General features: G+C 69.9%; 49 protein-coding genes (2 of these 49 running past the window's edge). 16 read left to right on the top strand and 33 right to left on the bottom strand.

Going from position 1 to position 57671, the window contains the following annotated elements; all coding sequences use genetic code 11:
- The 4 genes in view from ispG to ABH920_RS23295 are tightly spaced (at most 9 nt apart) and all read right to left on the bottom strand, a layout consistent with a single transcriptional unit that may run on beyond the window.
- Nucleotides 1-529 carry the 5' end (the start) of a flavodoxin-dependent (E)-4-hydroxy-3-methylbut-2-enyl-diphosphate synthase gene (gene ispG / locus ABH920_RS23310; protein ID WP_370351201.1) on the bottom strand. Its footprint begins 635 nt before the window's first position, so only the first 529 of its 1164 coding nucleotides appear in the window; the start codon lies at nucleotides 527-529; its stop codon lies beyond the left edge, outside the window.
- 5 nt (nucleotides 530-534) lie between these two features.
- Nucleotides 535-960 carry a cupin domain-containing protein gene (locus tag ABH920_RS23305; protein WP_370351200.1) on the bottom strand — a complete coding sequence of 142 codons (426 nt, stop codon included), beginning with the start codon at nucleotides 958-960 and terminating at the stop codon, nucleotides 535-537.
- Nucleotides 957-1340, bottom strand: coding sequence for a tautomerase family protein (locus tag ABH920_RS23300; RefSeq protein WP_370351199.1), 384 nt, complete (start codon nucleotides 1338-1340; stop codon nucleotides 957-959). Before ABH920_RS23300 ends, ABH920_RS23305 begins: the two co-directional genes overlap by 4 nt.
- Nucleotides 1341-1349: 9 nt before the next feature.
- Complete coding sequence (locus ABH920_RS23295) at nucleotides 1350-2162, bottom strand: SAM-dependent methyltransferase (protein WP_370351198.1); 813 nt, start codon at nucleotides 2160-2162, stop codon at nucleotides 1350-1352.
- 124 nt (nucleotides 2163-2286) lie between these two features.
- Here ABH920_RS23295 and dxr point away from each other — a divergent pair, with 124 nt between their 5' ends.
- Nucleotides 2287-3588 carry a 1-deoxy-D-xylulose-5-phosphate reductoisomerase gene (gene dxr, locus ABH920_RS23290; protein WP_370351197.1) on the top strand — a complete coding sequence of 434 codons (1302 nt, stop codon included), beginning with the start codon at nucleotides 2287-2289 and terminating at the stop codon, nucleotides 3586-3588.
- Between the two features lie 979 nt (nucleotides 3589-4567).
- Here the strand turns inward: dxr and ABH920_RS23285 are convergent.
- Nucleotides 4568-5710, bottom strand: a complete 1143-nt coding sequence (locus tag ABH920_RS23285; protein WP_370351196.1) for a hypothetical protein — start codon at nucleotides 5708-5710, stop codon at nucleotides 4568-4570.
- Between the two features lie 201 nt (nucleotides 5711-5911).
- The gene (locus ABH920_RS23280) at nucleotides 5912-6538 is read right to left on the bottom strand and encodes a transposase (protein ID WP_370351195.1); all 627 of its coding nucleotides are present in this window, start codon (nucleotides 6536-6538) and stop codon (nucleotides 5912-5914) included.
- A 1-nt stretch (nucleotide 6539) separates the two neighbouring features.
- Between ABH920_RS23280 and ABH920_RS23275 the strand changes: the two genes are divergently transcribed.
- Nucleotides 6540-6677: a hypothetical protein gene (locus tag ABH920_RS23275; protein ID WP_370351194.1), complete on the top strand. Its 138-nt coding sequence runs from the start codon at nucleotides 6540-6542 to the stop codon at nucleotides 6675-6677.
- Nucleotides 6678-6921: 244 nt separating this feature from the next.
- Here the strand turns inward: ABH920_RS23275 and ABH920_RS23270 are convergent, their stop codons facing one another.
- Nucleotides 6922-7149 carry a hypothetical protein gene (locus ABH920_RS23270; protein WP_370351193.1) on the bottom strand — a complete coding sequence of 76 codons (228 nt, stop codon included), beginning with the start codon at nucleotides 7147-7149 and terminating at the stop codon, nucleotides 6922-6924.
- Between the two features lie 70 nt (nucleotides 7150-7219).
- Nucleotides 7220-7999, bottom strand: coding sequence for an NAD(P)H-dependent oxidoreductase (locus tag ABH920_RS23265; protein WP_370351192.1), 780 nt, complete (start codon nucleotides 7997-7999; stop codon nucleotides 7220-7222).
- A gap of 160 nt (nucleotides 8000-8159) precedes the next feature.
- On the opposite strand from ABH920_RS23265, the gene ABH920_RS23260 reads away from it, so the two are divergent.
- Both ABH920_RS23260 and ABH920_RS23255 read left to right on the top strand, forming a co-directional pair.
- Nucleotides 8160-9032, top strand: coding sequence for a helix-turn-helix transcriptional regulator (locus ABH920_RS23260; protein WP_370351191.1), 873 nt, complete (start codon nucleotides 8160-8162; stop codon nucleotides 9030-9032).
- Nucleotides 9033-9094: 62 nt separating this feature from the next.
- A complete protein-coding gene (locus ABH920_RS23255) occupies nucleotides 9095-10051 on the top strand; it encodes an NADP-dependent oxidoreductase (protein WP_370351190.1) in 957 nt (318 codons plus the stop codon).
- 229 nt (nucleotides 10052-10280) lie between these two features.
- On the opposite strand, the gene ABH920_RS23250 is transcribed toward ABH920_RS23255, so the two are convergent.
- The gene (locus ABH920_RS23250; protein WP_370351189.1) at nucleotides 10281-12686 is read right to left on the bottom strand and encodes a ricin-type beta-trefoil lectin domain protein; all 2406 of its coding nucleotides are present in this window, start codon (nucleotides 12684-12686) and stop codon (nucleotides 10281-10283) included.
- A gap of 14 nt (nucleotides 12687-12700) precedes the next feature.
- Nucleotides 12701-14071 (bottom strand): cellulose binding domain-containing protein, encoded by a 1371-nt coding sequence (locus ABH920_RS23245; protein WP_370351188.1) that lies wholly within the window; start codon nucleotides 14069-14071, stop codon nucleotides 12701-12703.
- Between the two features lie 375 nt (nucleotides 14072-14446).
- On the opposite strand from ABH920_RS23245, the gene ABH920_RS23240 reads away from it, so the two are divergent.
- Nucleotides 14447-14932, top strand: coding sequence for a hypothetical protein (locus ABH920_RS23240; protein ID WP_370351187.1), 486 nt, complete (start codon nucleotides 14447-14449; stop codon nucleotides 14930-14932).
- A gap of 107 nt (nucleotides 14933-15039) precedes the next feature.
- Here the strand turns inward: ABH920_RS23240 and ABH920_RS23235 are convergent, their stop codons facing one another.
- Entirely contained in the window at nucleotides 15040-16203 is a 1164-nt protein-coding gene (locus tag ABH920_RS23235) for an epoxide hydrolase family protein (RefSeq protein WP_370351186.1), read from the bottom strand.
- A 116-nt stretch (nucleotides 16204-16319) separates the two neighbouring features.
- On the opposite strand from ABH920_RS23235, the gene ABH920_RS23230 reads away from it, so the two are divergent.
- Nucleotides 16320-16943, top strand: a complete 624-nt coding sequence (locus ABH920_RS23230; RefSeq protein ID WP_370351185.1) for a TetR/AcrR family transcriptional regulator — start codon at nucleotides 16320-16322, stop codon at nucleotides 16941-16943.
- Here the strand turns inward: ABH920_RS23230 and ABH920_RS23225 are convergent.
- The 8 genes from ABH920_RS23225 to ABH920_RS23190 all read right to left on the bottom strand — a co-directional run bounded on the left by ABH920_RS23225 (nucleotide 16864) and on the right by ABH920_RS23190 (nucleotide 24490).
- Nucleotides 16864-17643, bottom strand: a complete 780-nt coding sequence (locus ABH920_RS23225) for an urease accessory protein UreD (RefSeq protein WP_370351184.1) — start codon at nucleotides 17641-17643, stop codon at nucleotides 16864-16866. The two genes, ABH920_RS23230 and ABH920_RS23225, sit on opposite strands and share 80 nt — an antisense overlap.
- The gene (ureG, locus tag ABH920_RS23220) at nucleotides 17640-18407 is read right to left on the bottom strand and encodes an urease accessory protein UreG (RefSeq protein WP_370351183.1); all 768 of its coding nucleotides are present in this window, start codon (nucleotides 18405-18407) and stop codon (nucleotides 17640-17642) included. Before ureG ends, ABH920_RS23225 begins: the two co-directional genes overlap by 4 nt.
- Nucleotides 18397-19146 carry an urease accessory protein UreF gene (locus ABH920_RS23215; protein ID WP_370351182.1) on the bottom strand — a complete coding sequence of 250 codons (750 nt, stop codon included), beginning with the start codon at nucleotides 19144-19146 and terminating at the stop codon, nucleotides 18397-18399. Before ABH920_RS23215 ends, ureG begins: the two co-directional genes overlap by 11 nt.
- Nucleotides 19147-19179: 33 nt before the next feature.
- Complete coding sequence (locus ABH920_RS23210; RefSeq protein WP_370351181.1) at nucleotides 19180-20925, bottom strand: urease subunit alpha; 1746 nt, start codon at nucleotides 20923-20925, stop codon at nucleotides 19180-19182.
- Nucleotides 20918-21298: an urease subunit beta gene (locus ABH920_RS23205; RefSeq protein WP_370351180.1), complete on the bottom strand. Its 381-nt coding sequence runs from the start codon at nucleotides 21296-21298 to the stop codon at nucleotides 20918-20920. The genes ABH920_RS23210 and ABH920_RS23205 overlap by 8 nt, the downstream gene beginning before the upstream one ends.
- 8 nt (nucleotides 21299-21306) lie before the next feature.
- A complete protein-coding gene (locus tag ABH920_RS23200; protein ID WP_370351179.1) occupies nucleotides 21307-21609 on the bottom strand; it encodes an urease subunit gamma in 303 nt (100 codons plus the stop codon).
- Between the two features lie 22 nt (nucleotides 21610-21631).
- The gene (locus ABH920_RS23195; RefSeq protein WP_370351178.1) at nucleotides 21632-23338 is read right to left on the bottom strand and encodes a cytosine permease; all 1707 of its coding nucleotides are present in this window, start codon (nucleotides 23336-23338) and stop codon (nucleotides 21632-21634) included.
- A gap of 99 nt (nucleotides 23339-23437) precedes the next feature.
- Nucleotides 23438-24490 (bottom strand): substrate-binding domain-containing protein, encoded by a 1053-nt coding sequence (locus ABH920_RS23190; RefSeq protein WP_370351239.1) that lies wholly within the window; start codon nucleotides 24488-24490, stop codon nucleotides 23438-23440.
- Between the two features lie 277 nt (nucleotides 24491-24767).
- Between ABH920_RS23190 and ABH920_RS23185 the strand changes: the two genes are divergently transcribed.
- Entirely contained in the window at nucleotides 24768-25253 is a 486-nt protein-coding gene (locus tag ABH920_RS23185) for a MarR family winged helix-turn-helix transcriptional regulator (RefSeq protein WP_370351177.1), read from the top strand.
- A 121-nt stretch (nucleotides 25254-25374) separates the two neighbouring features.
- The gene (locus ABH920_RS23180) at nucleotides 25375-27030 is read left to right on the top strand and encodes a ricin-type beta-trefoil lectin domain protein (RefSeq protein WP_370351176.1); all 1656 of its coding nucleotides are present in this window, start codon (nucleotides 25375-25377) and stop codon (nucleotides 27028-27030) included.
- Nucleotides 27031-27040: 10 nt separating this feature from the next.
- On the opposite strand, the gene ABH920_RS23175 is transcribed toward ABH920_RS23180, so the two are convergent.
- The 9 genes from ABH920_RS23175 to ABH920_RS23135 all read right to left on the bottom strand — a co-directional run bounded on the left by ABH920_RS23175 (nucleotide 27041) and on the right by ABH920_RS23135 (nucleotide 35635).
- Nucleotides 27041-27760 carry a hypothetical protein gene (locus ABH920_RS23175; RefSeq protein ID WP_370351175.1) on the bottom strand — a complete coding sequence of 240 codons (720 nt, stop codon included), beginning with the start codon at nucleotides 27758-27760 and terminating at the stop codon, nucleotides 27041-27043.
- 165 nt (nucleotides 27761-27925) lie between these two features.
- Entirely contained in the window at nucleotides 27926-28516 is a 591-nt protein-coding gene (orn, locus tag ABH920_RS23170) for an oligoribonuclease (protein WP_370351174.1), read from the bottom strand.
- A 148-nt stretch (nucleotides 28517-28664) separates the two neighbouring features.
- Nucleotides 28665-29471, bottom strand: a complete 807-nt coding sequence (gene larE, locus ABH920_RS23165) for an ATP-dependent sacrificial sulfur transferase LarE (protein ID WP_370351173.1) — start codon at nucleotides 29469-29471, stop codon at nucleotides 28665-28667.
- On the bottom strand, nucleotides 29468-30655 hold the full coding sequence (larC, locus tag ABH920_RS23160) for a nickel pincer cofactor biosynthesis protein LarC (protein WP_370351172.1): 1188 nt from the start codon (nucleotides 30653-30655) through the stop codon (nucleotides 29468-29470). The genes larE and larC overlap by 4 nt, the downstream gene beginning before the upstream one ends.
- Nucleotides 30652-31326, bottom strand: a complete 675-nt coding sequence (gene larB / locus ABH920_RS23155) for a nickel pincer cofactor biosynthesis protein LarB (protein ID WP_370351171.1) — start codon at nucleotides 31324-31326, stop codon at nucleotides 30652-30654. Before larB ends, larC begins: the two co-directional genes overlap by 4 nt.
- Nucleotides 31323-32603 (bottom strand): nickel-dependent lactate racemase, encoded by a 1281-nt coding sequence (gene larA, locus ABH920_RS23150; RefSeq protein ID WP_370351170.1) that lies wholly within the window; start codon nucleotides 32601-32603, stop codon nucleotides 31323-31325. Before larA ends, larB begins: the two co-directional genes overlap by 4 nt.
- 149 nt (nucleotides 32604-32752) lie before the next feature.
- On the bottom strand, nucleotides 32753-33454 hold the full coding sequence (locus ABH920_RS23145; protein WP_370351169.1) for a FadR/GntR family transcriptional regulator: 702 nt from the start codon (nucleotides 33452-33454) through the stop codon (nucleotides 32753-32755).
- An 86-nt stretch (nucleotides 33455-33540) separates the two neighbouring features.
- Nucleotides 33541-34896, bottom strand: coding sequence for a hypothetical protein (locus ABH920_RS23140; RefSeq protein ID WP_370351168.1), 1356 nt, complete (start codon nucleotides 34894-34896; stop codon nucleotides 33541-33543).
- Nucleotides 34897-35089: 193 nt separating this feature from the next.
- Complete coding sequence (locus tag ABH920_RS23135; RefSeq protein ID WP_370351167.1) at nucleotides 35090-35635, bottom strand: hypothetical protein; 546 nt, start codon at nucleotides 35633-35635, stop codon at nucleotides 35090-35092.
- A gap of 218 nt (nucleotides 35636-35853) precedes the next feature.
- Between ABH920_RS23135 and ABH920_RS23130 the strand changes: the two genes are divergently transcribed.
- Entirely contained in the window at nucleotides 35854-37242 is a 1389-nt protein-coding gene (locus ABH920_RS23130; RefSeq protein WP_370351166.1) for a glycoside hydrolase family 6 protein, read from the top strand.
- On the opposite strand, the gene ABH920_RS23125 is transcribed toward ABH920_RS23130, so the two are convergent.
- The 3 genes from ABH920_RS23125 to ABH920_RS23115 all read right to left on the bottom strand — a co-directional run bounded on the left by ABH920_RS23125 (nucleotide 37220) and on the right by ABH920_RS23115 (nucleotide 42231).
- Complete coding sequence (locus ABH920_RS23125; protein WP_370351165.1) at nucleotides 37220-38296, bottom strand: LacI family DNA-binding transcriptional regulator; 1077 nt, start codon at nucleotides 38294-38296, stop codon at nucleotides 37220-37222. The genes ABH920_RS23130 and ABH920_RS23125 overlap by 23 nt on opposite strands.
- Before the next feature lie 63 nt (nucleotides 38297-38359).
- The gene (locus ABH920_RS23120) at nucleotides 38360-40603 is read right to left on the bottom strand and encodes an RICIN domain-containing protein (protein ID WP_370351164.1); all 2244 of its coding nucleotides are present in this window, start codon (nucleotides 40601-40603) and stop codon (nucleotides 38360-38362) included.
- A 155-nt stretch (nucleotides 40604-40758) separates the two neighbouring features.
- Nucleotides 40759-42231 carry a lectin gene (locus ABH920_RS23115; protein WP_370351163.1) on the bottom strand — a complete coding sequence of 491 codons (1473 nt, stop codon included), beginning with the start codon at nucleotides 42229-42231 and terminating at the stop codon, nucleotides 40759-40761.
- A gap of 401 nt (nucleotides 42232-42632) precedes the next feature.
- Between ABH920_RS23115 and ABH920_RS23110 the strand changes: the two genes are divergently transcribed.
- Entirely contained in the window at nucleotides 42633-44087 is a 1455-nt protein-coding gene (locus ABH920_RS23110; protein WP_370351162.1) for an arabinofuranosidase catalytic domain-containing protein, read from the top strand.
- 43 nt (nucleotides 44088-44130) lie between these two features.
- On the opposite strand, the gene ABH920_RS23105 is transcribed toward ABH920_RS23110, so the two are convergent.
- Entirely contained in the window at nucleotides 44131-44886 is a 756-nt protein-coding gene (locus ABH920_RS23105) for a FadR/GntR family transcriptional regulator (RefSeq protein ID WP_370351161.1), read from the bottom strand.
- 208 nt (nucleotides 44887-45094) lie between these two features.
- Here ABH920_RS23105 and ABH920_RS23100 point away from each other — a divergent pair, with 208 nt between their 5' ends.
- The 3 genes from ABH920_RS23100 (at nucleotide 45095) to ABH920_RS23090 (ending at nucleotide 51131) form a co-directional block, all read left to right on the top strand.
- Entirely contained in the window at nucleotides 45095-47497 is a 2403-nt protein-coding gene (locus tag ABH920_RS23100) for a ricin-type beta-trefoil lectin domain protein (RefSeq protein ID WP_370351160.1), read from the top strand.
- Nucleotides 47498-47560: 63 nt separating this feature from the next.
- A complete protein-coding gene (locus ABH920_RS23095) occupies nucleotides 47561-49042 on the top strand; it encodes an arabinofuranosidase catalytic domain-containing protein (RefSeq protein WP_370351159.1) in 1482 nt (493 codons plus the stop codon).
- Between the two features lie 88 nt (nucleotides 49043-49130).
- Entirely contained in the window at nucleotides 49131-51131 is a 2001-nt protein-coding gene (locus tag ABH920_RS23090; protein ID WP_370351158.1) for an alpha-L-fucosidase, read from the top strand.
- 44 nt (nucleotides 51132-51175) lie between these two features.
- On the opposite strand, the gene ABH920_RS23085 is transcribed toward ABH920_RS23090, so the two are convergent.
- Nucleotides 51176-53305 carry an alpha-galactosidase gene (locus tag ABH920_RS23085; protein WP_370351157.1) on the bottom strand — a complete coding sequence of 710 codons (2130 nt, stop codon included), beginning with the start codon at nucleotides 53303-53305 and terminating at the stop codon, nucleotides 51176-51178.
- A gap of 117 nt (nucleotides 53306-53422) precedes the next feature.
- Between ABH920_RS23085 and ABH920_RS23080 the strand changes: the two genes are divergently transcribed.
- The 3 genes from ABH920_RS23080 to ABH920_RS23070 form a co-directional block, all read left to right on the top strand.
- On the top strand, nucleotides 53423-54481 hold the full coding sequence (locus ABH920_RS23080; protein ID WP_370351156.1) for a ricin-type beta-trefoil lectin domain protein: 1059 nt from the start codon (nucleotides 53423-53425) through the stop codon (nucleotides 54479-54481).
- Nucleotides 54482-54656: 175 nt separating this feature from the next.
- The gene (locus ABH920_RS23075; RefSeq protein WP_370351155.1) at nucleotides 54657-55709 is read left to right on the top strand and encodes a LacI family DNA-binding transcriptional regulator; all 1053 of its coding nucleotides are present in this window, start codon (nucleotides 54657-54659) and stop codon (nucleotides 55707-55709) included.
- A gap of 45 nt (nucleotides 55710-55754) precedes the next feature.
- A protein-coding gene (locus tag ABH920_RS23070; protein WP_370351154.1) for a beta-galactosidase crosses the window boundary here: on the top strand, nucleotides 55755-57671 show its 5' portion. 237 nt of this gene lie beyond the right edge of the window; 1917 of the gene's 2154 nt are visible here — the first part of the coding sequence; it begins with the start codon at nucleotides 55755-55757; its stop codon lies beyond the right edge, outside the window.

The raw sequence follows: 57671 nt of genomic DNA, 5'->3' as shown, positions 1-57671 counted from the left end.
CCCACAGCGCGGATTCCACCAGCGCCTCAGCGGTGGCCTTGCCGTACTTCTCGTACAACCGCTTGTCCAGCGAACCGGCGTTCACGCCGATCCGAATCGGGATCCCGGCGTCCGAAGCGGCGCGCGCGATCTCCCCGACCTTGTCGTCGAAAGCCTTGATGTTGCCCGGGTTCACCCGCACCGCCGCGCACCCCGCGTCGATCGCCGCGAACACGTACTTCGGCTGGAAGTGGATGTCGGCGATCACCGGGATCTGCGACTTCTTCGCGATCGCCGGCAGCGCGTCGGCGTCGTCCTGCGACGGCACCGCGACCCGCACGATCTGACACCCGGCAGCGGTGAGCTCCGCGATCTGCTGAAGCGTCGAGTTCACATCAGCGGTGAGCGTCGTGGTCATCGACTGCACCGAGATCGGCGCGTCTCCGCCCACCGGCACGCTCCCCACCATGACCTGGCGCGAGCGGCGCCGCCCGGCCAGCGGTCTCGGCGGCATCGCCGGGTCGGGGAGCATGACGTCCGTGACCGGCATCGCCCTCACCCCTCTTCCCCGACGAACCGGATGTCCAGGCCCGCCAGGTGCTTGGCCAGTTCCTCAGGGCTCGGACGCTCGTCGAACGCCCGCCCCAGCGTCTCGAACATCGCGAGCGCGTCCGCGCCGGGGAAGTGCACGGCGAGGATGCGCGCCGGGCCGTCGTGCGCGACGAGGCTGTGCGGCGTCCCCGGCCGCACCGGGACGAACGCCCCGGCCTCGACGACCTCGGTCTCGGTGCCCACCCTGGCCAGGACCCGGCCCGCCAGGACGTAGTCGGCTTCGAAGATCCGGTCGTGGACGTGCCGCGGCGACGGCGCGCCGCCGGGCACGAGGGAGAACTCGATGATGTTGAACGGCGCGTCGGGGTCGGTGCGGACCCAGCCGCTGACATCCCCGACGCGGATGCGTCCCCCCGCAGTGACAGTCATGGTCCCGCCCTTCCAGAGCTCGGTTCGAACACGTCCACGCCGGGTATCCCGCCGCGGATCCCCCAGTTCTCCAACGCCGGCTCGCGCACGGTGATGCTCACCGCGTCGCCGCCGATCCCGGCCTCGGCGCAGGCGTCCACCAGCGCCCGGTACAGGGTGCGCTTCCATTCCAGGGTGCGGCCCGGGAACAGCGAGACGCCGATCCAGGCCGCCGGCCGGGTCGAGCCGCCGGGCCGGGCCGCCACACACGGCCGGGCCCGGCAGCTGCACACCGCCGCGACGTCCGGCAGTGCGGTGACGACGCAGCGGCGCACGGTCTCGGCCAGCGACAGCGCGCGGCCGGCCGGCAGGCCCGAGAAGTCCACTTCGATGCTCGGCACGCCGGGCCCCTACGGCTTCCGGCCGACGCCGCACAGCAGCATGTCCGACTGGTCCGCCGCGAACACGCCGCCGTCCTCTTCCAGGTGCCACTGCGACACCCAGGTGATCCCGGGGTCGACGACCTCCAGGCCGTCGAAGAACCGGGTGATGTCCGAGCGGCTGCGCATGCGCAGCGCGGTCGGGCTCTGCTTGGACAGCTCCTCCATCTTGCGCGCCTCCTCCGGGCGGCGCTCGAAGGTGGAGTGCGAGACCACCAGATAGCTGCCCGGCGCCAGCCGGTCCATGAGCCGGTTCACGATGTCGTACGGGTCGTCGGCATCGGACATGGCGTGCAGGATCGCCAGCAGCAGCACCGCGACCGGCTGGTCGAGGTCCAGCAGGCTCCTGGTCTCGGGATTGTCGAGGATCTCGTCCGCCTTGCGCAGGTCCCCGTGGATGATCGCGCTCTGCGGCACGTCGGCGAGGATCTGCTCGCTGTGCGCGACGGCCACCGGGTCGATGTCCACGTACATCACCCGGGTGTCGGGCTCGACCGCCAGCGCGACCTCGTGCACGTTGCCGCTGGCCGGGATGCCCGAGCCCAGGTCGAGGAACTGGCGCACGCCCCGGCGCAGCAGGTACCGGGTGCAGCGCTGCAGGAAGGCCCGGTTGGCCCGGGCGTGCTGGGCCAGGTCCGGGGTGGCCTCGGTGAGGCGGCGGGCCAGCTCGCGGTCCACCTCGAAGTTGTGCGTGCCGCCGAGCACGTAGTCGTACGCGCGGGCGGCGGCGGGCCGCTCGATGTCGACGCCCTCGGGCGCCCAGGCGGGTCTGGTGGTCGTCACGGATGTCTTCCCCTCGCCGTGTCGGTCGGCCGGCGGACGCGTGGCAGCGTCCTGATTCCGGCCCGGGTACGCCGCCGATCCTAAGTGACTGACCGACGGTCAGTAAAGGTGTAGGCTCAACGGCGTGGACCGTCCTCGACAGATCGTGATCCTCGGCTCGACCGGGTCGATCGGCACGCAGGCCCTCGACGTGGCCCGGCGGACGCCGGAGCACCTGCAGGTGGTGGGCCTGGCCGCCGGCGGCGGCGACCCGGCGCTGCTGGCCCGGCAGGCGCTCGACTGCGGGGCGCGGGTGGTCGGCGTGGCCGATGTCGGCGCCGTGCCCGACCTGCGGCTGGCGCTGCGGGCCGAGGCTGCTTGGCGTGCGGGGGCGTTGGCCCGCGCGGGTTCGTCTTCCCGCGCGGCTGCCTCTTCGCGTACGGGTTCGTCTTCGCGCACGGCATCGGCTACCCGTACCACCGCGTCGCCTCCCCGCGGCGCGTCGTCGCTGACCGAAGACCTGCCCGAGATCGTGGCCGGGCCGCAGGCGGCGACCGAACTGGCGGCGATGCCGTGCCACACCGTCCTCAACGCGATCGCCGGCGCGGCAGGGCTGCCGGCCACCCTCGCCGCACTGCGCGCCGGACACGTCCTGGCGCTGGCGAACAAGGAGTCGCTGATCATCGGCGGCGACCTGGTGACCGGGGCGGCCCGGCCGGGCCAGATCGTGCCCGTCGACTCCGAGCACTCGGCGCTGGCCCAGTGCCTGCGCGGCGGCACGCAGGACGAGATGGAGCGTCTGATCCTGACCGCCAGCGGCGGCCCGTTCCGCGGCCGCCGACGCGACGAACTGGCGCACGTCACCCCCGAACAGGCGCTCGCGCACCCGACGTGGTCGATGGGTCCGCTGGTCACCGTGAACTCCGCGACCCTGGTGAACAAGGGCCTTGAGGTGATCGAGGCGCACCTGCTGTTCGACGTGCCGCTGGACCGGATCGCCGTGGTGGTCCATCCGCAGTCGATCGTGCACTCGATGGTCGAGTACCGGGACGGCTCCACCATCGCCCAGGCCGGCCCGCCGGACATGCGCCTGCCGATAGCCCTGGCCCTGGGCTGGCCGCACCGCATCCCCGGCGCGGCCCCGCCCCTGGACTGGTCCACCGCGGCGCGCTGGGAGTTCTTCCCGCTGGACGACAAGGCGTTCCCGGCGGTCCGGCTCGCCAAGCAGGCCGCCGCGGCCGGCGGCACGTCCCCGGCGGCGTTCAACGGCGCGAACGAGCAGTGCGTCGCGGCCTTCCTGGCCGGTCAGATCCCGTTCCCGGCAATCGTGGACACGGTGGAACGCGTGCTCGCCGAGCACGACTCCGCGCCCGGCGAGCTCACCCTGGACACGGTGCTCGACGCCGATCACCGGGCCCGGGTGCGGGCGCGGGAGCTGACGGCCTAGCGGCGCCGTCCCATATGCGGGCTCATCAAACTCAGCCGTGACGGCAGTCTCGTCAAGGCCCAGATACTCCACTGGCGGCGTCTGTGCCGGCAGTGCGGCTTTGGCCGCGGCGGTGAACGCGGCGTTCGCGACCGGCCAGGACACCTCGAAGTCGCGGGCGGCCTGGATCACGGTGCGTCTGCCATCGGTCACGGCGGCCCGATCGCAACCCGCGACCGGGCCGTGAGCGGTGTCGCGGCGGCATCGACGGCAGCGCCTCGGTGAACGTCCTGCGCGCACACGCCTGGTTCGGACAGCGCCAGCGGCGCTTGGTCCACCGCAGCGTGGTCTGGCCTGTTCAGCGGTGGTAACCAGGTCAAGTATCGGAATGTCGTCCTCACCGACCTCGACCGCGACCACCTCCACCCCGAACAGGCCGAACAGGCCGAACAGACGGGTCGTATCGTTGGGCAAGCCCGTGGCCCTTCTCGTGGTCCTTTAAGCTTCGCAACCCGAAGAACCACAGAGCGTCACGGGCGCTTCGCATCCATCAAGGCATTGATGACGTCGTCAAGCCCTCCAGGGACTCGAAGCACGGTCAACTTCGAAGACCCGACAAACTCCCATGTCACACCGATGGCGGTGCTCCACCGGTGGGAAGCTTCCGGGCGCGAGTCACTCCGGAGGCCACTCCGCGTGGCCGAGTTCCAGGGAGCGTTCGATCTTCGCGGCGGCGGTGTTCAGGGCACCGCGGCGATGGGCGATCCGGCGCAGTCACGGATCGCAACAGCCACGGCGGATCGGACGCCGCTGGGGGCATTGCTGGGCACGCTGCCGCGCAGCAGAATTCGCCGGCTGCAGCTGGTCGTGAGCCTGGGCGCTGTCCTACACCGACACCGCGATCTACTCACCAACGCCGCCGCAACCGGCCCTGATGAACCCCTCATGACGAAACGGCCGCCGGGAAGTCCCGAGGGCCGTGATGTGGGTGAGGAAGGGGTCAGATGCCAGGCTGTGGCGTGCCGCAGCCCGCGCCGAGTAGATGGAAGCCGTACTGCGGGAGTAGAGCTTGGCCATCGAGGCTGCACAGCCAGCCGCCGGTCCGGGTACCGCTGTTGTAACGGCCCAGCAGGGCTTTCAGGGCCGCCTGCTCGGTCGTTCCGCCGGGGCCGGAGGCGTTCCAGTCGCTGGCGCGCACGACGTGGAAAACGGCGCGGTAATAGGCCGTGGACAGACCGGAGTTCCAGTCCTTGTACGCCGTTACGATCTGGCTGATGCCGTCGATCGAACGCTGGGCGTCCAGCGCTCCGGCTTGGTCGATGCCGCTGCCCCTGCCGTAGAAGGTCTGACCGACGTAGTGGCTCAGCGAGTAGGGGTAGATCGCGTCCTTATTACCAGCGAACGCCGGGTCGGTGCCCTCGTTCTCGTCGGGGAAGGCGGAGGTGTCCCAGCAAGGCGGGTTGGGGGTGACGTCCGGGACGCCTATTGCGCCCAGGAAGAATTCGCGGGTGTCAGAACCGGGTGGGGGCAGGATCACGTCGATGGTGTCGCTCGACGAGGCCGGGTCCACTGGCAGACTGTTCCAGGTGCGGTACTGGCAGCTGAAGATGCCTTTCAGCTCCAGGCTGGTCAGATTGGTCGGCGCGTTGCCACCGGTGTAGGCCGACCAGCCCACCGCGTCCACGGCGAACGGGATGAAGTAATCGGTGGTTCCGGAGTGCGGGGCCCGGCCGGAACGGGCGATGTCGACACAGGTGTGGTCGTTGTAATTCAGTTGGCCGATGCCGGCGTCGGAACCATCCGCCCGGACGATCTCACCCGCCCCGGGCGGGTCGGCCGTCGTGTCGCAGCCCGCTTTGGGCGTGATCGCCGAGGTGCCTGCGTTCCAGCTGTAGTAATTCGAGGCCGGGTGGGTCGCGTTGTACGCCGCAGACAAGCCGTTGTCGAACGCCTGGGTGGTGTTCGCGCCGACCGAGATGATGTCCGTAGCGGCCGGGATGGGCGGATCCGCGGTGGCCGGAACCACCGCAAACACCATCGAGAATACGGCGGCCAGGACGGCGATAGCGGCGGCCCGGGCTTTCGCGAATGAGCCATATCCATTCTTCACGACGCTCAGTGTGCCTCCGGCGCCGAAAGACACCAAGGCGCAGGTTCGAAGGCGAAGGCTCTCCTCTTCGATCTATATCAATGCCAGACGACATGCGATTCAGGTGCAGCGAACAAGTCAGCCATCTGCACTATTCCGACTTCGGCGGCGAGAGCGACTATGCATTTCGCAGTAACACCTTAGAGCTCTCCTAGTCACTTCAAGAGATGGGGCTCATCAAATTTGGCTGTGACGTCAGGGGCTTGAGCGTCGAGGCTGGCTGTGACGGCCGCTCGGGTGTCGGCTGAGGTGGCCTCGGGCTCGTCGGGTCGTGGCGCAGCGGGCGCGTAGCCGCTGGTTGGCGGGGTTCCGGTCGCCGAAGGCGCACCGGGCGTCGGTCTTGATCAGCCGGTTGATGCCCTCGGAGGCGGCGTTCGTTATCCCGGCGGTAATCCCGGCGAGGATCTGCGGCCACCAGGTCGAGACGGTCGTGGCCAGGCGTTCCATCTCCGGCAGTCCGGAGGCGGCCGCCGATTCGTAGAACTTCACGAGCCGGTCGTAGATCTCGGCGCGGCCGAGGTGGGTGCCGTGCAGGGCGAGCAGGTCCATCAGGTCGTCCTTCACATTCCAAGCGGCCAGAATCGGGGCCCCGATCTTCTTCGGGAGCGCCGTCAGGTCCTCGACCATCGGGTCGAGGTGGTCGGCGGGCATCCTCGCCGCGGAGCGGGTCAGCCGGAACTTCGCCTTTCCACGGCGGGTCTCATCGATCCCCAGATGCTCCACACTCGGAACGCGCTCGGGCAGCGCCGCTGCTGCGTGCGCGGCAAACGCGGCTTGCACGATCGGCCAGAAGATCTCGTGGTCCCGTGCGGACTGGAGCACCGTGCGGCCCCGTTCGGCCACCGCCGCGCCGGCCGAGACCCGCAGCCAGCCGGTCAACCTGGACCGGGACGGGATCTGCGGCAGCGCCTCGGTGAACGTCCGGCGCGGACAGTCCTGCGTGCGGCACTGCCACCGCTGAATCCCGTGGACGGGTGCGCACCCAGCCGTGCGGATTCTCCGACCGCGCGCCGCAGCGCGGACAGCATTGGGCCTGCTCATCGCGGGTGACGAGGGCGATCATCGGATTCGCGTCATCGTCGAGCCGCACGGAAGTGACCGCCACCCCGTCCGGACCCAGCAGGCGCGTCGTATCGTCGACCAAGCCCGTGGCCTTCCGTCGATCCGTCAAGTCTCAGCAAATAGGCTGACCTACGTCGCAGCAGCTATACCGTCGTATAGCCCTCGTTCCACTCGTCCTCGTCCACGGTGTACTCCGACACCTCGAAGCCGTCGGGACTGTCGCGGAATCCGGGAAGCTGCCGCGCTCGCGCGATGCGGGCCTCCGCCCCTTGACCGGACGAGTACACGCCGAGCAGCTTCGCATCGTCATCCGGCTCGTCGTCGGCGTCAGCCGCCAGGTCGTGGGTGTGCCACAGCAAGTACACCTTCATAGGCCAACGCTAGCGCCCGCCACCCAGACCCACGGATGCCTTTCTACGTCCGCACATCCGCACATCCGCGTCAGCCTCGCACGTGCAGTCCGAAGCCCGAGCGACCCGCAGGTTCCAATCCCGCCTTCAGCTGGAGCGACGGGATCTCGTAGTCGCCGAAGTTCTGTCGCCGGAATGCGATCGGCTCCGTCGACTCCAGTGTGAGCAGTCGCTGCTCCCAGGCCTTCGCGACGTCGGGGTAGTCCTCCTCGGTCATCCGGTCGGTGCCGTGGAGCACGAACGGCGGCAGCACCTCGATGCCCGGGTAGTACAGGACGCCGTGCTGGAACGGGAACAACAGATCGTCGATGGGCCCGTTGATCCCCCGGGCCGTGTAGTGCGACTCCGGTCCCCCGGCCGTCACCGACACCAGTGCCCTGCGGCCGGCGAGGGTGCCTTCGCCGAAGCGCTCGCCGTACTTGGTGTCGCTGTGTTCGCCGACGCCGTAGGCGAAGTAGTACGTGAACACGCGGTCCACCCAGCCCTTGAGGATCGCAGGCATCGCGTACCACCACAGCGGGAACTGGAAGACGATCGTGTCGGCCCACAGCAGCTTCTCCTGCTCGGCGCGGACGTCCGGGGTGAGAGTGCCGGCGTCGAAGGCGCGGCCGGAGTCCTGCGCGACCTTCAGCGGGTTCGAGGCGTCGGGGCCGTAGTCCGCGGCGTCCACGACCGCCTTCCAGTTCATCGCGTACAGATCGCTTATCCGCACCTCGTGCCCGGCGGTCTCCAAGGTGGACACGGCGAGGTCCTTCAGCGCGGCGTTGAGCGACTTCGGCTCCGGGTGGGCGTAGACGATCAGGGTCTTCACGAGCACTCCTTCAGATCCTTCAGTTCGGGTGCCCTCGATTCTGGACATCGCGGCGCCCGACATTCAGGGGCCCGACTACCCACGGACTGGACTTCCTGGTAACGGCAGGACCACCCTCGCGGGCAGCGCGGAGGCCATGGCCGAGGTCATACTGGAAGCCATGGACGATCTTGCGGGCTTCCTGCGGACCCGGCGTTCCCGCGTCGACCCCGCGGCCGTGGGCATCCCCGTCGACAGCCGCCGACGGGTCGAGGGGCTGCGCCGCGAAGAGATCGCGCACCTGTCCGGCGTCAGCGTCGACTACTACGTCCGGCTGGAGCAGGGCCGCGCGACCCAGCCCTCCGAACACGTCCTGGACGCACTGGCCCGGGTCCTCGGCCTGGACGAGACCGAACGCGGGCACCTGTTCCGCCTCGCCCGGCAGCGCCGCCGCCGCGCGAAGGCGCCGAGCGGCCGGGTCCGCCCGGAGCTGCTGCGCGTCCTGGACCTGGTCCCCGACGCACCCGCGCTGATCATGGACCACCGCATGGACGTCCTGGCCGGCAACCGCCTCGCCGGACTCCTGTACGGCCGCCCGATACCGGGCCTGAACACCGCCCGACACCTCTTCCTCGAAGAGGCCGAGCACGGCCTGTACGCCGGTTGGGAAAACTGCACCCTCGACGTGGTCGGGCACCTGCGCCTGGCCGTCGGCAAGTACCCGGACGACCCCCGCCTGGCCTCCCTCATCGGCGAACTCGCGATGGGCAGCGAACGCTTCCGCCGCCTCTGGGCTCGCGCCGACGTGCGCGCCCGCACGCACGGGCCCAAGGCGTACCGGCATCCGCTGGTCGGACCGCTGGAACTGCATCAGGAGAACTTCGCGCTGCCCGGCGAGTCGAGCATGGAGTTGCTGGTGCTGTCCGCCGCCCCCGGCAGCGCCAGCGAGGACGGGCTGCGGCTGCTCGCGGGGATCGGCGCCGGCGGTGCGGACGGTGGTGGTGGCACGTCCGGTGCCCCGATCGACAAACGGAACACGCTCCGCTTGTGCTAACCTCGCCAACCGGAGCGCGATCCGTTTCGTGGCGGCTCCGTGAACCCGAGGAGATGCGAAGCATGCAGCAGCACGACGGCGGGCCGCGTAACGGGGTGAGCCGGGCGGTCCGGTTGGAGTCGTTCGGCGGCCCGGAGGCACTGGTGGTCCAGGACGTGCCCGAGCCCCACGTGGGCGACGGGCAGATCCGCATCCGCGTCACGGCGGCCGGGCTGAATCCGATGGACTGGATCATGACCTCGGACGACGCGACCGCGGCGCGGTTCGGCCTGAGCCTGCCCTGCGGGTTCGGGACCGACTACGCGGGGGTCGTCGACCAGGTCGGGGCGGGTGCGAAGGGCTACGAGGTCGGGGACCGGGTGTTCGGGGCGGCCCTGTCCCGGGCCGTCGCCGACTTCGTCGTGGTCGACGCGGACGGCGACATCGCCACCGGCGTCGCGCACCATACCCCGGACGGCGTCGATGACCGTACCGCGGCCACCCTCGCGATCGCGGGCAGCACCGCGGCCGCCGCGCTCGCCGTTCTCAAGCTCGGCCCGGACGACACCGTGCTGGTCGGCGGCGCGGGCGGCGGCGTCGGGGTGTTCGCCGTCCAGCTGGCACGCATCGCGGGCGCGCGGGTGATCGGCACGGGCTCGCCGGCGACGGCGGACCACCTGCGGGCCCTCGGCGCCGAAGCGGTGGCGTACGGCGACGGCCTGGCCGACCGCGTCCGCGGCCTCGCCGCGGGCCCCGTCACCGCGGCGCTCGACCTGCACGGCACTGACACCGTGCACGCCGCCCGCGAGCTGGGGGTCCCGGACGATCGCATCTGCACCATCGCGGGCGCCGTCGACGGCGTCCCGGCCGTCAGCGGCGCCAGCGCCGGGCCCGCCGCCCTCGACGACATCGCGCGCCTGGTCGCAGCCGGCCGCCTGCACGTCCCCATCGCCGCGACCTACCCCGTCGCGGACATCCGCGCGGCCGTCGAGCGCCAGGCGGACCGCCACGTCCGCGGCAAGGTCGTCATCGATCTCTGATCCGGCGCCGAACCGGCCGCACTCGCCATGTCGACGCACTCGCCACGTCGACGCACTCGCCACGTCGACGCACTCGCCATAGCAACGATCTCGCCAGCGAACTGTGTGCCCGAGCTGACCGCTCGCAGGGCCGCGGGCAAGGCCATCGGGGCCCGGGTCCGCAGCACCCTGACCGGGGAGCCACCGCGTCAGCGGCTCCCCGGTCCCCTCACTTTCGTATGGCTTCCGACTACGCGTGGCTCCACTTCTGGTTGCTACCGCCGTTGCACGTCCACAGCTCCAGCAGCGTGCCGTTCCCCGTCCCGGCTCCCGTGGCGTCGAGGCACAGCCCGGACTGAGCACCGCTGATCGTGCCGTCGGCGTTCACCGTCCACTTCTGGTTGCTGCCACCGGTGCAGGGCCAGATGTCGACCTTGGTACCCGCGCTGGTGCCCTGCCCGGAGGCGTCCAGGCAGTCGCTGCCGTAGACCCGCAGTTCGCCGGCGGCGGTCGCGGTCCACTGCTGGTTCGTCCCGCCGTTGCAGTCCCACAGCTCGACCTGCGTGCCCTGCGTCTGCGAGGCGTTGGGCACGTCGACGCACCGGCCGGAGCCCGTGCCGATGATCTCGCCGCTGCTGCCTCCGCCGCCGCCGGAGCCGGGCGTGATCGACAGGTTGTCGAACTGCGCGGTCTCGCCCTGGCTGGTGGCGTAGCCGATCTGGCCGGCGCCCCAGGTGTTGCTGGTCGCGATACCGACCTGGGTACCGTCGATGCTCGCGGTGACGGCGCTGCCGGAGAAGGCCAGCGACAGCGTGTGCCAGCGGCCGGTGCCCAGCGCCGCGACGGTACCGCTTGCCAGGGTGCTGACAGTGGCGCCGGTATTCGTGCTCAGGATCGACCACGCGCCGGTGTCACTGACGCGCAGATGGTAGGCGTTCAGGCCGCCGGCCCCGCCGTACGACTGGGTGTTGGCCCGGCCCATCAGCTCGGCATAGCCCGACTTCTCCAGCAGCACGTCCGAGGAGACCGTGTAGTTGCTCCAGCTCACATCACCGAGCAACGCATGCGGATCGGAGAGCGTGTCCCAGGTGATCGGCGCCTGCGGGCTCATCTGCCGCACGCACTGGCCGCTGCGACCGCCACCGCAAGCGGCGACTTCGAACGAGCCCTGCCAGTCCATCAGGTACTTCGCTTCGCTGCCGGTCGCGTCGCTGTCGAAGGTGTCGCTGTACGGCAGGCTCATCGGCGCCGAGGCCGGACCGGCCGCCGTGCCCTTGCCCTGCCCGGTCGTCGTTGTCAGGGAGTAGACATAGCCGGGCTGCACGGTCAGGCTGAAGCTCCCGCCGGACGGCGTGACGTCAGCGGTGTGCACGAAGTAGTCGGCCGGGTTGTTGGAGCTGACGTTCGTGGCCCACACGTGCACCTGACCGGTGGACAGTCCCCCGGTGACGTTGAAGTTCAGCGTCTGGGCGCCGCCGGCGTCGATCGTCTCAATGACGGTCGAGTAGTCGCTGTTGTTCGGCGCCTTGAGCGTCACGTAGCTGCCGTTGCCGCGATTGCCGCCGAGGTAGCCGCTGGACGCGTCCAGGTACTGCCATCCGGGTGCGGTGAACTGCGTGGTCTGCGCCATCACCCACGCGTTCTTGCCCACCGAGTAGGAGCCGGACCACGGCTGCGGCGCGGACGCCAGCCCCATCGTCGGATACGGCAGGTTCGGCGTGATCGCGGCGACGATCGGCCAGTTGAGATAGGCGGTCATCCGGCCGTCGATATAGCCGCGGTTGATGCCGCGCGCCATCGCCTGCGCACCGCCGTTGTAGTCGTCCGAGCCGTTCTCGCTGGCCCACAGCTGCTTCCCGGACGAGCTCGCGGCCGACGGCACGGTGCAGCTGGACTGCGCTGAGCGGTAGCCGCACGGATAGTGCGCGCCGAGGACGCCGACCGCGGAGGCGAACGCCGGGTTGGAGTCGACGTCGTTGGCGATCGACCAGTCCGAGTCGGCGCCGACGATCTCGACGCCGGCGTATCCGTTGGCGTTGAGCGCGCTGCGCAGTTGCTCGTACCAGGCGATGTTGTACCCGCGCTCGTTCCAGCCGCCGAGGTAGTCGATGGTCAGGCCGTGGGACTTCGCGCAGCCCAGCCAGGACACCAGGTAGTTCACCATGTCGGTGGACCAGAAGTTCCCGCCGCCGATCCAGCCCGGCGCGCCCCAGGCCAAGCCGTACAGCTTGACGTTCGGGTTGCGCGCCTTGGCCTGCTCGGCGAGCCAGAACTCGTAGCCGACGGCGCAGTTCACCACGCCGCGGCTGTGCTCGATGCTGGGCTCGGCGCCCGAGGTGGAGTTGGTGTCGCCGCCGATCTCGATCTTGAGGATCTGCGCCGCCGCCCCGTAGTCCGGCTTGAACATGTAGTCCAGGATCTGGCTGCGCTCGGGCTCCGGATAGTCGATCAGCAGCCTGCTGTTGCCGCCTCCGCCGCTGATCGCCCCGACGCCGTCGAAGGTGCGCCCGCCGGACGCGCCGTTGATGGTGATGGAGGTGGCGGCGTGCGCCGGCGCGGCCACGACGGCGACCACGCCGCTCGCGGCCAGCGCCAGGCCGGCGAGCGCCGCCGTGGAGGATCGCAGGCGTCTGAGGATCCGGCTGAGTCCTGACACGATCGCCTTCCCTTTCAGCTCGTGCTGCAGGTCAGTGTCGGCGAGCTGTTAGTACCCGAGTAGCCGCCCTGGAAGCCGAACGACGTGTTGCCACCCGCGGCTATCGAGCCGTTGTAGCCCGCGTTCGTCACGGTCACGGCCGTCCCGCTGGTGCTCAGCACGCCGTTCCAGAGGCTCTGGATCTGCTGGTTGCCGCCCCAGGTCCAGGCCACCTTCCAGCCGTTGGTCGGGGCGGTCCCGGTGTTCGCCACGGTCACGTTGGCGGTGAACCCGGTACTCCACTGGTTGGTCAACGAGTAGGTCGCGGTGCATCCGCTGCCTCCTCCTCCCCCGTTCGAGGTCGTCGTCGCGGTCACGCCGGCGGACTGCGCCGAGACGTTTCCGGCCGCGTCGTAGGCGGCGACGGTGTACGTGTAGCGCGTCGAGGCGGACAGGCCGGTGTCGGTGAACGTGGTCCCGGCGGTCGTGCCGACCTGCACGCCGTTGCGGTACACCCGGTATCCGGCGACGCCGACGTTGTCCGTGGACGGCGACCAGGACAGCGCGGCCGACGAAGCGGTGGTCCCGGTGACCGCGAGGTTCGCCGGCACCGAGGGCGGCGTGGTGTCGCCGCCGGAGCCGGTGGTGGCCGCGACCGAGAAGCTGTTGGTGCCCAGGCCCTGGCCGCCCTGCCAGATCTCGAAGCCGGCCTCGACGTCGAGCAGGTAGTTCGAGGGGTTGATCGAGCCGCGCGCGACCGCGTCCTGGAACAGGGCCTTGAGGTCGAGGTTGGAGACCGAGGCGGCGCCGGGGTTCAGGACGTAGGAGATGATCTTCCACGAGGTCTGCTGCCCGGTCCACACGTTCCAGTTCATGCCGTCGACGGTGGTGTTCCCGGTCTGCGAGCCGAACGGCTGCACCCCGCCGCGGCTGTTGATCCAGATCATCACCTCGGTGCCGTCCGGCTGCCCGGTGGTCGTCGGCGTGGAGTTGAACCAGATGTCGTAGGCGACGTCGTACGTCCCGGACGAGGGCTGCGTGGTGTTCCACGAACTGACCGCACTGCCGAGCTTGCTCATCTGGATCGGGAACTCACTGTTCCCGGTGCACAGACCCCAGTGGCAGCCTTTGTAGATCGACGGATAGGTGGCCGGCGCGCCGCCGCTGAGGTTGAAGTTCGCGGTGCTCACCGTCCACGCGGTGCCGCCGTTGTAGGTGACGCACTGCGGCGCGGTGGAGTTCCACTCGTTCGCCTGGATCATGTAGTCCCCGGCCGGAATCGTCCCGGTGCCCGAGCACGTGGTCGTGGCGGCCTGTGCGGCCGGCAGCGCGACCGCGGACAGCGCCGCCGTGAAGGCGATCGCGAGGGCGGCCGCGAGAGCACGCGCCCTGAGAAGACGAGCCATCTGGTCCTCATCCTTTCGAACATCCGCCGACGTACACCGCGTCGCCGTGAAGGTGCCAAGAAGGCACCTTCACCGCAAGGTGCGTCGAACCGATTCGCTGGCATCCGTGTCGGGCACATGTCGGACGCCGCAGGTCACGCGTCGTCGATACGGCTGAAGCGCCGGCGCACACGTCGTGCGCCGGAGCGAAACTTTCAGCCGAGCCCGCGGCGGGCAGACGGCTGCCACTGACACTCCGCTGCCAGAAAAATGCCAGGTCTCGCTGTGAGCCTGGGACTCGTGCCGGAACCGACCCGGATGGGGGGACGTCCGGCGCCGCCGGAGTGCGGTCGTCGACGACGCCGCACCTGGCACCTCACAGATTGGATCATCACCATGGCAAAGCTCCGCAAGGCGGCCACCGCGCTCGCGGTCTGCGCGGCCGCTCTCGGCGGCACGGTCGGCGTGACCGGGTCCGCGTCCGCGAACCCCGGGCAGTGGTACCTGCAGCGCGGCCAGACGCTCAACCCCGGGGACTCGCTGTACCAGGACGTTCCGAACGGGGGCTACCTGCAGCTCATCATGCAGACGGACGGCAACCTCGTCGAGTACCACCACTTCGGCAGCACCTTCTGGGCCTGCTGGTCGACCAACACCTGGGGTCGCGGGCACACCGACTACGTGACCTACCAGCAGGACGGCAACTTCGTGATGTACGACGAGAACACCAAGGGCGTCGACTGGGAGTCCCACACCAAGGGGGTCGGCGGCACCATCGTCAACATGAGCCCCCTGAAGAACACCGCGGACAACGGCACCGTCCGGGTAGGGATGATCTTCGTCGGCAACCACCTCATCGGCGACAGCGGCTGCGTCTACTAGGCCGCGCTCCAAGAACCCGGCCGAGGATTGCGAGCTCCGCGACGTGGCGAACGTCGCGGAGCTCAACCTCTTCATCCAGCATCGCGACGCATATACAGCAGTTCGCGTCAGGAACGCAGGCCCCTGAGCCCGGCGCGGATCTCGCTGACCAGGATCTCGGGCTGTTCGAGGGCTGCGAAGTGTCCGCCCTTGTCGGCCTCGCCGTAGTGGATCAGGTCGGCGTAGGTGTCTTCGATCCAGGTTCGGGGCAGGCGCGGGATGTCGCGCGGGAACACCGTCACCGCGACCGGCAGGGTGAGCTTCGGGCCGGCGAAGCTGCCCGCCTTGTTCTCCCAGTAGATGCGGCCGGATGACGCGGCGCTGTTGGTGAACCAGTAGAGCGAAATCGCGTCCAGCATGTCGTCGACGCCGAGGGCGTCCTCGGCGAGGCCCTGGTTGTCCGTCTTGGACTGGAACTTCTCGTAGATCCAGGCTGCTTGGCCGGCCGGAGAGTCGGCCAGAGCGAATCCGACGGTCTCCGGCTTCGTGGCCTGAAGGTGGCTCGATCCGCCGAGGTCCCCGTTGTAGAGGGCGAGCGTGTCGACGGCGTAGCGCTCTTCCGGCGACAACTCTTCGGGAATCTGTGCGGGGAAAGCGAATTGGGTGTTCAGGTGAATTCCGAGAAGACCCTCAGGCCGCATGACCCCGAGGGCAGTGGTCACGACACCGCCCCAATCACCGCCCTGAGCGGCCCAATTCTCATAGCCAAGACGCGCCATGAGCTCCACCCACGCCGCTGCGATGCGGGAAACGGTCCAGCCCGCCTCAGTCGGCTTCTGGGAGAACCCGAATCCGGGCAGCGACGGGATGACCACGTCAAAGGAATCCTCGACGCTCCCCCCGAACGCCACCGGATCGGTCAGCGGGCCGATCAGCTTCAGGAATTCGACGATCGAACCCGGCCATCCGTGCGTCAAGATGAGCGGCATCGCATTCGGATTCCTGGACTTGACATGAATGAAGTGAATATCAAGCCCGTCGATCGTGGCCAGGAATTGCGGAAACCGGTTGAGCTCCGACTCGAACCGACGCCAGTCGTACTCCCGCCCCCAGTAGTCGACAAGCGATTTGGCATTCTCCAGCCGCACGCCCTGCGACCAGTCCGGGACGGTTTCGGGATCCGGCCAGCGCGTTCTGGCCAGTCGCCGCTTCAGGTCCTCGATCTCGGAGTCGGGGATCGCGACGGTGAAGGGGCGGACGAGGGTCGAGGGCGCGGACGTCGATGCGGCCATGGGCTTGGTCTCCTGAACTCTTGCTTCGCGGCGCAGCGGTCCGCTGCACACCGGTGTGCATTTGCACACCAGTGTGCAATCTACCCCGTTGCACACCGGTGTGCAATGATGGAACCGTGCAGACCGAACCCGCCCGGGCGCGCTCCGTGAACGACACCCGGAACCTCATCCTCGACGTCGCGCTCGAGGTCCTGGGGCAGAACCCGAACGCCGGCATGGGCGACGTCGCCTCCGCCGCCGGCGTGGTCCGCCGCACCGTCTACGGCCACTTCCCCACTCGCACCGACCTGGTGCGGAGCCTCACGCAGCGGGCCGTGGACGAGATGGTCGGCGTGCTGACCGAGGTCAACGCCTCCGACCGAGCGGCCGAGACGGCGTGGGCCGATTTCGTCGCCCGCGTGTGGCCCTTGGCACGCCGCTACCGAGTGCTCCTGGCGCTCCGCCGCGGCGAGTACGGCGACGAGATCCACGCGCTCCTGGGACCGGTCGACAAGATCCTCGCCGACCTCGTGCGACGGGGCCAGGACGCCGGGGAGTTCGGACGGCACCTGCCCGCGGACACGCTCAGTCAGGTCGCCTACGCCACCGTGTTCTCCATCGCCGACAACCACCGCTCCGACCAGGCCCTCGACGCCCGCGCCGCAACGATCACCAGCCTGCTCATCCTGGGAGTCCCCGAGCCGCGCGCCCAGGCTCTCGCAGCCGTTCCAGATCCAACCCGCCGCGACTCAGGGCACTGATGACAACGGCCGGGCCCGCAAGCGGAAACACCGCCACGGCGCCGTGCGCGTCATCGCGCGGTTCCAGCGTGAGCCGGTCAGCGGGCGGCACGCCTTCCCAGGCCGGGTCGACGATCACGGTCGTGGATCCGGCCCGGTCGGCTCCGGTGACGGCCGGGCCGAGCGACCCGGGATGGTCGGGCCCGACTGCGACGGTGTGGTCCAGGAGCGGACGTCCGGCGCGGCGGACGCACAGCCGGGTGGCCACCGAGCCGGGCTCCTCGCCGTGCCGGCCGAGCAGCGTCTGCTCGTGCCAGGTCAGGCGGGCGTCGTCGGCCAGCTCGATGCGCACGGTGGTGCGGTGCCGCGCGCCGCGCGCCGCGATGAAGGGCTGGGGATCCCAGAGCAAATCGGCACCGCTGTCGACACGCACGCTGATGGTCAGCGTCGACTCATCCGGTCGGAGCCCGGGCAGGGCCACCGTGGCGGCGACGCTGCGGACCCGCACCCGGGCGCCGGGGCCGAGGTGCACGCCGAAGTGGAGCTCGTCGCCGCCGACCGGGCCGGCCGCCCCGGCGACCAGGTAGACCTGCGCGACGCCGCGGGCCTCGCCGTCCGCGATCGTCTGGCGCAGCAGCAGCGGAGCCTGGCCGGCCAGGGTGGTCAGCCGGGTCGTGCCGTCGGGACGGGCCTCGGCGACCAGGCGCGCGGTCGCCTTCATACCGGAGTCGCGGCGGCGGTGTTCACGTCGACAGTCGCCGCATCGGCTGCGTTCGCGGCGGCGGTCTTCGCAGTGGCGCGGCGCTCGGCGATCAGCCCTCTGATCCACGCGGCGACCTCCCCCGCGAGCGGATCGACAGACAGCGACATGAACACCGTCGGGCGCTCGGTACCGTGCGCGTCGGTGCGCTGCCGCTTGGCGTCACACCGCATCACATCCAGATCTGCGTGCACCAGTTCCGCCAGGTCCGTCTTGTTGATCGCCAGCAGATCCGAGGAGATGATGCCGGGACCGCCCTTGCGCGGCACCTTGTCCCCGCCGGCCACGTCGATCACGAATATCTGCCGGTCGATCAGGCCCTTGCTGAAGGTCGCCGTGAGGTTGTCGCCGCCGCTCTCGACCAGCACCAGGTCCAGCGGCGCGAACCGGTTCTCCAGGGCTTCGACGGCTTCGAGGTTGGCCGAGATGTCGTCGCGGATCGCGGTGTGCGGACAGCAGCCGGTCTCGACGGCGGAGATCCGCTCAGGGTCGAGAACGCCTTGGCGCAGCAGGATCTCGGCGTCTTCGCGGGTGTAGATGTCGTTGGTCACCACGGCGAGCTCGTACTCGTCCCGCAGCGCCCGGCACAGCGCTGCGACCAGCGCGGTCTTGCCCGAGCCGACCGGACCGCCGATGCCGACCCGCAACGGTCCGTCCGAGTCGGTGTCGTTTCGACCGAATCCCATGCCTGTTCCCGTGGCTTCCTCAGGATATTTAGGATGCAAAGAGACGCACCTCCCATGTGTTGTGGTGTTCTGCCGAGATGTCCAGGCGGGGTGCGCTGAACGACGGCAACTCGCTGATCGGTCCGAGCGCCGCTTTCACAGCGCTGTCGGCGGTGTCCTGGATGACGGGTTCGAGCGCGGCGAGAACCGCGGTGACCGCGTCGGGGTCGATGCCGAGCAGCCGCGTCGCAGCGTTCGCCGGACCGCTGACGGCGCCGAGCGCGGAGCCGACGGCGACGTCGTACGCACTCAGCCCGGCGGCCGCGCCCGCCGCGCCGAAAGCGATCGGCTGATGCGGGCCCTCCGGATGCACGGCGGAGGCCGCGGCGAGCGCCGGCCCCGGCCAGCCGGCCCGGACCGCGCGCAGCAACTGCCGGCCCAGCTTGCGCGAGGCCCGGCGCTGCGCCGGCGAGGGTGTACGCGCCTCGTACTCGGCGTCGAGTTCGGCGAGCAGTGCCTGGTCCGGCCCGCTCGCCGCCTCGACCGCCGCCGCTTCGACCGCCAAAGCTCCGACCACCGCAGCTCCGGCCACCGGCGCTTCGAGCACCGGCGCTCCGACCGCCGCCGCTTCGAGCGCTGCGGCTGCGAACGCCGCCCCGGTCAGCCCAGCGGTGGTGAGCCGGCCGAGCAGAAACGCATACAGATCGGCGGCATCGCCGACCCGCCCGGCGGCCACCGCGGCCTCCAACCCGCCCGAGTGCGCGTGCGTCCCCGCAGGCAAGCGACTGTCCGTCAGCATGAGCAACGAGGTCAGGTTCACGAATACCAGGCCTCAGAACAGGAAGTAGCGCTGAGCCAGCGGCAGCGTCCGAGCCGGCGCGGGCTCCACCACCTCGCCGTCGATGCGCACGGTGAAGGTGTCCGGCTCGACTTCGATCCGCGGCAGCGCGGTGTTCTCCGGCAGGTCGGCCTTCGTCAGTCCCCGTACATCCTTCTGCGCGACCAGTTCCCGCCGCACAGCAAACCGCTCGCCAAGCCGTTCGGCGAGCCCGTCCTCCAGCGCCGCCGGGGCGACGAACGCCACGCTGGTCGCCGGGGCCGCGGCGCCGTACGCGCCGAACATCGGCCGGGGCAGCACCGGCTGCGGCGTCGGGATGGAGGCGTTGGCGTCGCCCATCGCGGCCCAGGCGATCGCGCCGCCCTTGATCACCAGGTGCGGGCGGACCGCGAAGAAGCGCGGGTCCCAGAGCACGAGGTCGGCGAGCTTGCCCGGTTCGACCGAGCCGAGCTCGGCGTCCATGCCGTGCGCGACGGCCGGGCCGATCGTGTACTTGGCGACGTAGCGGCGGGCCCGGTGGTTGTCGGCCGCGCCGTCGCCGGGCAGCGCGCCGCGCCGTTCCTTCATCGCGTGCGCGGTCTGCCAGGTGCGGATGACGGTCTCGCCGATCCGGCCCATGGCCTGGGAGTCCGAGCCGATCATCGAGATGGCGCCGAGGTCGTGCAGGATGTCCTCGGCGGCGATCGTGGTCGGCCGGATGCGCGACTCGGCGAAGGCCAGGTCCTCCGGGATCGCCGGGGACAGGTGGTGGCAGACCATCAGCATGTCCAGGTGCTCGTCGATGGTGTTGACGGTGTGCGGCCGGGTCGGGTTGGTCGAGGCCGGCAGGAAGTTCGGCAGTCCGGCCACGGTGATGATGTCCGGCGCGTGCCCGCCGCCGGCGCCCTCCACGTGGTAGGCCTCGATGGTGCGCCCGGCGATCGCGGCGACGGTGCCCTCGACGAACCCGGCCTCGTTGAGCGTGTCGGTGTGGATGGACACCTGGGCCCCGGAGGCGTCGGCGACCCGCAGGCAGACGTCGATCGCGGCGGGTGTGGCACCCCAGTCCTCGTGGATCTTGAACCCGGCCGCCCCGGCGCGCAGCTGCTCCCACAGCGCGTCCTCGTTGGTCGTGTTCCCCTTGCCGAGCAGCGCGAAGTTGACCGGCCAGGGGTCCAGCGCCTCGAACATCCGGGCCAGGTGCCAGGCGCCGGGGGTGACGGTGGTGGCCTTGCTGCCCTCGGCCGGTCCGGTGCCGCCGCCGATCAGCGTCGTGACGCCGGAGGCCAGCGCCTCGGTGACGGACTGCGGGCAGATGAAGTGCACGTGCCCGTCGATGCCGCCGGCGGTGAGGATCTTGCCGTTGCCGGCGACGACCTCCGTGGACGGGCCGATCACCAGCGCCGGGTGCACGCCGTCCATGGTGTCGGGGTTGCCGGCCTTGCCGAGCGCGACGATCCGGCCGTCCCGGATGCCGACGTCGGCCTTCACGATGCCCCAGTGGTCGAGCACGATGGCGCCGGTGATCACGGTGTCCGGGCTCCCGGGCACGTCGCCGCGCGCGGTGCGGGTGACGTGGCCCATGCCCATGGACTCCCGGATCACCTTCCCGCCGCCGAACACCGCCTCCTCGCCGTATCCGGCCGCGGCGCAGAGGTCCTGCTCGACCTCGATGAACAGGTTCGTGTCGGCGAGCCGGACGCTGTCGCCGACGGTCGGGCCGTACAGCGCCGCGTAGCGCTCGCGGGATATCTCAGCCATCGAGCCTGCCCTCCTGGCGCGCGCCGCTGATCCCGCGCAGTCCGGTGACGACCCGCCGCCCGGCGATCGGGACCAGCGCGACCTCGCGGGCCAGTCCCGGCTCGAACCGCACCGCGGTGCCCGCCGGGATGTCCAGGCGCAGGCCCCAGGCTGCGTCGCGGTCGAAGTCCAGGGCCGGGTTGGCCTCGGCCAGGTGGTAGTGCGAGCCGACCTGGACCGGCCGGTCGCCGGTGTTGAGCACGGTGAGCGTCGTGCGCGGCGCGCCGGCGTTGAGTTCGATGGGTTCGGCGGGCCCGGTGGTCCCGGTGGGCCCGGCGGCGAGCCGGACCTCGCCGGGGATCGGTCCGGGATCCGGGTGCTGTGTGTCCTCCACGCCGGCCCTCATCCGATCGGCCGGTGCACGGTGACCAGCTTCGTGCCGTCCGGGAAGGTCGCCTCGATCTGCACGTCGTCGATCATCTCCGGCACCCCCTCCTGCACGTCCTCGCGCGTCAGCACGTGACGTCCGGCGTCCATCAGCTCACTGACGCTGTGGCCGTCCCGGGCGCGCTCCAGCAGGAACGAGGTGAGCACGGCGATCGCCTCCGGGTAGTTCAGCCGCAGCCCGCGGGCCCGCCGTTCCCGGGCCAGGCCGGCGGCGACGTGGATGAGCAGGCGTTCCTGCTCGTGGGGGGACAGAAGCATGATTGAGCGCGCCTTTCGTCGATTACGCCGTGGTCGCGGTGACCGGCATGCCCAGGTCGACCGGCCCGGAAACCGCCTTCTTGCACACGTCGTGGCAGGCCGCCTCCAGGCTGCAGCACAGCGAGCAGATCGGGCCTTCGTGGAACGGGCAGGAGGCCATGTCGGGCCGCTCGAAGGCGTCCGCGCAGACCGTGCAGGTGAGCTCGACGGCCGCCAGCTGGCCGTCCACGATCAGCGGCTCCTCCAGGTCGTCCACGCGGGCGATGTAGTACTTGCCCTTGGTCGCGTAGGCCAGGATCGGCGGGAGGACCAGGCCGATGCCGAGGGCGATCAGCGGGGAGAAGGCCTTGGCGTAGGCGCCGAAGGCGTTGAAGTACGCGATGATCGAGACCGCCGAGGCGACCAGCATCGAGCCGAAGCCGACCGGGTTGAAGTTGTACAGGTGCGCGCGCTTGAACTCGATGTAGGACGGGCTGAGCCCCAGCGGCTTGTTGATGACCAGGTCTGCGGTGACCGCGCCGATCCAGGCGATGGCGACGTTGGAGTAGAAGCCGAGGACGTTGTTGAGGAACCCGAACACCCCGAACTCCATCAGGGCCAGCGAGATGCCGACGTTCAGGAAGATCCACACCACCCGGCCGGGATGCTTGTGCAGGACCCGGGAGAAGAAGTTGGACCAGGACAGCGATCCGGAGTAGGCGTTCGTCGAGTTGATCTTGATCTGCGACAGCACCACGAAGAAGGTGGCCACGCCCAGCGCGACCGGCGCGGCGAAGGTCTTCAGACCCAGCAGATACTGCTGAATGGGCTCGTCGGCGACGGACTTGCCGATCTTCTCGGTGACGTAGAACGCCAGGAACGCGCCGCCCAGTTGCTTGAGCGCGCCGAGGACCACCCAGCCCGGCCCCGCCGAGAGCACCGCGCCCCACCACTGCTTCTTGTTCTTCTCCGTCTTGTCCGGCATGAAGCGCAGGTAGTCGACCTGCTCGCCGATCTGCGCGATGAGCGAGAGCGCGACCCCGGCGCCCGCGCCGGCGCTGAGGAAGCTGAACCCGGCGCCGGTCGGCGAGTCGCCGCCGAAGTGCGTGAAGCGGCCGAACTGCCCCGGATCCTTGATCGCGATGGCGATGAACGGCGCGACCATCAGGATCAGCCAGATCGGCTGGGTCCACACCTGCATCTTCGACAGCGCGGTCATGCCGTAGATCACCAGCGGGATGACCAGCAACGAGGCGATCAGATAGCTGACGGCCAGCGGGATGTGCAGGCCCAGTTGGAAGGCCTGCGCCATGATCGAGCCTTCGAGGGCGAAGAAGATGAAGGTGAAGCTGGCGTAGATGATGGACGTCAGCGTCGAGCCGAGGTAGCCGAAGCCGGCGCCGCGGGTGAGCAGGTCCATGTCCACGGAGTACTTCGCCGAGTAGTAGGCGATCGGGATGCCGGTGACGAAGATGACGAACGCGGCGATGCCGATCGCGACGGCGGCGCTGGTGAAGCCGTAGGAGATGGCGATCGAGCCGCCGATGGCGAAGTCGGCGAGGTAGACGATGCCGCCGAGCGCCGTCGTGGCGACGACGTAGGGGCTCCAGCGGCGGAAGGACTTGGGCGCGTAGCGCAGGGAGTAGTCCTCCAGCGTGTCGTTCTTGGCCCAGCGGTGGTACGCGCGTTGGGCCGGCCCGGTACTGGCGGCGGCGGCCGGACTGTCGGTGCCGGTGTGGGTGTCGGTCATGCCGGTTGAGCCTGGTGCGCGGGTGTTGAGATCGTGTTACGCAGTGTTACTTCACAGAGAAATTATTTCTGCGACGGGGTATTCCGGCCCTGCACCGGTCTACAGTTGCGCGACGATGTCGAAGTCGAAGGCGTCGGCCCTCGCCAGATAGATGGGTTGCTCCACATGGTTGCCGTGCAGCCGGACCGTGCCCCGCGGGCCCTCGTACACCGCGGCCCGTCCCGCGCGAAGCAGGGTGCGGACGTCCAGGCTGTGAGCCCGTCCGACCAGCGCCGCCAGCAGCCGGACGCCCTCGTAGCAGGACTCCCCCAGGCTGCTGAGCACCGGCGCCTGCGTGCCGAAGCGCGCCGCGTAGCGTCCGCTGAAGTCCAGGCTCTCGGCGGTGGCGAGGGTTTCGAAGTAGCCGGCGGCCGCCCACAGGTTCTCGGTGGCCGCGGCGCCGGTGGCCATCAGCATGTTCTCGTCCATGTGCGTGCTCAGTCGCAGAGCACGGTGATGCAGGCCGAAGGACGCGTAGGCCCGGTTGAAGTGGACCGCGTCCGCGCCGATCAGCAGCATCAGGACGGCATCCGCCGCGCTGCGCTCGATCGCACGGAGCACGCCGCTGTAGTCCTCGGTGCCGAGCGCGACGAACTCCTGGCCGCAGACGCTTCCTCCACAGGCGCGCGCGTACCTCAGCGCGGCGCGCGCCGTCGCACGCGGCCACACGTAGTCGTTGCCGACCACGAACCAGCGGCGTACGCCGTGCGACCCGGCGAGCAGCCGCATCGCCGGAAGAAGCTGACGCGCCGGGGTCTCGCCGGTCACGAAGACGCCGGGCGTCCGCTCGCCGCCCTCGTACTGCGCGGTGTAGACGTACGGCACGCGGCCGGCGATGCGCGGCGCGAGCACCTTCCGCACCGCCGAGATGTGCCAGCCCACGACCGCGTCCACGGCGCCGATCGCGACCAGCGCCTCGACCTCGGCCGCGACCCGCTCCGGCGGTCCGCCGCCGTCCACCGGCAGGAGTCGCAGCCGTCGGCCGAGCACTCCGCCGGTGTCGTTGAGTTCGCTGACCGCCAGCCGCGCCGACAGCTCGCAGGAGGGGCCGAAGACGCCCGCGGGTCCGGACAGCGGGATCACGAGGGCCACTGTCAGCTCCTCGCGCGACATGCGGGACAAGCGACCACCTCGGTGACGGATGCGGGGATGCGAGGATACGGACCATGGTGAGGGTGCGGCGGCGGACGGGGCTTCGGCTGGGACTGGAGCTCAGGCTGGGACTGGGACTGGGACTGGGACTGGAGCCGGGGCTCGAGCCGGGGCGGCTGGGGCACCACGGCGCGCGCCACGGTTCGACGCTGAACGTCGGGCGCTGCCATCCTGACCGGCACCGGGCCTGTCCGTCCAGCCCGCAGCACCCCGCGAACCGATCAGGAAGGGCGAACCGATGACCGGCACCGGACCCCGGCGCGACCTCGTGCACCTGCTGAGCGTGGCCGAGCACCACGCGGTCCGCCGCCAGGCGGCCGTCCTGCGGGCGCAAGGCCAGGACTGCTCGATCGAGCAGTGGCGGGTGCTCAACCTGCTCGCCGACGGAGCCGGCCACACCATGTCCGAGCTCGCCGAGCACGCGCTGCTGCCCGCGCCGACCGCCACCAAGCTGGTCGACCGGCTCGTCACCGACAACCTCGTCTACCGGCACCCCGACCCCGCGGACCGGCGCCGCGTCCTGGTCCACGCCGCCGACCGCGGCCGCGAACTGCACGCCCGGCTCGCCGCGGCGCTGGCCGACGCGCAGGCGGACGTGCCGCTTCCGACGGACGCCGGTGCCGAGTTGGCGGCGCTGCTCGGCCGCCTGGCCGACGAAGCGGACGCCGGTTCGGCGCGGAATCTTGGAATGTTTCATACTCTTCCCGCCGCCTCCCGTCCGTAGCAACGCGCTGACCTGCTCCATCCTTTGAGCCCACCGAGAGCCGCCCGCACCACCCTTGCGGTCCGACTGTGCGCTTGGCAGCTTCACCTCCGCGATGACGACGAAATCGAGGAGGTCCCGGATGTTCTCGAACCACCGCTCGACCATGGCGCGGCGCCTGTGGCGCGGCGTCCTGGCCGTAGCCCTGAGCTTGACCGCCGGCCCGCTGACGGTGTTCTCCGTCTCGGCGCCGCAGGCTCAGGCGCTCGGCAACAACCTGGCGCTGACGCCGCAGATGGGGTTCAACGACTGGAACGCCTACGGCTGCAACGTGTCGGAGTCCCTGATCAAGTCCACGGCGCTGGCCATGCACACCGACGGCATGCAGGCGGCCGGGTACAGCTACGTCAACATCGACGACTGCTGGCTCACCCACAACCGCGACTCCTCCGGGCACCTCGTCCCGGACCCCGCCAAGTTCCCCGACGGGATCTCCGGCACCGCCGCCTACGTCCACTCCCTGGGCCTGAAGCTGGGCATTTACGAGGACGCCGGCACCATGACCTGCGCCGGTTTCCCGGGCAGCCTCGGCCACGAGCAGACCGACGCGAACTCGTTCGCGTCCTGGGGCGTGGACTACCTTAAGTACGACAACTGCTACTCCGACGGCGTCAACCAGACCAGCAACGGCGGGCCCAGCGCCCAGAGCCGCTACACCACGATGCGCGACGCGCTCGCCGCGACCGGCCGGCCGATCCTGTTCAGCCTGTGCGACTGGGGCTTCCAGAACCCGTGGAGCTGGGGTCCCAGCGTCGGGAACTCCTGGCGCACCACCGGCGACATCAACGCCAGCTTCGGCAGCATGCTGTCGAACTTCCACAACAACGTGGGCCTGGCCTCCTCCGCCGGCCCCGGCGCCTGGAACGACCCGGACATGCTGGAAGTCGGCAACGGCATGTCCGCCACCGAAGACCAGAGCGAGTTCAGCCTGTGGTCGGAGATGGCCGCACCGCTGATCTCCGGGACCAACGTCGCCAACGCCAACTCGACAACGCTCGGCATCCTCACCAACACCCGCGTGATCGCAGTCGACCAGGACTCACTCGGGAAACAGGGCACTGAGGTCTCCTCCTCCGGCGGCCTGGACGTGCTGGCCAAGCCGCTGGCCAACGGCGACGTCTCCGTCGCGCTGTTCAACGAGAACAGCGGCACCGCCACCATCGCCACCTCGGCTACGGCGATCGGCAAGACCGGCGCCGGCAGCTACACCCTGACCGACCTGTGGACCGGCGCGACATCGACCACCACCGGCGCGATCAGCGCCTCGGTCCCCGGACACGCGACCGTCATGCTCCGCGTCGCCGGCGGCACCAGCGGCGGGGGCGGCGGGGGCGGCGGATCGGGCGCCGGCGAGGTGCACGCCGTCGGTGCCGGCAAGTGCCTGGACGTGCCGAACAGCTCCACCGCCGGCGGCACGCAGCTGGACGTCAACGCTTGCTCCGGCGGCGCGAACCAGGTCTTCACGCACACCAGCGGCAACCAGCTTGCGGTCTACTCCGGGAGCGGCCAGATGTGCCTGGACGCGAACAACCAGGGCAGCAGCCCGGGCACCAAGGTGATCATCTGGACCTGCAACGGGCAGACGAACCAGCAGTGGCTCGTCAACGGCAACGGGACCATCACCGGAGTGCAGTCCGGGCTGTGCCTGGACGTCACGGGAGCCGGGACCGCCGCCGGGACTCCCGTGGAGTTGTGGACGTGCAACGGCCAGAGCAATCAGCAGTGGACGCTCAGCTGAGTGGGATGTCTCAGGAAGCTGACACCCAGTAGTTGTTCACCTGGAAGTTCATGCCGCCGCTCGACGAGGTGATCTCCCAGCCGAATTGCACGTTGCCGAGGGTGACGTTGCCGATCCAGTGCTGGGAGTTCTCCAGCCACTTCAGGACGGCGAGGATGTCGACCGTGCCGGAGGTGGAGTAGCCGGTGTTGAGGAAGGAGTAGACGTTGTTGGAGCCGTTCCAGCCCTTGTACACGTTGAAGTTGTAGCCGCCGACCGAGACGTTGGTGACGTAGGAGCCGATCGGGCCGATGGCGCCGGTTTTGTTGAGCCACACCATGATCTCGTCCGCGTTCGACGAGTCCCAGATGTCGTACGCGCTCTCGAACGCGCCGGAGGACGGCACGGAGACGGAGTAGCCGGACGTGACCGAGTGCAGCGAGTTGATCGGCGTGCCGACCCACTTGCTGACGTTGGGGTAGGACTTGATGCCGCCGGTGTTGGGCTGGTTCGACCACACGCCCCAGTTGCTGGCGGAGTTCGCCCAGATCGTCTGCGGCCCGGCGCCGCCGCCCCACACGTCGTTGTAGAGCGTGTAGCCGTTGTTGTTCCACGACGCGAACTTGTCCGAGGAGGACCACGTGGCCGCCTGCGCGGGGCCGGCCGCCAGCGCGACGGTCGCCACCGCGGCGGGCAGCGCGGTGAGGGCGAGCACGCTCCGGCGGTTGAACGTGGGGAGGAGTTTTGCCATGGCGAAGCCTCCGGTTCGGGAAGTGGTGCGGACGAAAGTCGAAGCGCTTCGAATAATCAGCCCGTTACATCAACGAGTCAAGACACTCACAGGGGACGCGCCGGTAAAGAATCAGTCATCGAACAGCAATCACGTATTCGACGAGAACAATTCGAAGCGCTTCGACTACACCGCCGACGCAGATCCCGAAGTCGAAGCCTCCGCCGGAGCGACGAAGATCGCGTCACGGTAGTACCGCAGCTCGGCAATGGAGTCACGGATATCGCCCAGCGCGCGGTGATTGCCGGTCCGCTTCGGCGAGTTGCTGCGAACCTTCGGATACCAGCGGCGCGCCAGCTCGCCCACCGAGGTGACGTCGACGACCCGGTAGTGCAGATACTGTTCGAGCTCTGGCATGTCCCGAGCCAGGAAGCGCCGGTCGAAGCCGACCGAGTTGCCCGCCAGCTGCGCCGTACCGGCCTCCGGCACATGCTCGCGCACGTAAGCAAGGACCCGCTCCTGCGCCTCGGCCATCGGAATCCCGCCGGCCAGCTCCGCCAGCAACCCCGACGCGGTATGCATCTCCCGCACCACCTGGACCATGCCGGCCAGCAGTCCCGGAAGCGCGTCGGCCGGCGGCGCCACGACCACGTCGATGCCGTCCCCCAGAACGTTCAGCTCCGCGTCCGTGACCAGCACGGCCACCTCGATCAGAGCGTCCTTGTCCAGGTCGAGCCCGGTCATTTCGCAGTCGATCCACACCAGCCTGTCAGTCATGGATCAACCCTAGTGCGGCGCCGCGGTGATCCTTTGGGGGTTTTCGACTGGGGTTTTCGACTTCGACCGCCCCGATAGTTGGTCAGACTGCTGATTCGGAGCGCCGCGCGCGTGTGCGAGCATTCCGAGCAGTCGGCGAGGGCTTTGGTCAGCCCACGTTCAGCCGCCCCGACCGGAACGCACTCACCTCGAACCCCCCGGCCCCGAAGCCCGCGGCCTCGACCGCCTCCCGCACTCCGGGCAGCGCCGCGACCGCCTCGACGTCGGCGGCGGGCACCTCCACGCGCGCCGAGGTGCCGAGGTCGCGTACCCGTAGGTCGGTGACCGGGATGCGGGCCTGCGCCAGTACGGCGCGCAGTGCGGTCTCGGCGCGGTCGACGCGTGCCAGGCGGTGCGGGGTGACCTCGATGCCGTGGCGGATGCGGCTGGCCAGGCAGGGGGTGGCGGGCTTGTTCCAGGTGGGCAGTGACCAGGAGCGGCTGATCTCGCGTACCTCGGCCTTGGTCAGCGCGGCCTCCAGCAGCGGTGTGCGGATGCCGCGTTCGCGGCCGGCGGCGATGCCCGGGCGGAACCGGTCGGCGGCGTCGTCGGCGTTGGTGCCGGTGGCGACCTGGTCGAAGCCGTGTTCGGTGGCGAGGGCGACGATCGTGTCCAGAACCTCGGACTTGCAGAAGTAGCAGCGGTCCTGGCCGTTGGCCCGGTAGCCGGCGCTGCGCAGTTCGTGGGTCCGGGGCGTCAGGTGCTCCACGCCCTGCGATGCGGCGAACGCCCGCGCCGGATCGAGCTCGCCGGACGCGAGGCTCTCCGAGACCGCCGTGACCGCCAGCACCTCGCCGGGCCCGAGCGCCCGCACAGCGGCGGCAAGAACGAGGGCTGAGTCCGCCCCGCCGGAGTACGCGACCGCGAGGCGGCCGTAGCCACCGACGATGTCGAGCAACGTATCCGCGGCGCTCACGCAACACTCCCCGATGAAAGTCGCATCGCACGCTCAGCGACGGCGCGCACCGGCAGCCCCAGCCGGCCGGCGGCCACGACGAGGTCGTCATGCTCCGGCTTGGCACCGTGCGGACCGTGCTTCACACTCACCGGCACGCCGTCGACGTGCACGGTCTCGAACCACCGTGGCAGCACCATGCGATCGACCGTGCTGCGCCGGACGCCGAGCGTGCCGGTCTCGACGAACAGCAGCTCCTGCAACGTGTCGCGGTCCTGCGGCCGGACCAGCAGATGCAGGACATGGCCCGGCCGCCCCTTCTTCATCACCGCCGGAGTCGCCCACGCGTCAAGCGCCCCGGCCTCCAGCGAGCGCGCGATGACGTGGCCCAGCACCTCCCCGGTCACGTCATCCAGATTCGTCTCCAGAACGGTCACGACGTCACCGCCACCGCCACCGTCGCCGCCCCCGCCGCCGCCGCGCAGCCGCTCGCCGAGGGTCACGGCGACGACGTTCGGCCGATCGGCGAGGCTCCGCGTCCCCGCGCCGTACCCGGTCGCGCGCACCGTCATCGCCGGAACCGGATCGAAGCGCGCGTCGAGCGCCCGCAGCAGCGCCGCGCCGGTCGGGGTCACGGTCTCGCCGGGGATGTCGGTCCCGATGACCGCGGCCCCGGTGAGCAGTGCGAGCGTGGCCGGAGCGGGAGCCGGGATCACGCCGTGCGCGCTCCGCACGCGGCCCGTGCCCAGCGGCAGCGGCGCGCACACGACGTCGTCGACGCCGAGCGCGTGCATCGCCGCCGCGACCCCGACCACGTCCACGATCGTGTCGTGTCCGCCGAGCTCGTGCAGGTGCACGGAGGCCGGGTCGGCGTCGTGGATCCGGGCTTCGACCTCTGCGATCGCCTGCAACGCGGCGACGGCGCGCGCCGCGACCGGCTGCGGCACCGCTGCCGAGGCCAGCGCGATGAGCTCGGCGGCCCGGCGTTCGACGGCGTGGTCGACGGCGTGGTCGGTGACGCGGACGTGGACGCGGGTCGCGGCCAGCCCGTGCTCGCTGACCCGCTCGGCGGTCAGCTCCCAGCCGGTCAGCCCGGTGGCCGCGACGGCCGCCCGGACCGGCTCGATCGGGGCGCCGGCGTCGAGCAGCGCGGCCAGCAGCATGTCGCCGGCCAGGCCGGTGAAGGGGTTGATCCAGCAGATCACCGACGGTCCTCCAGTACGCGGGCGAGCCGGTGGGCGGCCATCGCGGCGCCGAATCCGGAGTCGATGTTGACCACGGTGAGCCCAGCCGCGCAGGAGCTGAGCATCGCCAGCAGCGCGGTGACCCCTTCCAGGGCGGCGCCGTAGCCGGTGGACGTCGGGACCGCGATCACCGGGCAGCGCACCAGGCCGCCGACGACGCTGGCCAGCGCCCCTTCCATCCCGGCGACGACGATCACCGCGTCCTGCGATCGCAGCTGGTCGCGGACCTGAAGGATCCGGTCGAGCCCCGCGACGCCGACGTCGTGGACGGCCGCGATGCTCAACCCGATCGCACCGGCGACCGCGGCGGCTTCCATCGCGACCGGGCGATCGGAGGTCCCGGCCGCGACGACCGCGACCCGGAAGTCCCCGACGGTCGCCGGCCGCCAGACCAGCAGCCGCGCCTCGGGCTCATGCGCACCGTCGGGCACGTGGTCCAGAACGAGCTCCGCGACGTCCGGCGCGACCCTCGTGGCCAGCACCGGACCGGTGTTGTTCGCCAACAGCGCGGCGACGATGGCAGCGATCTGATCCGCGGTCTTCCCCGGGCCGTACACGACCTCCGGCAGCCCCTGCCGCTCCTCGCGGCCGAGATCGAGCCGGGCGAACCCGAGGTCGAGGATCCCGCTCACGACGCCGTGCCCGCGAGGTAGGGGATGGTCTGCGGGCCCTCCGGCAGCACGCACAACCGCGCACCGGCTCCGGCGCGCGCCAGCGCTTCGGCGACGGTCGCGGATATATCAGCGGTCTGTTCCAGATGCGCCGTCGCGAGCTCGGCGTCGCTGAGATGGGATGTGTGCATCACGACGCGGCTCCCGGACTGGATGCGCGCCTGGATCTGCACCTGCCACTGGTCGGGCACGGTCTCGGGCCGGGCGCTGATGGCGTCGAGCAGCGCGCGCGGCGACGCCGCCGAGGCCAGGACCTCGCGGTAGGAGCCGTGGTCGGGGAAGCCGTCGCGGCATTCGGCGGCGCAGACGATCGTCCCGCCGGGCTTCACCACCTGGTACGCCGCGGACATGCCTTTCACGGCCTGATAGAGGTTCTGGTCCAGCGGGAAGCCGGAGTTGGTGGTGACCACGACGTCGAACGGCGCCTCGACCGCGCGCATCGCGGTCCGGCGCGCGAGCGCGGTGGCGGCGGCGTGCATGGCCGGCAGGTCGCCGCCGAAGGCCGCGACGATGTCCTGCTCGCGATTGAGGACCACGTCGAAGGCGAAGGTGACGCCGGTGGCCTCGGCGATCGCGCGCACATCGTCGTGCACCGGGTTACCGTGGACGACGCCCCAGGTGGCGCGGGGGTCGCCGATGCGGGAGGCGTCGTGCAGGACCAGGACGGTCTCCAGCGCGGCCAGCCCCGGGGCGACCAGTTTGGGCCCGCCGGAGAACCCGGCGAAGAAGTGCGGTTCGACGAAGCCGGTGGTGATCCGGACGTCGGCCTCGGTCCATTCCCGGTTCAGCCACACCGGGACGCCGGCGCCGAAGGTCCCCATCCAGGCCAGTTGCCCCGGATCGCGGGCGTCGTGGTTGACGATCCGGACGCCGTCCACGACCTCGTCGCCGAACATCCGGCGCAGCTCGGCGTCGCTGTTGCCGCGGTGCGTGCCGGTGGCGACCAGGATCACCACGTCTTCGAGCCGCACCACGCCGTCCAGTTCGGCGAGGATCGCCGGGATCATGAGGTGGCGGGGCTGCGGGCGGGTGCCGTCGCAGGCCGAGATCGCGACGGTCTGGCCGCGATGCACGCGCTCGCGCAACGGCGGCCCGGCGACCGGATCGCGCAACGCGGCCAGCAGCACAGCCGTCTGATCCGCCGCCGCCTCGTGGTGGACGGGTTCGACGACGGTGGTGAGCGCCGGATCCACATCGATGTCGAGGCCTGATTCGCCGTACGCGAGCCGGATTCTCATGCCGGAACCTCGGGCGCAGCCGCGGCTGAAGAGGTTCTGGACAGGTGGTCTGGCACGAATATCAGCTCCGGTAGTGCGCGCACGGTGTCGATTGTGACAGGAAGCTGATGCGGCGCATCAGCCCGGCCCGACGATGTGGCCGTCGAGTCTCACACCTCGTCCCCGTCCCGGTGCTCGAAGAGATGGTCGTGGAACCACTTCTCCGTCGCGCTGATGTGCATGAGCGCCGCGGCCTGGGCCAGCGCCGCGTCTCCGGCGACGAGGGCGTCGTAGATGGCCTGGTGCTCGGCGATGGTGCGGTCGGCAACGGCGTCGTCGACCATGCCGCGCCAGACCCGGGCCTGCACGGTACGGCTGGAGATGCCCTCCAGCAGGGAGGCCAAGGTCTGGTTGCCGGTCGCGGAGAACACGGCGCGGTGGAACGCGGCGTCGTGCTGGTTCAGCAGTTCCACGTCGTCCTTGGCCGCGCGCATCGCCGCCAGATGGCTCGCCACCTCCCCGAGCTCCGCAGCGGTGATCCGCCCGGCAGCCACGCCGGTGGCGACCGGCTCGAAGAGCCTGCGCACCTCGGCCAGCTCCAGCTGGGTGTCGCCCTGCAGCAGCTCGAAGGCGGCGCCGAGCCCTTCGAGCAGGACCGCCGGCTCCAGGCTGGTCACATACGTCCCATCACCGCGCCGGATCTCCAACACCCGCGCGACCACCAGCGCCTTGACCGCCTCGCGCGTCAGGTTCCGGGACAGACCCAGTTCCGAGGCCAGCTGCTGCTCCGGAGGCAGCCGCGACCCGGGCGGCAGCTCCCCGGACACGATGAGCTCCCGGATGCGGCTGATCGCTTTGTCGGACAGGGACATGGGCGGCAGCGTAACAGCGACATCCCATGTCCGGGAAGGACATGGGATGTCTATGGACGATCACCCGCCGTGAGCGTTCCAGCAGGTCAGTATGTGAAGATGCTCGCCCCCATGGCCGCCGCGCCGTCGACCGCGCTACTCACCCAGAACCTGAACGCACAGCGCCTGGTTCCGGAGCCGAAGGTCTGCATGCCGATGCAGGGCGCGTTCGCTTGCAGGGCGCCGGAGCTGATCAGGCCGTAGTCGACGTCTTCGCTGTTGTTGTTCATCAGGCCGAAGACCGGACCGCCGCTGTCCCCGTTCCCGACCACGCCGTCGCCGGCCGAGTTGAACAGCTCCCACAGCGTCGCGTTCTTGGTGGAGCCGTCGGGCTGGGTCACGCCTGCGACGTCCGGTCCGGCAATCACGTCGTTGCCGCAGGCTGCACCGCCCCATGCGCCGGACACGCACAGAATCTCGCCGATCGCCATGCGGCCGGTGGCGTAGGACGGCTTGAAGAACTGGCCGGCGCCGTTGGGCGAGGCGATGGACGGCCCGTCCCACACGTCGGGCGCGGCGCTCGTGGGAATGAACTGCTCGTCGTAGGAGTACGTGATCGAGCTGGTGCGTCCGATCGACACTCCGGCGCCGGTGGACCAGTTCGTCCAGGTGCAGTGGGCCGCCGTCAGCAGCCCCGACGACGTGCCCAGCGTGGCGGAGAACCCTGTGGTGCAGCCGATCTTCTGTGAGCCGGACCCGCCCTGCAACTGGCCCCCCGCGTAGTACGGAGCGGTGTCGGCCTGCCGCGAGGAAAGCGGCGTCAGCACTTCTCCAGGCGTCACCGTGATCGGCATGGTCGAGCTCAGGCCGGGGAACTCGGCTCGCGCCCTCACCATCAGCGCCTCGGGGCTCAGGGCAAGGACAGCCTGCTTCTCAGCCGCGGTGGCGGCCGCCCCGGGTGCGAGGGTGGCGACCAGGCCGGAGTAGTCGTCGTTCGGACCGATCGTCGTGATGGTGTCACCGTTCGACGCCTTGACGCCGATCACCGCACTGCCCAACCGCGTGGCCTCAGTCAGGGACTCCTTCACGGAATACCGCGCCGCAACGATTGTCACAGCGATCCCCCGAGCCCTGTCACGCCCCAGCTCGGCCGCGACAGCCGCCGGAACCGCACCCTTCCAGCGCACGGTGATCGCCCGATTCGGCGTGTCCAAAGAGACCGCTGCAAAGCCCGATCCGGCATCCTTGTCGGCCAGCCCGTAGATCCGGTCCGCGGCCTGCGACAGCGGCGCCTGGTCCGCCATCTGCTTCGAGACCGCCGGAGTCAGCCCCGGCGTGGCATAGGCGTTGCCCGTCGTCGGGCTCGGCGGCCCTGACTTCGCCGCAGCGGTCGACATCGTCGCGGCCAGCGCCAGCGCGGCGGTGGTCAGCGTCATCAGCGCAGCCTTGTTTCTTCGCTCCATCGGAGCCCCTTTCCGAACGAGTTCGGTCAGGAATCGCTGAACGGACGAAGAAGCCACGGCTCAGCCCCCGTGCCCCGTACCCCGCTCGACAGGTCCCCTCGCGAGAATCAGGTATCTGATTCAGGCCGTGATGTTATCGAACACTTGTGCTCCGTCGCATCAGGGTTTTGGCCTGGGGAAAGAGGTTCACCGATTAGTCCGAGAGAACGACAGACATGGTCATGGGACCGCCGATCACCACCGCGATCGGCATGTCCGAGGACAGCGCGGGGAACCCGGCACGCGCTCGCGCCGTCAGTGCCTCAGGGCTCAGAGCGAGGACCGTCTGTCTCTCCTCGGCGGCCGGGGCGAGCCTGACGAGTAGGCCGGAGTAGTCCTTGTTCGGACCGATCGCCGTGATCGTGTCGCCATTCGGCGCCTTGACGCCGATCACCGCGCTGCCCAGACGATTCGCCTCGGCCAGGGACTCCTTCACGGAATACCGTGCCGCGACGACGGTCACCGTGATTCCCAGAGCCCTGTCACGGTCCAACTCGGCCTCGACCTCGGCGGGAACCGGGCCCTTCCAGCGCACGATGATCGCTCGATGCGGCGTGTCCAACGAGACCGCGGCGAAACCCGAGTCAGGATCCTCATGGACCAACACGTGGATCCGGTCCGCGGCCTGCGACAGCGGTACCTGGTCCGCCATCCGCTTCGAGACCTCCGGGGTCAGCCCCGGGGTGTTCCAGTCGCTCATCTTCGCCTCAGCCCCCTGCGTTTCACAACCCATCCGTGTCCAGTATGGCCAGCCGCCAACCGTCTTCGAGCAGCGCCGAGCCCATGAAACTTTCATTGCCGGCGGGAAAACAGCAAGCTCAAGACCTGCGAGCCGCGTCGGAGGCCCCGCCGACGCGTTGACACCGCCCGGAGCGCACTGGAGATTGCGGACACCGACCCTTCCACCAGTGAGGAACCATGCTGTCCAGAACCGGGAAACTCCTGCTCGCCGCAGGTCTCACCGTATCGGCCGCGGCCCTGGGCCCGGCTGCCGCCGCCTCGGGCGCGGCGAGCCCGGCCGCGGCGGCGGTGGCGGCGCCCGCCGCGAGCACCGCGAGCACCGCGAGCACCGCGAGCACCGCGAGCACCGCGAGCACCGCGAGCACCGCGAGCACCGGCCACACGCTGCCGCCGGACACCCGCTTCGCGGTCACGCCCGACAACGAGGCCGAGCGCCAGGCCCTCAGCGACCTGCGGCAGGGCGACTTCACCGACGCCGCGGCCATGGCGAAGCTGGCCAGCTGGCCGGAGGCGACCTGGTTCACCGGCGGCACCCCGGACCAGGTCCGCAGCCAGGTCCGGGCGGCTGTCCGGACCGCCGCGGCCGAGCGCGCCGTCCCGGTGCTGGTCGCCTACGACATCCCGCTGCGCGACTGCGGCCAGTACTCCTCCGGTGGCGCGGCCTCCGACGCCGCCTACCAGCAGTGGATATCAGCGTTCGCCCAAGGCGTCGGCTCCAGCCGGGCCGTGGTGGTCGTCGAGCCCGACGCGCTGGCGAACCTGCCCTCGGACTGCGGCGCCACCACCGACCCGACCGGCACTCTGACCGCCGGGCGCATCGCCGACATCAACTACGCCGTGACCGCGCTCGAAGCCAAGCCGCAGACGGTCGTCTACCTGGACGCCGGCAACAGCCAGTGGCACTCCGTCGGGGACATGGCGCACCGCCTGATCCAGGCCGGCGTCGGGCAGGCCCAGGGCTTCTTCCTGAACGTGTCCAACTACCAGCCCACCGACCAGACCGACCACTACGGCACCTGGGTCTCCCAGTGCCTGTGGTTCGCCACCGACGGCCCGGCCTGGGCCGCCGGCCACACCGACTACTGCGCCAGCCAGTACTACTCCTCGGCCGCGCCGAACGACGGCAAGCCCGGCGACGCGGTGTCCCCGACCGATCCGAGCACCTGGCACTGGACCGACGCCTGGTACGCCCAGAACGTCGGCACGCCGCCGCCGGCGCAGCTGACCCACTTCGTCGTGGACACCAGCCGCAACGGCCAGGGCGCCTGGACCCCGACGCCGGGCAAGTACACCGGCGACCCGCAGGTCTGGTGCAACCCGCCGGGCCGCGGCATCGGCGCCGAACCCACCGCCGCCACCGGCGTCGCGCTGGTCGACGCCTACCTCTACATCAAGACCATCGGCGAGTCTGACGGCAGCTGCACCCGCGGCACCGCAGGGCCCGGCGACCCCGAATACGGCGGCGCCGTGGACCCGGCGGCCGGCGCCTGGTGGCCCGCGCAGGCGCTCACCCTCGCCGAGAACGCGGTCCCGGCGCTGACGTTCAATCCCCGCCTGTTCCCCTGACCCGGCTCGGCGCGGTCGGCCGCAGGAACGCCGGCCGCGCCGACGGCCGCGGGGCGGGCCCGGTGCTGGCCCGCAGCGAGATCGGCGGCACGAACAGCCGGTGCCGCGCGGGGGCGTCCGGGTCGGCGATGCGCTCGGTCAGCAGATCCATCGCGACGGCGCCCATCTCCATCGACGGCACGTCGGCGGCGGTCAGCGGCGGGTGGAACTCCTCAGCCCACTGATCCGCCGCGACCCCGGCGATGGAGAACGTCCTCGGGATCTCGTGGCCGGCCCGCTCCAGCCCGCGCTGGACGCCCGGCAGCGCCGCCTCGTTGACGGTGACGATCGCGGTCGTCGCGGGGCGGGTGGCCAGGATCTCCGCCACGCAGCGCTCGCCCCCGGCGACGTCGTCCTCGCAGCAGAACTCTGATCCGTTCACCTCGCGCCGCTCCACCGCCGCGGCGAACCCCTCCTGGGCCCGCCGCCCGGGGCCGTAGCCGGCGGCCACCATCCGGGCCGGCCGGTTGACCAGCGCGAGGTGCCGGTGGCCGAGGTCGACGAGGTGGTCGACGCACTCGCCGACCAGCGTCGCGTAGTCCTCGTCGACCCACCACGTCCCGTCCGGTTCGGCGGTGCGGCCGATGGTCACGAACGGCATCTCGGTCTGCGCCAGGCGGCCGACTCGCGGATCGTCCAGCCGGATTTCCATCAGGATCACGCCGTCCACCCGGCGCCCGCCGACCAGCCGCTCGAAGGAGCCGTCGTGGTCGCCGCCGGACGGCGAGAGCAGCACGTCGAGGTCGACCAGCGCCGCGGCCTCCACGACGCTGGCCACGAAGCCCAGCTGCATCGACGTCAGCCGCGCGCCGGCCGGCGGGATCACCAGACCGACCGTGCGGGTCCGGCCCTCCTTCAACGCGCGGGCCGTGGCGCTGGGGCGGTAGTCCAGCTCGTCGATCACCGCCTGGATGCGCCGCCGGGTCTCCTCCGAGACCGGCCGTTTGCCGCTGAGCGCGTACGACACCGTGCTGCGCGCCACCCCCGAGCGGCGCGCTATCTCTCCGATGTTCATGGCCCTCCGCGGTCGACGGGTCGAACGATCACTGATCCGAAGTCTACGGCCGCGACAGGGATCTCAACGGACCGTGAAGTCCTGGTTGCCTCCGGAGGTGTTCTTGCACTGCCACTGGTCGAGCTGCTGGCCCAGGTTGCTGCCGGCGCCGTAGACGTCCAGACACAGGCCGCTGCCCTGGTTCCGGAACGAATAGCCGCCGTCCGACTGCTGCACGGGGAGCCACAGGCTGCTCGCCGCGCCGTTCGGCACCTGCTGCACGATGTCCGGCTGGCCGGCGATGATGGAGCCGCCGGAGACCGCCACGTCGTCGCCGGAGTTCTGAGCCTGAAGCTCGCCGTAGCCGCCGGACACCGGCACGAACTGGAACTGCTGGTTGGTCTGGCCGTTGCAGGTCCACTGGTCGATCGCGGCTCCGGCGGCGCCGGTGGCGCCGTAGACGTCCAGGCACAGGCTGTCGTTTCCGACGACCAGCTGGTGGTAGCCGCTCGGGAACCCGGTCGTCTGGCCCTGCCCGATCTTCCACTCGTCGGAGCCGGCGGCCGTGCAGGCGGTCTGGACGAGCCCCGCGCCGCCGGCGGTGCTCCCTCCGTTCGGAGCTACACACTGCCCCGAATTCTGTGCCACCACCTGGTAGACGCCGGTTCCCACCGCGTGCAGCGCGAACTGTTCGTCGGTGCCGTAGGTACACGGGCCCTGAGTCACCACCGTCCCCACCTCCACACAGTCGCCGGGCGTCATCGGACGGATGAAGTACGTGCTGCTTCCGGCCGCCGTCGGGACGAACTGGAACTGCTGGTCGGCCCCCGCCCCGCACGAGCCCTGATCGAGCTGCGCAGAGGCCACGGTGGTGAAGCCGGGGTTCTCCATGCACAGGCTGTCGCCCTGGTTGACCACGCTGCTGCTGAACCCTTGCGCGAAGCCGGGCAGCAGGTAGACCGCGAACGCGTCGTGCGAGGCCTGGAAGGTGACGGGCAGCGTCACCGATCCGCCGGAGACGCCGACCACCTGATCCGACACCACCTGCGGCGCGGTGAGCGCGGACTGGTCCGGGATCCGGTAGACGACGGCTTCGACCGTGCCGTTGTTCGCCAGCCAGGGCACGGACGACAGCCCGTTGAACGTCACCGACGCCGAACCGGTGTAGCCGTTCGAATCCCCGACGACCGCCACCGCACGCCGACGGGCGCTGTCCTCCGCCGCCGAGATCGCCGTGGATCCGACCTGACCGGAGGTGGAGACCAGGGAACCGGTCATATCCGCGTAGGCCCGCATGGCCCACCAGTTGCCGGTGTAGGCCGCGCCGCCGCTCGCGTTCGGATCGATCACGCCGGTCAGGTTCGGCGAGATGCAGCACTGCCAGTTGCCGCGCATCGCGTTGGTGTAGCCGGACTGCGCGAACCGCGCCAGGTACCAGGCGGTCACTCCGGCCGTCTGCCGGTCGGAAGGCTGGTATTCGTTGGCCGACAACGGGATCGGGCTGAGTCCGGCCGCCGAGATCGCGCTGTTCAGGGACTGGGAGACCGTGACCGGGTCGTCCACGTCCCCCTCGTCGTGGTTGGTGATCATGTCCGGCACGGTCCCGGCCGCCTTCACGTGCGCCAGCCAGGTCTGCCACTGGCTCAGCCGGCTCTGCGGGGTGTACGCGAACGACGGTCCGACGATCTGTGCGCCGGGGGCGATCCGCCGGATCTCCCGGTAGGCCGTGTCCCACATCTGGAAGTACTGCGCGCTGTTCACGCCGCGCGTCCAGAAGACCGAGATGTCCGGCTCGTTGTCGATGTCGTAGGCGAATTTCACACCGGAGGCCTGCAACGCCCCGACCGTCGAGTCGATGAACGAGACCCAGTTCGAACAGTCGCCGTTGTCACACGGGTAGGTCGTGTTCGAGGGCTGGCCGCCGTTCAGGCCGTACATGTCCGTGACCAGCACCTGGTACTGCGCGTGGTACGGAGGCTGGGTGAGCCGGCGCGCCTGGTCGATGATCGAGGCGACGTCGGCCTGGCTGGCGGAGCCGTACTTGTAGCCGTCCTTGATCCAGCCGCCCGAGTACCAGCCGCCGCCCCGGTGCGCCGTGACGCCGAGCGGCTGCAGGTACTGGTCGGCCGGTTGCGTGCCGTCGACGGTCAGGCCGTAGAGGAAGCCCTCCCCCACGCCGGTGGCCGCGCCGGTCGGGGCCGCGAGGTTCACGCTCAGCGCCTCACCCGCCGCGGCCTGCCCGCGCGCCGCCGAGAACGACGGGACCGCCAGCGCCACCACCATCGCGGCCGCCATCGCGATCCGCCTCATGCTTGTTCGAACTCTCATCCGACACTCCCTGGTCGAATCGATTCGCGCGCCCGGCCCCGGAGGGCCGGGCGCGCTCGCACAGATCTTGCGAGGGGACACAGATCTTGCGAAGGGACACAGATCTTGCGAAGGGACACAGATCTTGCACAAGGACACCGACCTGGCGAAAGGCCCTAGCTGAGGGTCCATTGCTGGTTGCTCTGGCCGTTGCAGGTCCACAGCTGGACCAGGGCTCCGTCGGCGGTGGAGGCACCGCTCACATCGAGGCAGAGTCCTGACTGCGCTCCGGTGATGGTGCCGTTGGAGTTCAGGTTCCACTGCTGGTTGGTCTGGCCGTTGCAGGGCCAGATGATGACCTTGGTGCCGTTGGTCGTGCCCTTGCTGTTCGCATCGAGGCAGTCAGTCGTGCCGGAGTCGGTGACGGTCAGCTCGCCGCTGGAGTTGTGCGTGAAGCTCTGGTTGCTCTGGCCGTTGCAGTCGTAGATCTGCACCTGCGTGCCACCGGTGGTCGTGGCGTTCGGCACGTCCAGACACTTCCCGGCGCCGACCGCGTGCAGCGCGGAGCCGTTCGGCGGCGGAGGGGTGGTGCCGCCGCCCAGGGCAGCCGCCGTGGCGTTGTAGGCGGGCTTGGGCTGGTCGTTCTGGTCGTACATGGTGGCCGCGCCGTAGCCGGGGAAGGTACCCGGGATCCAGGAGTGTGCGTCGTCCACACCCCACTGCGAGACGCCGACGCAGCGGCTGACGGCGAGGCAGTCCTTGACCACGGTCGAGTAGTCGTTGGCCTGCTGTTGGAGGTTCGCCGAGCTGGCCGGGAGCTGGATGCGGTCGTCGAGCTCGGTCACCGCGACGTCCAGGCCGAGCGCGGCGAAGCGCTGCATGTTCGCCAGCATGCTGGCGGGCACCTGCCCGACGATGAAGTGGCTCTCGAAGCCGATGCCGTTCAGCGGCACGCCCTGGGCCAGCAGCGACTTCGCCAGGTTGTACATGCCGTCGCTCTTGGCGCCCTCGCCCTCGATGTTGTAGTCGTTGAGGTAGAGCTTGGCGTTGGGATCGGCGGCGTGCGCGGTGCGGATGGCGTCGGCGATGTAGTTCGACCCCATGGCGTTGTAGAAGACGTCCTGGCGGAGGCTGCCGTCCTCGTTGAAGGGCTCGTTGACGACGTCCCAGGAATACACCTGGCCCTTGTAGTGCGTGGCCTCGGTGGTGATGTGCGATTCCATGACGCCCTGGACCTGGTTCGAGGGCAGGCTGCTGACCCACCCGGGCAGCTGGCTGTGCCACACCAGGTTGTGCCCGCGGACCCGGGCGTTGTGGCTCTGGGCCCAGGAGACGATCTGGTCGCCGGGCCCGAAGTTGTAGGAGCCGTTCGACGGCTCGGTGGTGTCCCACTTCATCTCGTTGCCCGGGGTCACCATGTCGAACTGGGCCCCGGCGACGGCGGTCTCGCCGCCGGCGTTCAGGTCGCCGTCGGTCAGGGCGGTGCCGAAATACCGGTTCTGCGCTTCGGCCAGGCTGCGCAGCGATGACGCCGCGGCGGCCGGCTGGGCTGTGAGGGCCGCCGCGACGGGGACCGCCAGGACGGCCGCGGCCGCCACGGCGAGGCCGCGGGCAAGACCACGACGTGCCGGGATTGCTTTGTGGATCATCAAGAACTCCGCTGGTCGGACATGACGGGGAAGCAGCTCGCGATGATCGGCCCGGCATCCGTGGAGGGCGAAGCTGCGAGTCACACGAAAGCTCGCAACAGCCGGTGGTGTCAAGCAACTGCGAAAGTTTCGTAGTCGCGCTGAAACAACGTGACTGGTCATCAGAGAGCCCTTGACAGAACACGCAACGTGCAGCACCGTCTAGCGCCGAGACATCCCCGCGCCATCCGCTCTGACGGGCGATGAACGCGGGCCGAAATGTTAGCGCTAACATTCCGCCGCTTCGGACCGGCAGCCGAAGGCGTCGGAGGGCAGCGCCCCTCACCACAACGAGTCGCGTTCAAGGAGCTCAGATGACACACAGTGCACTGCTATCCGGAAGACCACCCGCTCGTCACCGAATGCGAGCGCTAACATTCCTCGCGGCAGCGCTCCTGCTCGTGGCCGGCGTCGTGGCGACCGGGATGGCCAACGCCACTCCGGCGCGCGCGGCGACCACGGCGCCCTGCGACATCTACGCCTCCGGCGGCACTCCCTGTGTGGCCGCGCACAGCACCACGCGTGCGCTGTACGGCGCCTACAACGGCTCGCTGTACCAGGTGCGCCGCTCCTCGGACAACGCCACGACGAACATCGGCGTGCTGAGCGCCGGCGGCTTCGCGAACGCCGCCGCGCAGGACTCCTTCTGCGCCAACACGACCTGCGTGATCACGGTCATCTACGACCAGTCCGGGCGGGGCAACAACCTGACCCAGGCGCTCGGCGGCGGGGCCGCGCCCGGCGCGGACAACCTGGCCGTCGCCAACGCCGACCCGGTCTCCCTGAGCGGGCACGAAGCCTATGGCGTGTACATACCCGCCGGTACCGGTTACCGGGATGACTCCACCAACGGCATCGCCACCGGCGACAACCCCGAGGGCGAGTACGCGATCTTCGACGGCACGCACTACAACGGCGGCTGCTGCTTCGACTACGGCAACGCCGAGACCAACAACAACGACGACGGCAACGGCACCATGGAAGCCATCTACTTCGGGAACATCCGGGTCTGGGGCTACGGCTCCGGAAACGGCCCCTGGATCATGGCCGACATGGAAAACGGCCTGTACTCCGGCCAGAACGCCGGCTTCAACGCCAACGACCCGAGCATCAGCGACCGGTTCACCACCGCCATCATCAAGGGCGGCGCGAACCAGTGGGCGATCCGTGGCGGTAACGCGCAGTCCGGCAGCCTGTCCACGTTCTACTCAGGCCCCCGCCCCAACGTCTACGGCTACAACCCGATGCGCAAGCAAGGCGCCATCATCCTGGGCACCGGAGGCGACAACAGCCGCGGCTCCGACGGCACCTTCTACGAAGGCGTCATGACCTCCGGCTATCCGTCGGACGCCACGGAGAACGCCGTCCAGGCCAACATCGTCGCAGCGGGCTACTCCACCGGCGGCACCACTCCTCCGCCGAACGGCAGTCCGTTGCACGCGGTCGGCGCGGGCAAGTGCCTGGACGTGCCGAACGCCACCACCACCGGCGGCACGCAGGTGCAGATCTACGACTGCAACGGCCAGAGCAACCAGAGCTTCACGCACACCTCGACCGGTGCGATCACCGTCACCGACGCGGGGACCACTGACTGCCTGGACGCCAACAACAAGGGCACGACCAACGGCACCAAGGTGATCATCTGGCCCTGCAACGGCCAGAACAATCAGCAGTGGAACCTGAACTCCAACGGCACCATCACCGGAGCGCAGTCAGGACTCTGCCTCGATGTCAGCGGTGCCTCCACCGCCGACGGAGCCCTGGTCCAGCTGTGGACCTGCAACGGCCAGAGCAACCAGCAATGGACCCTCGGCTAGTCCGGACACCCCGGAGCACCCGGAGGACCCTGCCGCCGCGAGCTCAGCCGAACAGGCGACGCTGGATCTCGCGGCGGTAGTCCTCCAGCGTGTTGTCGATGTGGACGGCGGCCGCCCGCGCCGCGGCGTCGGGGTCGCCGTCCCGGATCGCGTGGAAGATCGCGGTGTGCTCGGCGACCGCCTCCGGCGCGTGGCCGCCGAGCGTGCCGTGCAGCCCGATGATGCTGGACTGGCGCTGCAGCCGGCGGGCCTCGCGGACCGAGGCGACCAGGAACGCGTTGTGCGACGCGGCGGCGATGCCGAGATGGAAGTCGTCGTCGCCGCGGTCGAACAGCTCCGTCCGGCCGCTCACGTGGCCCTCGCGGCACAGGTCGGCCGCGGTCTCGATGGCGTGCAGATCGGCCGGGATGGCCCGGGTCGCGGCCAGCCGGGCGGCCTCGGTCTCCTGGATCCGGCGGAACTCGAAGAGCATGTAGACGTGGTCCAGATCGGTCGGCAGGAAGAAGCCGCCCCAGCCGGCCGAGCCCAGCATCCCCTCGTCGTCGGCGACGTAGAGGCCGCGGCCCTTCTGCGCGCTGACCCGGCCGAGCGCGGAGAGGATCTTGACCGCCTCCCGGACCACGGTCCGGCTGGTGCCCAGCTGCGCCGCCAGCTCGTTCTCGGTCGGCATCCGGTCCCCCGGCCGCAGCCCGGACTCGGCGATGAGCTCCAGGATCCGCTCGGCCGCGAGCTCGTAGCCCGGCCGGTAGGAACCACTGCCCGGACCGCCGTCCGCGTCGCGCGAAGTCAGGCTCACCATGCCGGAGAACATACACCTCGATCGAAACGTCCAGGCGATGTGTATGACTCATAAAATCCGCCGGTCACTCACCACCAGGTGAAGACGGCAGCGTTAAAGAATCTTGACGATAAGCATGCTCATTCTCTTGACGGGGCAGGCTCCTGGGACTCTGATGAGGGATCAAAGTCAGACACATTTCTTCACGTTCTCACAGCGAGGAAGGACCATGATCCCCACCATCCGCCGACGCGGCGGCTCCTCCCGCCCTGCGATCCTGGCGGCCGCCGTCACGCTCGCCACGGCCGCCTTCGGCATACCGGCCGTGTCCCACGCCGCGACCGCCGCCACCCTGTACGTCTCCCCCACCGGCAGCGGTACCGCCTGCTCGGCCGCCGCGCCGTGTTCGATCACCCAGGCGCAGTCCTCGGTACGGTCGATGAACTCAAACATGAGCGGCGACATCGTCGTGCAGCTCGCCGGCGGCACCTACCGGCTGTCCGCGCCGCTGGTCTTCAACGCCTCCGACTCCGGCACCAACGGGCACAACGTCATCTGGCAGGCCGCCTCCGGCACGTCGCCGGTGCTGTCCGGCGGCCAGCAGGTGTCCGGCTGGACGCTGCACGACTCGGCGAACAACATCTGGTCGGCGCCGGTGGCCACCGGGTCCGACTCCCGGCAGCTCTACGTGGACGGCGCGCTCGCGCCCCGGGCCGCGATCCCGATCTCGCGCAGCGACGTGCAGATCACCACCAGCGGCATGACCATCGCGAACTCGGCCCTGGACTACCTGGCCACGCTGCCGGAGCAGAACCGGATCGAGCTGGAGAGCCAGAACTCGTTCACCGACCACTTCGCGCCGGTGTCGAGCATCAGCGGCACCACGATCGCGATGCAGCAGCCGTCCTGGAACAACAACAACTGGGGCTACGACACACTGGCCAAGCCCTTCGCCGGCGGCCAGATGTACCTGGAGAACTCGTACTCGTTCCTGAAGAACGCCGGGCAGTGGTTCCTGGACCCGCAGGCCGGCCAGCTGTACTACAAGGCCGCCTCCGGCCAGTCGCCGAGCAGCCACGACGTCGAGCTCCCCCGCCTGACCTCGCTGATCCAGATGAGCGGCGGCTACAGCGCCCCGGTCTCCGACATCTCGTTCCAGGGCCTGGCGTTCGAGCACACCACGTGGCTCGGGCCGGGCAGCTCGGTCGGCTACGCGGACCAGCAGACGGGCACGTTCCTCACGAAGCAGTACAACCAGCCGTCGGACTTCCTGTCCTCCTGCCAGTCCGGCTGCCAGCTGTTCGAGGCCACCCGCAACGGCCTGGGCCAGGTGCCTGGTGCGGTCCAGGTCTCGGCCGCGTCGAACATCTCCTTCAGCGGGGACACGTTCGCCCACCTCGGCCAGGTCGGGCTCGGCATCGGCAACGACTCGGCCTCCACCGCCTCCGGCGTGGGGCTCGGGGCCTCGGGTGTCACGGTCGACCACAACACGTTCACCGACGACTCCGGCGCCGGGATCGTGGTCGGCGGCGTGCAGCCGGACGCGCACCACCCGTCCAACACCGCGATGACCGACCAGAACGTCACCATCACCAACAACCTGGTGACCGGCGTCGCCGAGGACTACAAGGACATGCCCGGCATCCTGTCCACGTACGTCACGCACGCCGACATCGAGCACAACGAGGTGTCGAACCTGGCCTACGACGGCATCGACGTCGGCTGGGGCTGGGGCATGAACGACCCGGGCGGCAGCCAGGACTACGTCAACCGCGGCACGTACAACTACCAGCCGATCTACACCACGCCGACCACGCTCAAGAACACCGTCGTCAGCTACAACAAGGTGCACGGCACCAAGAAGGTCTTCCACGACGGCGGCAGCATCTACAACCTGTCCGCCAACCCCGGCGGCGTGATCGACGACAACTACATCTACGACAACCAGAACACCGTCGGCCTGTACCTGGACGAGGGCTCCCGGTATCTGACGCTGACCAACAACGTCGTGCAGGACACCGGCGTGTGGGCGTTCACCAACGCCAACTCGAACAACAACACGGACGACAGTACCTTCTCCTACAACTGGTACAACTCCGGCGCCACGAACGTCGCGACCGGCTCCCCGCACAACAACGTGCTGACCGGCAACACCCAGGTGAGCGGCGGCTGGCCGAGCGCGGCGCAGCAGGTCATCAACAACTCCGGCGTCTCCGGCGGCACCACTCCGCCGCCGAACGGCACCGCGCTGCACGCGGTGGGCGCGGGCAAGTGCCTGGACGACCCGAACTCGACCACCACGCTGGGTACCCAGCAGCAGATCTATGACTGTAACGGCCAGGCCAACCAGACCTGGACGCACAACTCCTCGAACGAGCTGACCGTCACGGTCGGCGGCAGCACCCTGTGCCTGGACGCCAACAACAAGGGCACCAGCAACGGCACCAAGGCGATCCTGTGGTCCTGCAACGGCCAGACCAACCAGCAATGGACCCTCAACCCCAACGGCACCGTCACCGGCGTCCAATCAGGACTCTGCCTCGACGTCACCGGAGCCTCCACCACCGACGGAGCCCTGGTCGAACTCTGGACCTGCAACGGCGGCAGCAACCAGCAATGGACCCTCAGCTGAGCCCCGGCTCCCCGATGCCGGGTCGAATCGATTCGAGAACAGTCACACCTCGGAGGTGAAACAGTGTTCAGATCCATCCTCACCGGAGGCCGCAGACCCCTGCGGCCGCTGCTGATGCTCGCGCTCGCGGCCCTCCTGGCCGTGGCCGGGATGCAGGTCGGGGCGACGACGGCGCGCGCCGCGACGTCGCTGCCCTGCGACGTCTACGCCAGCGGCGGCACGCCCTGCGCCGCCGCGTACAGCACTGTGCGCGCGCTGTACGGCTCGTACGACGGGCCGCTCTACCAGATCCAGCGCGCGTCGGACGGCAGCCACCTGGACGTCGGCCTGCTGGCCGCCGGCGACTACGCCAACGGTGCCGCGCAGGTCTCGTTCTGCGCCAACACCAGCTGCACCATCACCAAGCTCTACGACCAGACCTCGCACCACAACGACATGCCGATCTCCTCGGGCGGGTTCTGGCACGGCCCGGGCCCGAACGGTTCGGACGTCGGCGCGGACGCGATGGCGCTGCCGGAGACCGTGAACGGGCACCAGGTGTTCGGCGTCAAGGTGCATCCCGGCGTCGGCTACCGCATCGACAACACCAATGGCGTGCCCACCGGATCGCAGCCGGAGGGGGTCTACATGGTGACCTCCTCCAACTACTTCAACTCGCAGTGCTGTTTCGACTTCGGCAGCGCCGAGACCGACCACAGCGACGACGGCAACGCGACGATGAACGCGATCGAGTGGGGCAACGCGTGCTGGTTCGGCGGCTGCACCGGGCCCGGGCCGTGGGTCGAGGCCGACCTGGAGAACGGCATGTACAGCACCAACACCGGGCCGAACACGGCGAACAACCCCGGTGTGAACCACGCGTTCGTGACCGCGGTGGAGAAGAACAACGGGACGTCGAACTTCACACTGAAGAACGGTGATTCGACAACAGGCGGTCTGACGACGACATATTCAGGACCGCTACCGAACAACTATTCGCCGATGAAGGTCCAGCCGGACGTCGAGCTGGGCACCGGCGGCGACAACAGCAACGGCGGCCAGGGCGAGTTCTTCGAGGGTGCCGTCACCACCGGCTACCCCTCGGACGCGACCGAGAACGCGGTGCAGGCGACCATCACCGGCGCCGGCTACTCGGCGCCGGCCCCGCCGCCCGGCGGCGCGCTGCACGCGGTCGGCGCCGGCAAGTGCCTGGACGTGCCGAACGCGACCACGACCGGCGGCACGCAGCTACAGATCTACTCCTGCAACGGCCAGAGCAACCAGACGTTCGCTCACACCTCGGCCGGTGAGCTCACCGTCACCGACTCCGGCACCACCGACTGCCTCGACGCCAACAACAAGGGCACGACGAACGGCACCAAGGTCATCATCTGGCCCTGCAACGGCCAGACCAACCAGCAGTGGAACCTGAACTCCAACGGCACCGTCACCGGGGTCCAGTCCGGTCTGTGCCTGGACGTCAGCGGCGCCTCGACCGCCAACGGCGCGCTCGTCCAGCTGTGGACCTGCAACGGCCAGAGCAACCAGCAGTGGACGCTCGGCTGACCTTCCCCCCGCAAACCGCCGGGGCGGCGCTGAGGGAACGCCGCCCCGGCCCCTTTCCTGACGCTCCTGCCACGTCGAAAGGACCCCCATGCCCTCCTCCCCCTCTCCCGCCCCCTTCCCCGTCAGCCGTCGCACGCTCCTCACCGCCGGAAGCGCCGGCGCGGCCGCCGCCTTCGGCCTGCTGCGCTTCGCACCCTCGGCCTCGGCGACCGCCGGTCCGCAGAGCTACACAGCGTCGTGGTCCTCCGTGGATCAGCACCCGCCGACGCCGGAGTGGTTCCAGGACGCCAAGTTCGGGATCTACTACCACTGGGGTGTGTTCTCGGTCCCGGCTTTCAGCAGCGAGTGGTACCCGCGCAACATGTACAACCCGGGTTCGATCGAGAACCAGCACCACATCGCCACCTACGGGGACCCTTCGGTGTGGCCGTACCACAACTTCATCCTCGGGGCGTACGACAAGGCGGGGAACTACACGAAGTTCGCGCCCAAGCTCGCGTCGGCCGGCGGGAGCTGGGACCCGAACGCCTGGGCCCAGCTGTTCAAGGCCGCCGGCGCGAAGTTCGCCGGTCCCGTGGCCGAGCACCACGACGGCTACTCGATGTGGAACAGCCAGGCCAACGAGTGGAACGCGGTGCGGACCGGGCCGAACCTGGACCTGGTCGGCCTGCACGCGCAGGCGATCCGCGCCCAGGGTCTGAAGTTCATGACGTCCCTGCACCACGCGTACCACTTCCTCGGCTACTACCAGTACGTGCCGCAGCAGTCGACCGCGACGCTGCAGAAGCTGTACGGGCAGATGGGCACGACCGCGGAGAACCAGCTCTGGTTCACCAAGCTGGTCGAGGTGATCAACGGGTACCAGCCGGACATGATCTGGCAGGACTTCGACCTGGGCAACGTCCAGGAGTCCGAGCGCCTGGCGTTCCTGGCGTACTACTACAACCAGGCCGTGGCCTGGAACAAGGACGTCGTGGCCACCTACAAGGACGGCTTCGACACCTCCGGCGAGGTCTTCGACTTCGAGCGCGGAGGGCCCGGCGGCCTGCTCACGCCGTACTGGCTCACCGACGACTCGGTCTCCTCCTCCAGCTGGTGTTACACCGTCGGCATCGGCTACTACACGACGCAGGCGCTGCTGCACGCACTGATCGACCGGGTCGCCAAGGGCGGCAACATGCTGCTGAACATCGCCCCGATGGCCGACGGCACCATCCCCTCCGGGCAGCAGACCATCCTGCTCGGCCTGGGCGACTGGCTCGGCCGCTTCGGCGAGGCGATCTACGCGACTCGCGCCTGGAGCTCGTACGGCGAGGGGCCGACCGCGATGGGTGGCGGGTCGTTCTCGGGGCCGAAGGCGGGCACGCCGCAGGACGTCCGCTTCACCCGGAGCAAGGACAACACGGTCCTGTACGCCACGGCGCTTGGGTGGCAGGGCGGCACGATGACGGTGAGCACGCTGAACTCCAACCAGATCAATCTCAGCACCCTGGTCTCGGCACAGCTGCTCAACAATGCGGCGGGGACGTACGTCAACCTGCCGTCCCCAGTGCAGGACACCGGCGGCCTGCACTTCACGATGCCCTCGTCCAACGCGCCGTTCAACGCCCTGGCCTACACGGTCAAGCTGACCTTCTCCGGCCAGATCCCACCCCTGGGCACCGGCCCCCTCCCCACCGGCTGGGCAAAGATCGTCAACGCCACCACCGGCCTGGTCCTGGACAGCGGCGGCGGCGTGGCCTCCGGCTCGAACCTGAAGCAGTGGACCTACGACGGCAGCACGAACCTGCAGTGGCAGCTGGTCCCGCTCGGCGGCGGCTACTACCGCATCGTCAACAACACCAACGGCATGGTCGCCGACAGCTGGGGCGACAGCGCCAACGGCGCCCCCGCGCGGCAGGCCGCGTGGAACGGCGGCAACAACCAGCAGTGGACCCTGACCAGCGCCGGCACCGGCCGCTACCACATCGTCAACCGCGGCACCGGCACCGCGCTGGACGGCGCGGGGAGCTCGGCGGCGGGGTCGACGACGGTGATGTGGAGCCCGAATTCGAGTACGAACAATGAGTGGTCAATCGTCGCGGTGTGATCACAGACATCTGATCACAGACCCGAGCGCGGCCCGAGAAGCACTCACCCCATCGCGACGAGGCAGGCGGTCCCGACGACAGGAAGCTGCACGGTCAGCTCACCTGCCGCCGGGCTCCAGCCGATCGAGCTCTTCGTGTCTTGGGGGAACAGGACACTGATGTCCACATCGCGACCCTTCAGGTGCGGTACCGGCAACGTCTGCTCGGCGGCGGACTCCTCGCCCGGACGGCGCCACACGGTCACGTAGGTCGTCGCCGCGCCGCGCAGTCCGAGCGCGATCCAAGGGTCCGTCCACCCCGGCAGGCCCAGCGGCCAGAAGGGCACCGCGGCCGGGATGTCCGTGCGGATCCGCTTGTAGACGGCGATCGCGTCGGCGACCAGGGCGCGCTGCTCCGGCGTCATCCGGTCCAGGTGCCCCGAGAGGTGGATCCGCCCGAGCAGCGCGTTGCACAGCGCGAACGCGTTCTCCTCGCCGCCGAACTCCGGCTGCGGGTACGCCCAGCTCGCGGCCTGCTCCGGGGCGATGGCGGCCGGGGCCGCGGCGGCTATGGCCGGGTAGCGGTAGTGATCCTGCTGGTCGCTGGTGGACTGGAGTTGGAGGCGGGACAGCATCGCGTAGTCGCTGCGCATGCCGCCGGAGGCGCAGTTCTCCAGCGTCAGGCCCGGATGGCGGTCGAGGACCCCGTCGAGCCAGTCCAGGAGCGCGCGCTGGTGCGCCAGCAAGCCCGCGCCGGGGCTGCCGCCGTGGAGGTCGGTGCCGGGGCCGGGGTTCACGTTGTAGTCGAGCTTGAGATATCCGACGCCGTAGTCGGCCACCAGCCGGTCGACGACGCCGTCGAGGTGCGCCACGACCGCCGGGTGCCGCAGGTCCAGGTGGTACCGGCCGTTGTCGACGACGCGCTGGTCGTCGCGCCGGAAGAACGCGGCCTCCGGCAGCGCCTCGGCCAGCGGGCTGCGCACGCCGACCACCTCGGGTTCCAGCCACAGCCCGGGAACCATACCCCGGGCCCGGATCCGGTCCACGACCTCGATCAGGCCGCCGGGGAAGCGGGTCGGCGACTCCTCCCACGCCCCGACCGTGTCCCACCACCCCTCGGCGCCGGCGTACCAGCCGGCGTCGATGACGAAGTACTCCGCGCCGGCCTCGGCCGCGGCGTCGATCAGCGGGAGCAGACGCTCGGTGGTCGGATCGCCCATCAGGGTGTTCATGAAGTCGTTGAAGATCACCGGGAGGGCTGTGTGGTCCGGGTGCGGGCGTCGCAGAGCTCTGCGGTAGGCGGTCATGGCCGCGGCCGCTTCGGCGAAGCCGTCGCCGCCGTCGCCGCCGTCCGGTGAAGCGCCGATCGCAATCGCCGCGGGAACCGTCGTGAGTTCGTCGCCGGGATGGAGCGCCTGGCGCCACTGGTGGTCTCGGTCGGTCGGTCCCAGCAGGGCGAGGTACGCGACGCCCGTGTACTCCCCCACCTCCCAGCGCCAGCCCCCGAGGTTCTCCACCTGCCACATCAGGGTCCGACCACTGCCGCGGGCGGTGAGCGCGCCCGTGGGCAGGTGGCGTCCCGTCGACCAGGTCCCCTGGCTGGTGCGGGAGAAGCTGCTGCGCGCCTCCGCCAGGAGCCGGCCGAAGTTCATGTCGACGAGCACTTCGCGCAGCGCGCGCCGCTGCCAGCGGTCTTCGGCCAGCCACTCGTTGTCGGCGTGCCAGACGTCCAGGCCCGCCACGCCGCCGTCGGCGCCGCCATCACCACCGCCGGCGATCCCGCCGAGGACCATCGATGTCACGGACTCCACGACCAGGCGCTGCTCGCCTCCGTTGGCCAACCGGACCCAGCTCTGCACCGCGCCGACGCCCTCGGGGGTGCGCAGATGCACCTCAGCGGTCAGCCCAGCGTCCGGATCGGCCAGGTCGACGCGCAGGCACAGCCATTCACCCTCGCGGGATTCCTCATGGCCCTGATACGCAAGGCGCTCGCCGAACACAGTGCCGATGACACGCTCGGTGGCCGCCCAGCGTCCGTGTCCGGCAACGAGTACTTCGACCAGAGGCAGCCCATCGGAGGGAACGACCGGACTGTCCGGGCCCAGCCCGACGATCCGGACACGGCGCTGCGTATCGATGAGGAAATCGACGCGCAGCGCCGCATGGCCCCAGGAGAACGTTGCCTCGTCGGTCACGACCACTCCACCACCTATCCGCTCTTGACCTGAATCTGACCGATCGTTAGCTTCTCGTCAAGAAACATTCGCACAATGGTTGCAAAACTTTCGTGCCCCAACTCCCATGGAGCGGCCATGCACAGACCTGCCCGCACCCGCATGCTCCGCCTCAGCGCAGCCCTCGCGCTAGCCGTTGGAGGCACGATCGCCGCGGCCGGCGCCGCCCCGCCGGCGTCCGCCAGCACCTCCGCCACCGTCACGGTGAACGCCAACCAAGCCCTGGCGACGCTCCCGACGACCGGCACAGGCGTCAACTTCGCTGTCTACGACGGCACCCTCGCAACCCCAGCCGTCCAGAGCGCGCTGAGCACCGGCGGCTACGCCGACGGCTACCACTGGCAGACCAACACCGAGGACGGAGGCGGCTTCGTCGCCCCGAACACGGACTTCGACCACTACATGGCCACCGTCCGCGGCGCCGGAGCCCAGGCGATCGTCACCGCCAACTACGGCTCCGGCACCCCGCAGGAGGCCGCAGCCTGGGTGCAGTACTCGAACGTCACCAAGGGCTACGGCGTGAAGTACTGGGAGATCGGCAACGAGCAGTACGGCAATGGCGAATACGGCGCCAAGTGGGAAGGTGACAACCACGCCAGCCACAGCGCCACGACGTACGCCACCAACCTGCTCCAGTACATCTCGGCGATGAAGGCGGTCGATCCGACCATCAAGATCGGCGCCGTCCTGACCACGCCGGCGTCCTGGCCGGACGGCATCGTCGGCCCCGGCGACACCCTGGTGTCCACGAGCTCGTCGACGTCGCTGCTGTCCACGCACGCCGTGAAGCGTGCCAACGGCGACGTGGACGTCATGCTCATCAACAAGGACCCGAACAACGACGCCTCGGTCTCGCTGTCCTACAACGGCTTCACGCCTGGCTCGGACACGTCGACCGTGTACTCGTACCTGAAGAACGGCACCTCGATCACCTCGGCCACCAACGGCACCAAGGTCGACATCTGGTCCTGCAACGGCCAGCGGAACCAGCAGTGGACGCTGAACGCCGACGGCTCCGTCACCGGCGTGCAGTCCGGACTGTGCCTGGACGTCAGCGACCTCGGCACCGCCGACGGCAGCCTGGTGCAGCTGTGGGGCTGCAACGGCCAGAGCAACCAGCAGTGGACGCTCGGCTGACGCCGATGGAACACCCGACTCACACCCGACTCACACCCGGCTGACGCCGCGGCCGCGATGAGCACCGGCGAGCGCCGGCGCCGGTGCGGGCAACTTTCTGTCCGCACCGGCGAAACTTTGCAAGGATGCCACAACCGTGGTGTATGAATAGGGCGTGGCTGACCAGGAGACGCAAGTGACGGAGCCGGGAGGGCAGCGCGAGCGGGGCCCCGTGACCATCGCGCACATCGCGGAGACGGCGGGCGTGTCGGTGCCGACCGTGTCCAAGGTCCTCAACGGCCGCTCCGGGGTGTCGGAGCAGACCCGGGCCCGGGTCGAGGAGCTGATCGAGCGCTACGGCTACCGCAAGCCGCCGGCCAAGGGCAACGACATCCTGGAGCTGGTGTTCCACGAGCTGGCCGGGATGCAGGCGGTGGAGGTCATCCGCGGGGTCGAGCAGGTGGCGCGCAAGCACCGGTTCGGCGTCGTGATCTCCGAGTCCGGGCCGGCCGCCGCCACGGCCACCGCCGTCGACGACCTCGTCGAGCGGCGTCCGCGGGTGGTGCTGGCGGTGGCGCGGCTGTCCGAGGCCGAGCGCGACCTGCTCAAGACCCGCGGCATCCCGTTCCTGGTCCTGGATCCGGCCACCGAGCTGCCGGACGACGTGCCGTTCGTCGGCGCCACGGACTGGCGCGGCGGGCAGACCGCGATCCGGCACCTCGTGAAGCTGGGCCACCGGCGCATCGCCGTCATCAGCGAGCCGGACCTGCTGCCGTGCCGCGCGCGCCTGGCCGGTTTCCACTCCGCGATGCAGGCCGCCGGCCTTCCGGTGGAGCCGGATCTGGTCCTCGACGCCCCGCTCACCCGCGAGGGCGGCCACGCCGCCGCGCTGGGCCTGCTGGCGCGCGCCGACCGGCCGACCGCGATCTTCGCTTCGAGCGACCTGCAGGCGCTGGGCGTCTACCGCGCGGCGCGTGAGGCGGGGCTGCGCGTCCCGGAGGACCTGAGCGTCGTCGGGTTCGACGACCTGCCGGTCGGGGCGTGGGTCGAGCCGCCGTTGACCACCGTGCACCGGCCGCTGGCCGAGATGGCGGCGGCGGCCGCCGAGCTGGCGCTGAGCCTGGGGCGTGGGGAGGAGCCGGCGCAGACCGGGGTGGAGATGGCGACCACGCTGACTGTGCGGGAGAGCACCGCGCCGCCGCCGGCGACAGCAGCAGCAGCAGCAGCGACAACGACCGCAGCAGACTGACGCTCTCACCCACCACTGACGAGACTGACACTCGGAGACCATCGCATGGCTTCCCTGCCCGACCGCGTCCTGTTCGGCGCGGCCTACTACCACGAGTACCAGCCGTACGATCGGCTCAAGACCGACCTGGACCTGATGGCCGAGGCGAACTTCAGCGTCATCCGCGTCGGTGAATCCGTCTGGTCGACCTGGGAGCCGGAGGACGGCCGGTTCGAGCTGGACTGGCTGCGACCGGTCCTGGACGGCGCGCACGAGCGCCGGATTTCGGTCGTGCTCGGCACTCCGACCTACGCCGTGCCGCCGTGGCTGGCGCGGCGCTACCCGGAGATCGCCACCGAATCGGCGACCGGCACGCGGGTCGGCTGGGGCGCACGTCAGGAGGCGGATTTCTCCCATGCCGCGTTCCGGTTCCACGCCGAGCGGGTGTCCCGGGCCATCCTGGCGCGCTACGCGTCGCATCCGGCGGTCATCGGTTTCCAGGTGGACAACGAGCCGGGCCTGCGGCTGCCGCACAACGAGGGCGTCTTCCAGCGCTTCGTCGACCATCTGCGTGGCGAGTACGGGGACGTGGAGACCCTGAATCGCGAGTGGGGGCTGGTGTACTGGTCGCACCGGCTGACGAACTGGTCCGACCTGTGGCGGCCGGACGGCAACGCGCAGCCGCAGTACGACGCGGCGTGGCGGGCGTTCTTGGCGCGGCAGACCACTGAATTCGTGGCCTGGCAGGCTGCCATCGCGCACGAGTACGCGCGGCCGGAGCAGTTCGTCACCACGTGCCTGTCGTATGCGCACGTCGCCCTGGAGGACGACGAGCTGACCGACGCCTTGGACGTCACCGCGGGGAATCCGTACTACGCGATGCAGGACGGCCTGGCGCTGCCGGATCCGACGCCGGACGAGCATGAGCAGATATGGCAGACCACCGGCGTGTGGGCGCTGTATCAGAGCGCGGATCGGATGTTCTCCTCCCGGCAGGAGCCGTATCTGGTCACCGAGACCAACGCGCAGGCGATCGGCTCGCCGTGGGACAACCGGCCGGCCTTCGACGGGCAGTGGCGGCAGGCGGCGTGGGCCTTCGTCGCGCGCGGCGCCCGCATGATCGAGTACTGGCACTGGCACACGCTGCACTTCGGCGCGGAGACGTACTGGGGCGGGGTCCTGCCGCACAGCGGACGCCCGGGGCGCGCCTACGCGGAGCTCGCGCGCCTGGGCGCGGAGTTCGAGGCCGCCGGTCCCCTGGTCGCCGGGATCGAGCCCGACGCCGACGTCGCCCTGGTGTACTCGGTGCCGAGCAAGTGGCTCATGCAGAAGTACCCACCGCTGGCCAGGCCGGACGGCGGTCCGGACGCCGCCGCGTACCACCGCATCTTCGACTCCTTCTACCGCGGCGTGTTCGACGCCGGACGGCAGGCCCGCACCTACCACGCGCGCCAGCTGCACGACCCGCGCGGCGAGCGGGCGGGGATCGCGCCCGAGGAGATGGCCGCCAGGCACCCGGTGCTGATCGCGGCCGGCCTGTACCTCGCCGCCGACGCGACCCTCGACTGGCTGGCCGCCTACGCCCACGCCGGCGGCCACCTCGTCCTCGGCCCCCGCACCGGCTACGGCGACCACGAGGCGCGGGCCCGGCACGAGCCGGCGCCGGCGCGTCTCGTGACGGCGGCGGGGGTCTGGTACGACGAGTTCAGCAACCTGGACGCCCCGCTACCGACGCGCGCCGTCGCTGGGAGTCCGCTCGGCTTCGCTCTGCCGGGCGACGCGGCGGCGACGCGGTGGGTCGAGGGGCTGACCGTCGCCGACGCCGAAGTACTGGCCGAGTATGACCATCCGCACTTCGGACGCTGGCCGGCCGTGACGAGCCGGCGCCACGGCGCGGGCCGCGTCACGACGGTCGGCACGGTCCCGGGCCGATCGATGGCGCGGGCGCTGGCCGCCTGGCTGGCCCCGACGCCGCACGGCGGA

The organism is Catenulispora sp. EB89, assembly GCF_041261445.1.
GTDB lineage: Bacteria > Actinomycetota > Actinomycetes > Streptomycetales > Catenulisporaceae > Catenulispora.
The sequence above is the reverse complement of the archived record's forward strand: the minus strand, read 5'-3'. Positions and strand labels throughout refer to the sequence as shown.

Excerpts from the sequence above, each read along its gene's own strand:
- orn (WP_370351174.1), bottom strand. The coding sequence starts at position 28,516 with ATGACTGACAGGCTGGTGTGGATCGACTGCGAAATGACCGGGCTCGAC.
- ABH920_RS23110 (WP_370351162.1), top strand. The coding sequence starts at position 42,633 with ATGCGAGCGCTAACATTCCTCGCGGCAGCGCTCCTGCTCGTGGCCGGC.
- ABH920_RS23120 (WP_370351164.1), bottom strand. The coding sequence starts at position 40,603 with ATGAGAGTTCGAACAAGCATGAGGCGGATCGCGATGGCGGCCGCGATG.
- ABH920_RS23140 (WP_370351168.1), bottom strand. The coding sequence starts at position 34,896 with ATGGAGCGAAGAAACAAGGCTGCGCTGATGACGCTGACCACCGCCGCG.
- ABH920_RS23125 (WP_370351165.1), bottom strand. The coding sequence starts at position 38,296 with ATGAACATCGGAGAGATAGCGCGCCGCTCGGGGGTGGCGCGCAGCACG.
- ABH920_RS23235 (WP_370351186.1), bottom strand. The coding sequence starts at position 16,203 with ATGGCCGCATCGACGTCCGCGCCCTCGACCCTCGTCCGCCCCTTCACC.
- ABH920_RS23180 (WP_370351176.1), top strand. The coding sequence starts at position 25,375 with ATGTTCTCGAACCACCGCTCGACCATGGCGCGGCGCCTGTGGCGCGGC.
- ABH920_RS23145 (WP_370351169.1), bottom strand. The coding sequence starts at position 33,454 with ATGTCCCTGTCCGACAAAGCGATCAGCCGCATCCGGGAGCTCATCGTG.
- ABH920_RS23115 (WP_370351163.1), bottom strand. The coding sequence starts at position 42,231 with ATGATCCACAAAGCAATCCCGGCACGTCGTGGTCTTGCCCGCGGCCTC.
- ABH920_RS23210 (WP_370351181.1), bottom strand. The coding sequence starts at position 20,925 with ATGGCTGAGATATCCCGCGAGCGCTACGCGGCGCTGTACGGCCCGACC.
- larA (WP_370351170.1), bottom strand. The coding sequence starts at position 32,603 with ATGAGAATCCGGCTCGCGTACGGCGAATCAGGCCTCGACATCGATGTG.
- ABH920_RS23225 (WP_370351184.1), bottom strand. The coding sequence starts at position 17,643 with ATGAAGGCGACCGCGCGCCTGGTCGCCGAGGCCCGTCCCGACGGCACG.
- ABH920_RS23190 (WP_370351239.1), bottom strand. The coding sequence starts at position 24,490 with ATGTCGCGCGAGGAGCTGACAGTGGCCCTCGTGATCCCGCTGTCCGGA.
- ABH920_RS23105 (WP_370351161.1), bottom strand. The coding sequence starts at position 44,886 with ATGGTGAGCCTGACTTCGCGCGACGCGGACGGCGGTCCGGGCAGTGGT.
- ABH920_RS23200 (WP_370351179.1), bottom strand. The coding sequence starts at position 21,609 with ATGCTTCTGTCCCCCCACGAGCAGGAACGCCTGCTCATCCACGTCGCC.
- ABH920_RS23245 (WP_370351188.1), bottom strand. The coding sequence starts at position 14,071 with ATGGCTCGTCTTCTCAGGGCGCGTGCTCTCGCGGCCGCCCTCGCGATC.
- ABH920_RS23195 (WP_370351178.1), bottom strand. The coding sequence starts at position 23,338 with ATGACCGACACCCACACCGGCACCGACAGTCCGGCCGCCGCCGCCAGT.
- ABH920_RS23135 (WP_370351167.1), bottom strand. The coding sequence starts at position 35,635 with ATGAGCGACTGGAACACCCCGGGGCTGACCCCGGAGGTCTCGAAGCGG.
- ABH920_RS23305 (WP_370351200.1), bottom strand. The coding sequence starts at position 960 with ATGACTGTCACTGCGGGGGGACGCATCCGCGTCGGGGATGTCAGCGGC.
- ABH920_RS23090 (WP_370351158.1), top strand. The coding sequence starts at position 49,131 with ATGCCCTCCTCCCCCTCTCCCGCCCCCTTCCCCGTCAGCCGTCGCACG.
- ABH920_RS23240 (WP_370351187.1), top strand. The coding sequence starts at position 14,447 with ATGGCAAAGCTCCGCAAGGCGGCCACCGCGCTCGCGGTCTGCGCGGCC.
- ABH920_RS23080 (WP_370351156.1), top strand. The coding sequence starts at position 53,423 with ATGCACAGACCTGCCCGCACCCGCATGCTCCGCCTCAGCGCAGCCCTC.
- ABH920_RS23270 (WP_370351193.1), bottom strand. The coding sequence starts at position 7,149 with ATGAAGGTGTACTTGCTGTGGCACACCCACGACCTGGCGGCTGACGCC.
- ABH920_RS23215 (WP_370351182.1), bottom strand. The coding sequence starts at position 19,146 with ATGCTGACGGACAGTCGCTTGCCTGCGGGGACGCACGCGCACTCGGGC.
- ABH920_RS23185 (WP_370351177.1), top strand. The coding sequence starts at position 24,768 with ATGACCGGCACCGGACCCCGGCGCGACCTCGTGCACCTGCTGAGCGTG.
- ABH920_RS23260 (WP_370351191.1), top strand. The coding sequence starts at position 8,160 with ATGGACGATCTTGCGGGCTTCCTGCGGACCCGGCGTTCCCGCGTCGAC.
- ABH920_RS23130 (WP_370351166.1), top strand. The coding sequence starts at position 35,854 with ATGCTGTCCAGAACCGGGAAACTCCTGCTCGCCGCAGGTCTCACCGTA.
- ABH920_RS23175 (WP_370351175.1), bottom strand. The coding sequence starts at position 27,760 with ATGGCAAAACTCCTCCCCACGTTCAACCGCCGGAGCGTGCTCGCCCTC.
- ABH920_RS23255 (WP_370351190.1), top strand. The coding sequence starts at position 9,095 with ATGCAGCAGCACGACGGCGGGCCGCGTAACGGGGTGAGCCGGGCGGTC.
- ABH920_RS23100 (WP_370351160.1), top strand. The coding sequence starts at position 45,095 with ATGATCCCCACCATCCGCCGACGCGGCGGCTCCTCCCGCCCTGCGATC.